The sequence below is a fragment of the Bacillota bacterium genome (genome assembly GCA_013178415.1).
Taxonomy (GTDB): domain Bacteria; phylum Bacillota; class SHA-98; order Ch115; family Ch115; genus Ch115.
The window spans coordinates 115,343-167,324 of the sequence record JABLXA010000006.1 but is presented as its reverse complement, the minus strand read 5'-3'; the positions used below and the strand labels follow the sequence as shown (position 1 = coordinate 167,324).

At 50.0% G+C, this 51,982-nt stretch carries 44 protein-coding genes (1 of these 44 only partly in view); 34 read left to right on the top strand and 10 right to left on the bottom strand.

Going from position 1 to position 51,982, the window contains the following annotated elements:
• Window positions 1-176 precede the first annotated feature (176 nt).
• On the top strand, window positions 177-1,010 hold the full coding sequence (locus tag HPY52_07385) for a hypothetical protein (GenBank protein ID NPV80089.1): 834 nt from the start codon (window positions 177-179) through the stop codon (window positions 1,008-1,010).
• 6 nt (window positions 1,011-1,016) lie between these two features.
• Window positions 1,017-2,156, top strand: coding sequence for a hypothetical protein (locus HPY52_07380; protein ID NPV80088.1), 1,140 nt, complete (start codon window positions 1,017-1,019; stop codon window positions 2,154-2,156).
• A 364-nt stretch (window positions 2,157-2,520) separates the two neighbouring features.
• Here HPY52_07380 and HPY52_07375 read toward each other — a convergent pair whose 3' ends face one another.
• Together HPY52_07375 and HPY52_07370 are read right to left on the bottom strand one after the other, a co-directional pair.
• Entirely contained in the window at window positions 2,521-3,690 is a 1,170-nt protein-coding gene (locus HPY52_07375; protein NPV80087.1) for an iron-containing alcohol dehydrogenase, read from the bottom strand.
• A 199-nt stretch (window positions 3,691-3,889) separates the two neighbouring features.
• Window positions 3,890-4,906: a Gfo/Idh/MocA family oxidoreductase gene (locus HPY52_07370; protein NPV80086.1), complete on the bottom strand. Its 1,017-nt coding sequence runs from the start codon at window positions 4,904-4,906 to the stop codon at window positions 3,890-3,892.
• Window positions 4,907-5,395: 489 nt separating this feature from the next.
• Here HPY52_07370 and HPY52_07365 point away from each other — a divergent pair, with 489 nt between their 5' ends.
• From HPY52_07365 to HPY52_07330, 8 genes are all read left to right on the top strand, one after another.
• On the top strand, window positions 5,396-6,652 hold the full coding sequence (locus tag HPY52_07365) for an ROK family protein (GenBank protein NPV80085.1): 1,257 nt from the start codon (window positions 5,396-5,398) through the stop codon (window positions 6,650-6,652).
• A gap of 235 nt (window positions 6,653-6,887) precedes the next feature.
• Window positions 6,888-8,192: a transposase gene (locus tag HPY52_07360; GenBank protein NPV80084.1), complete on the top strand. Its 1,305-nt coding sequence runs from the start codon at window positions 6,888-6,890 to the stop codon at window positions 8,190-8,192.
• Window positions 8,193-8,442: 250 nt separating this feature from the next.
• Window positions 8,443-9,336 (top strand): sugar phosphate isomerase/epimerase, encoded by an 894-nt coding sequence (locus tag HPY52_07355; protein NPV80083.1) that lies wholly within the window; start codon window positions 8,443-8,445, stop codon window positions 9,334-9,336.
• Between the two features lie 70 nt (window positions 9,337-9,406).
• The gene (locus HPY52_07350; GenBank protein ID NPV80082.1) at window positions 9,407-10,669 is read left to right on the top strand and encodes a Gfo/Idh/MocA family oxidoreductase; all 1,263 of its coding nucleotides are present in this window, start codon (window positions 9,407-9,409) and stop codon (window positions 10,667-10,669) included.
• Window positions 10,670-10,849: 180 nt separating this feature from the next.
• Entirely contained in the window at window positions 10,850-11,146 is a 297-nt protein-coding gene (locus tag HPY52_07345; GenBank protein ID NPV80081.1) for a hypothetical protein, read from the top strand.
• Window positions 11,143-12,678: a family 20 glycosylhydrolase gene (locus HPY52_07340; protein NPV80080.1), complete on the top strand. Its 1,536-nt coding sequence runs from the start codon at window positions 11,143-11,145 to the stop codon at window positions 12,676-12,678. Before HPY52_07345 ends, HPY52_07340 begins: the two co-directional genes overlap by 4 nt.
• Window positions 12,679-12,835: 157 nt before the next feature.
• Entirely contained in the window at window positions 12,836-13,312 is a 477-nt protein-coding gene (locus HPY52_07335; protein NPV80079.1) for a GNAT family N-acetyltransferase, read from the top strand.
• Between the two features lie 370 nt (window positions 13,313-13,682).
• Window positions 13,683-14,717, top strand: a complete 1,035-nt coding sequence (locus tag HPY52_07330; protein ID NPV80078.1) for a hypothetical protein — start codon at window positions 13,683-13,685, stop codon at window positions 14,715-14,717.
• 16 nt (window positions 14,718-14,733) lie between these two features.
• Here HPY52_07330 and HPY52_07325 read toward each other — a convergent pair whose 3' ends face one another.
• The 6 genes from HPY52_07325 to HPY52_07300 form a co-directional block, all read right to left on the bottom strand.
• Window positions 14,734-15,960, bottom strand: a complete 1,227-nt coding sequence (locus HPY52_07325) for an ROK family transcriptional regulator (GenBank protein NPV80077.1) — start codon at window positions 15,958-15,960, stop codon at window positions 14,734-14,736.
• Between the two features lie 230 nt (window positions 15,961-16,190).
• Complete coding sequence (locus HPY52_07320) at window positions 16,191-16,949, bottom strand: hypothetical protein (GenBank protein NPV80076.1); 759 nt, start codon at window positions 16,947-16,949, stop codon at window positions 16,191-16,193.
• Window positions 16,946-17,311: a hypothetical protein gene (locus HPY52_07315; protein NPV80075.1), complete on the bottom strand. Its 366-nt coding sequence runs from the start codon at window positions 17,309-17,311 to the stop codon at window positions 16,946-16,948. The genes HPY52_07320 and HPY52_07315 overlap by 4 nt, the downstream gene beginning before the upstream one ends.
• A gap of 12 nt (window positions 17,312-17,323) precedes the next feature.
• The gene (locus HPY52_07310) at window positions 17,324-18,373 is read right to left on the bottom strand and encodes a Gfo/Idh/MocA family oxidoreductase (protein NPV80074.1); all 1,050 of its coding nucleotides are present in this window, start codon (window positions 18,371-18,373) and stop codon (window positions 17,324-17,326) included.
• A 75-nt stretch (window positions 18,374-18,448) separates the two neighbouring features.
• Window positions 18,449-18,727, bottom strand: a complete 279-nt coding sequence (locus HPY52_07305; GenBank protein NPV80073.1) for a hypothetical protein — start codon at window positions 18,725-18,727, stop codon at window positions 18,449-18,451.
• Between the two features lie 124 nt (window positions 18,728-18,851).
• On the bottom strand, window positions 18,852-19,673 hold the full coding sequence (locus HPY52_07300) for an amidohydrolase family protein (GenBank protein ID NPV80072.1): 822 nt from the start codon (window positions 19,671-19,673) through the stop codon (window positions 18,852-18,854).
• Between the two features lie 554 nt (window positions 19,674-20,227).
• On the opposite strand from HPY52_07300, the gene HPY52_07295 reads away from it, so the two are divergent.
• The 3 genes from HPY52_07295 (at window position 20,228) to HPY52_07285 (ending at window position 26,870) form a co-directional block, all read left to right on the top strand.
• Complete coding sequence (locus HPY52_07295) at window positions 20,228-22,516, top strand: hypothetical protein (GenBank protein NPV80071.1); 2,289 nt, start codon at window positions 20,228-20,230, stop codon at window positions 22,514-22,516.
• Window positions 22,517-22,807: 291 nt separating this feature from the next.
• Window positions 22,808-24,835, top strand: coding sequence for a family 20 glycosylhydrolase (locus HPY52_07290; GenBank protein ID NPV80070.1), 2,028 nt, complete (start codon window positions 22,808-22,810; stop codon window positions 24,833-24,835).
• A gap of 130 nt (window positions 24,836-24,965) precedes the next feature.
• The gene (locus HPY52_07285; protein NPV80069.1) at window positions 24,966-26,870 is read left to right on the top strand and encodes an ABC transporter substrate-binding protein; all 1,905 of its coding nucleotides are present in this window, start codon (window positions 24,966-24,968) and stop codon (window positions 26,868-26,870) included.
• Between the two features lie 101 nt (window positions 26,871-26,971).
• On the opposite strand, the gene HPY52_07280 is transcribed toward HPY52_07285, so the two are convergent.
• Both HPY52_07280 and HPY52_07275 read right to left on the bottom strand, forming a co-directional pair.
• Entirely contained in the window at window positions 26,972-27,808 is an 837-nt protein-coding gene (locus HPY52_07280; protein ID NPV80068.1) for an amidohydrolase family protein, read from the bottom strand.
• Window positions 27,809-28,034: 226 nt separating this feature from the next.
• On the bottom strand, window positions 28,035-28,955 hold the full coding sequence (locus HPY52_07275) for a sugar phosphate isomerase/epimerase (GenBank protein NPV80067.1): 921 nt from the start codon (window positions 28,953-28,955) through the stop codon (window positions 28,035-28,037).
• 200 nt (window positions 28,956-29,155) lie between these two features.
• Between HPY52_07275 and HPY52_07270 the strand changes: the two genes are divergently transcribed.
• The 21 genes from HPY52_07270 to ald form a co-directional block, all read left to right on the top strand.
• Window positions 29,156-30,148: a helix-turn-helix transcriptional regulator gene (locus HPY52_07270; GenBank protein NPV80066.1), complete on the top strand. Its 993-nt coding sequence runs from the start codon at window positions 29,156-29,158 to the stop codon at window positions 30,146-30,148.
• A gap of 361 nt (window positions 30,149-30,509) precedes the next feature.
• Window positions 30,510-31,625, top strand: a complete 1,116-nt coding sequence (locus HPY52_07265; protein NPV80065.1) for a hypothetical protein — start codon at window positions 30,510-30,512, stop codon at window positions 31,623-31,625.
• A 99-nt stretch (window positions 31,626-31,724) separates the two neighbouring features.
• Window positions 31,725-31,883 carry a hypothetical protein gene (locus HPY52_07260; protein ID NPV80064.1) on the top strand — a complete coding sequence of 53 codons (159 nt, stop codon included), beginning with the start codon at window positions 31,725-31,727 and terminating at the stop codon, window positions 31,881-31,883.
• Window positions 31,884-32,185: 302 nt separating this feature from the next.
• The gene (locus tag HPY52_07255) at window positions 32,186-33,226 is read left to right on the top strand and encodes an NAD(P)-dependent oxidoreductase (protein NPV80063.1); all 1,041 of its coding nucleotides are present in this window, start codon (window positions 32,186-32,188) and stop codon (window positions 33,224-33,226) included.
• Window positions 33,227-33,271: 45 nt separating this feature from the next.
• Window positions 33,272-34,336 carry a hypothetical protein gene (locus tag HPY52_07250; GenBank protein NPV80062.1) on the top strand — a complete coding sequence of 355 codons (1,065 nt, stop codon included), beginning with the start codon at window positions 33,272-33,274 and terminating at the stop codon, window positions 34,334-34,336.
• A 282-nt stretch (window positions 34,337-34,618) separates the two neighbouring features.
• Window positions 34,619-35,173 carry an extracellular solute-binding protein gene (locus HPY52_07245; protein ID NPV80061.1) on the top strand — a complete coding sequence of 185 codons (555 nt, stop codon included), beginning with the start codon at window positions 34,619-34,621 and terminating at the stop codon, window positions 35,171-35,173.
• Window positions 35,174-35,368: 195 nt separating this feature from the next.
• The gene (locus HPY52_07240; protein ID NPV80060.1) at window positions 35,369-36,241 is read left to right on the top strand and encodes a carbon-nitrogen hydrolase family protein; all 873 of its coding nucleotides are present in this window, start codon (window positions 35,369-35,371) and stop codon (window positions 36,239-36,241) included.
• A 15-nt stretch (window positions 36,242-36,256) separates the two neighbouring features.
• Window positions 36,257-37,624, top strand: coding sequence for a mandelate racemase/muconate lactonizing enzyme family protein (locus tag HPY52_07235; protein NPV80059.1), 1,368 nt, complete (start codon window positions 36,257-36,259; stop codon window positions 37,622-37,624).
• 53 nt (window positions 37,625-37,677) lie between these two features.
• Window positions 37,678-38,598, top strand: coding sequence for a Gfo/Idh/MocA family oxidoreductase (locus HPY52_07230; GenBank protein NPV80058.1), 921 nt, complete (start codon window positions 37,678-37,680; stop codon window positions 38,596-38,598).
• A gap of 67 nt (window positions 38,599-38,665) precedes the next feature.
• On the top strand, window positions 38,666-39,670 hold the full coding sequence (locus tag HPY52_07225) for a hydroxyacid dehydrogenase (protein NPV80057.1): 1,005 nt from the start codon (window positions 38,666-38,668) through the stop codon (window positions 39,668-39,670).
• Window positions 39,671-39,807: 137 nt separating this feature from the next.
• Window positions 39,808-40,761, top strand: a complete 954-nt coding sequence (locus HPY52_07220; GenBank protein ID NPV80056.1) for a Gfo/Idh/MocA family oxidoreductase — start codon at window positions 39,808-39,810, stop codon at window positions 40,759-40,761.
• A 222-nt stretch (window positions 40,762-40,983) separates the two neighbouring features.
• On the top strand, window positions 40,984-42,732 hold the full coding sequence (locus HPY52_07215; GenBank protein ID NPV80055.1) for a family 20 glycosylhydrolase: 1,749 nt from the start codon (window positions 40,984-40,986) through the stop codon (window positions 42,730-42,732).
• Between the two features lie 33 nt (window positions 42,733-42,765).
• Window positions 42,766-44,157 (top strand): hypothetical protein, encoded by a 1,392-nt coding sequence (locus tag HPY52_07210; protein NPV80054.1) that lies wholly within the window; start codon window positions 42,766-42,768, stop codon window positions 44,155-44,157.
• A 180-nt stretch (window positions 44,158-44,337) separates the two neighbouring features.
• Window positions 44,338-44,697, top strand: a complete 360-nt coding sequence (locus tag HPY52_07205) for a hypothetical protein (protein NPV80053.1) — start codon at window positions 44,338-44,340, stop codon at window positions 44,695-44,697.
• Window positions 44,698-44,725: 28 nt separating this feature from the next.
• The gene (locus tag HPY52_07200; protein NPV80052.1) at window positions 44,726-45,763 is read left to right on the top strand and encodes a Gfo/Idh/MocA family oxidoreductase; all 1,038 of its coding nucleotides are present in this window, start codon (window positions 44,726-44,728) and stop codon (window positions 45,761-45,763) included.
• A 121-nt stretch (window positions 45,764-45,884) separates the two neighbouring features.
• On the top strand, window positions 45,885-47,102 hold the full coding sequence (locus HPY52_07195; GenBank protein NPV80051.1) for a DegT/DnrJ/EryC1/StrS family aminotransferase: 1,218 nt from the start codon (window positions 45,885-45,887) through the stop codon (window positions 47,100-47,102).
• A 53-nt stretch (window positions 47,103-47,155) separates the two neighbouring features.
• Window positions 47,156-48,076: a hypothetical protein gene (locus tag HPY52_07190; GenBank protein NPV80050.1), complete on the top strand. Its 921-nt coding sequence runs from the start codon at window positions 47,156-47,158 to the stop codon at window positions 48,074-48,076.
• Window positions 48,077-48,088: 12 nt separating this feature from the next.
• Window positions 48,089-48,817 carry a PIG-L family deacetylase gene (locus tag HPY52_07185; GenBank protein NPV80049.1) on the top strand — a complete coding sequence of 243 codons (729 nt, stop codon included), beginning with the start codon at window positions 48,089-48,091 and terminating at the stop codon, window positions 48,815-48,817.
• Between the two features lie 126 nt (window positions 48,818-48,943).
• Window positions 48,944-49,951, top strand: coding sequence for a helix-turn-helix domain-containing protein (locus HPY52_07180; GenBank protein ID NPV80048.1), 1,008 nt, complete (start codon window positions 48,944-48,946; stop codon window positions 49,949-49,951).
• A 166-nt stretch (window positions 49,952-50,117) separates the two neighbouring features.
• A complete protein-coding gene (locus HPY52_07175) occupies window positions 50,118-51,356 on the top strand; it encodes a DegT/DnrJ/EryC1/StrS family aminotransferase (GenBank protein ID NPV80047.1) in 1,239 nt (412 codons plus the stop codon).
• Window positions 51,357-51,358: 2 nt separating this feature from the next.
• Window positions 51,359-51,982: the 5' portion of an alanine dehydrogenase gene (gene ald, locus HPY52_07170; GenBank protein NPV80046.1), read on the top strand. 480 nt of this gene lie beyond the right edge of the window; the window shows 624 of its 1,104 coding nt (coding positions 1-624); it begins with the start codon at window positions 51,359-51,361; its stop codon lies off the right edge, out of view.

Genomic DNA, 51,982 nt, shown 5'->3' with positions numbered 1-51,982 from the left:
CAGCCGCTTGGACAACGCTTCGCGTTGCCCACATATCCACAGCCCCGACGACTACGCCGGTTTAATCTATTGAAAAATGGAGAGAAGGCGAGATCGAGAGAGCTAACTTTAAAACATTGAGATAGGGAGGAAAATGGTGGCTATCTATTTTTAAGTTTAGGGTGGAGGCGGGAAAAATGCAAGGGAGACAGTTTTTCCCTACGGTGAAGATTGCGGGTCTCGAGGTAAGCAGGCTGGTATGCGGCACCAACTCATTTCTTGGTTATTCTCATTACACTGCGGCCCGGGACCAGTGGCTGCGGAGACATTTCACAGTTGACAGGATAGTAGAAACGTTGCTCGAGGCATGGAGCCAGGGAATCAATAGTATTGTAGGACCGTGCCAGGAGCGACTCGCGGAGAGCCTAAAGGCTTTCACCGAACAGACCGGAAATCGATTTATTTGGATCGGCACCTCTCTGGGGTCCCCTGATATGGCGCAGCAAAAGAAGGATCTAGAATTCCTTGCGGAAAATGGCGCAACCTTTGGCATGATTCATTGCGGGTATACGGACACGCACCTCTTATCCGCAGAGAAAAGAGTAGAAGGGCTCCCAGAGCTATTGCAATACAGCCGCTCCCTTGGACTTATCCCTGGGGTTTCGACGCACCGGCCAGAGACTCTTCCTGTATGCGAAGCCGAGGGCTATGACTCCGAGGTGTATATCCTGCCTCATAATGTCTTAGGTTTTTTGTCGCCCGTGGAGATCGAATGGGTGGCCAACATTATCCGTCAGACTTCAAAACCCGTTATCAACATCAAACCCCTCGCTTCCGGAAAACTCACTCCGGTGGAGGGGTTAACCTATGTCTATAACGCGATTAAAGAGAATGATGTGGTATGCGTCGGACTCATGAGCCCGGAGGAGGCAAGGGATACCGCCACCGTGGCCAGGAACATTCTCCTTGGAAAGGGTGAGCGGCGGGAGATGGTTTTCACCCCGAGTAAATCGACGGTGCAACTGAGGTGAAAGGCCATGTCCGAGCTCGAATATGTCTTAAGCCTTCTTCAACCCGACATAAGTCAAATTGAGGCGGGAAGAACGCGCCAGGCTGCTGTATGGAGGGGTGAGGAGCCGGATTATGCTCCAATTCTTCTTCCAGGGGTGCAGGTGCCGGAAAAGGCGGGATGGCCTGATTACAATTACAAGGAGCAGTTCTATGATCCTGAAAAGATGTTGATTGCCCATCTTTGGGGTCTTATTTCCCAGGCAAGGAGCGCTGGTGACGGTCAGCTTTCCATGCGCCCCAATCTAGGGACTGGTTTCATCCCCACGGTTTTCGGCCTTGAGCAGGGGGTTTTCGAGGATAAGATGCCATGGCTCAAGGAGCATCTTCCCAAGGAAAAGATCCTTTCCTTGTCGCCGGATGATTTCAATGAAGAGAATGTCAAAGGCTCAGGCCTTGTGCCGCGCGCTCTTGAGTACATTGCATTTTTCAAGGAGAAGCTTAACGGCAAAGCACATGTTCATCTCTCTGATACACAGGGATCTTGGGACATCGCCCACCTGGTTTATGGGGATGGGATCTTTACAGAGATCTACGATGATCCTGATTTCGTCCATCACCTTCTCAGACTCGCCACAGCGGCGTATATAAGCGTGACGAAGGTTCTCAAACGTGCCGTGGGTGAGGATTTATCCTCGGGATATCTTTTCAATCTATATATGGGGGATGGCGGGGTTCGCTGTTCCGAAGATACAGCTACTTTACTCTCCCGCAAAGTTTTCAATGAATTTGTGGCTCCTTATATTGCATCGGTTTTGCGGCCTTTTGGCGGAGGGTGGGTGCATTTCTGTGGGAGCGGCCATCAGTTCCTTGAGGATCTCGTCAAGATACCGGAGGTAAAGGCTATCAACTTCGGGAATCCTGAAAGGTATGAGTATGAGACCGTCATGGGACTGGTTCTTGACAATGGCAAGTTTTATATTGGAGGTTTCCCAAGGCTTGCTGGGGAAAGCCTGAGAAGGTATTTTGAGCGCATCCTGAGACCCCTTGCAGATAGGGGGACGAGAAGAGGGATAATCTTTACGCCTGCCAAAGCCGATTTTCTTGATGACGAGGAGCCAGCAATGGCTTTTGATCTCTGGCATGTAATTCAGGATGAGATTATATGAGATCAATCAACGTTCCTATCCGTATCTGACAAAGCCGTTGAGGATGTCCCGAATTTTGTAGAAATTGGACTGGCGACTCCCGGTCCTCTGCGGTAAGACAGAGGTAGACAACAAAAGGAGGGAGTCGCCAGTGAAATTGTATCACACAAATCCCCAAATTGGGGAGATCAAAAGAGTTCGCCGTGGGGGAATTCGCAAACTGCCGTTTCTCCCGGAGAGCGTTGAGATACCACTGCGACGAATTGATCAGTATGTCGCCAAGGGGCTGGATGAACTCACGATGCAGAGAGGGATTACCTCAGGAAATGCGCGCTGCGGTCTTGTCCTTCTGATGGTACTCCGCAGCGGCATAAGGGTCTACTTCCTATTTCGCCAAGTTCAAAATATTCACGATGTCCCCCTTATTGAGCTTCACAAAGTTCCCTACGGTACTTCCGTCCGTCTTCTTGCATTTCTCAGCCATCTCGCTGAACCGGTCATCAGGGATTCCGAGTTCGCCTAGATGAGTTGAAAGGCCTATTGACCTAAAGAATTCCTCTGTCCGACGGATCCCTTCTAGGGCTGTCCTTTCTGGGTCCGCGAAGTCCTGCTCGACATTCCATACGCGGGTGGCAAATTGCACAAAGCGCTGGATGTCATGCCTATATACATATTTCATCCAGGCCGGAAATACAACGGCCAGGCCTGCGCCATGGGCGATATCATAAATGGCGCTCAGTTCGTGTTCTATCATGTGAGATGCCCAATCGCCGATTCGGCCAGTCCCTACCAAGTCATTGTGGGCCAATGTACCTGCCCACATTATTTCAGCTCTGGCATCATAGTTTTCTGGCTCATCCAGCACGATGGGGACATGTTTGATGATAGTCTTCAGTGTCGCTTCGCATAACCTGTCAGTATAATCCGCATGACGGACATTGGTGAAGTATCTTTCCATGACATGAGCCATGATGTCTACAGCCCCGCAGGCTGTCTGGTATGGTGGAAGTGTGAAGGTCAATTCGGGATTCATGATGGCAAACACTGGCCGATTCACCTCAGTATTGAGGCCACGTTTCAACCAGCCATTTTCATTAGTGATGACGCAGCTCTTACTGGCTTCACTGCCCGATGCAGGCAAAGTCAAAATTACGCCCACAGGAAGGGACGTTTCTGGCACCGCCTTTTCTTCAAAAAAGTCCCACACATCTCCGTTGTAAGGCACTCCCAGGGCAATGGCCTTAGCTGAGTCGATGACGCTCCCTCCTCCTACCGCCAATATAAAGTCGATCTTCTTTTCACGGCAAAGCTGAATTCCTTCATGCACCAGGCTTAGCCGAGGATTGGGCTTGACGCCACTCAATTCGACAAAGTCCACACCGGCATCTTTCAGCGATTTTGTGACTCTATCGTAGAGTCCCATTTTTTTGATGCTCCCGCTGCCATAATGGAGCAGCGCCTTCTTGGCATGTTTTCTCGTCTCGGCGCCGACTTGATTCTCGGTGCCTCTGCCGAAGATAATCTTGGTTGGGCTCAGAAAGGTGAAGTCTTCCATAATCCTCACTCCTCGCTTTAATGAATGCCGACCCTAATGCTACTGCGGCGGCATCGTCAGAAAGATGAAGGCCGCGGCGCGCATCGTTCGGGGTGGAAAATTGTATATTGTAGCGTCTATGGAAAGACGATCCTTGATTAGTGTACCATAACTTCAACTTCCGAGACGAGATTCCTTCAATCCCTATCGAGTGGCTATATCAGAATTTGGCGGTCCATGGCGTATCTCCAGTGTCCGCCATAGCTCTAGCCTCAAGGGAGACCCTCGTCGCCTCAAAAATGTCTTCTGCTCTAATCACCGGCTCGTATTCTGGGTCCAAAATACTTCTAATCAGATCCTCAGCGAGAGTAGAAGGCCTCTTGCATAAAGGAACCTCTCTCGGGGAATGCGTGTCAGAGAACACTTCCACCCTGGATTCAATGGTACGTGCCTCTACCTGCCCCTTGGTTCCTACCACGAGGACACGGCAATCCCCGTGGTGCGGATAGCCATCTGGAGTTAACCAGTCGACTCTGATGAAGGCAGTGCTTCCGTTGTCAAGGGCAAGGAATATCTCTCCATTATCTTCGAACTCCTTAAATTGTCTGAATCTACTATTTGAATGGTGGGCTGCAAATATCTTCGCGATGTCGCTTCCGGTGAACCACCGTAAAATGTCAATATCATGTATGGCGAGATCGACAATGATACCTCCATACTCCTTGCGGTTGAACATCCATAGCGGCCTTGTCGAGGGTGCCAGCCTATGAGGTCTTAAGGCGATGCAATTGACAATCTCGCCTATCTCACCGCTATCAATCACTTGTTTGGCTGTCACAAGGGATGGGTTGTAACGTTCAGTCAGAAGCATACAAAGCCTTGCATTCGGGCCCGCCTCTCGGAATGCCTCTTTTACTCTTTCAAGATCTTCCATCGTAGTGACCAAAGGCTTATCCGATATCACATGCTTGCCTTTCTTAAGGGCATTGACTATGATATCAGCCTTTCTATTGTTGACCGCAGCGGTGGCAATGAGGTCTACATCGACAGACTCAAGTAAATCATCCATAGTCTCAAATGCCGGGACTTGCCCGTACCTTTTGCTAGCGTTCAGGCGTGTTGTGGCGTCCTCTTCCACAATTCCAGTGAGTCTGACGCCATCTAAGCCAAGCGCCTCGTTCAGGAAATCATATATGTGAGGATGAGCAAGCCCGACTACCGCAATCTTGATATCCATATGATATGATGTCCCCCCTCAAATTTGAATGGTCGTTAAGGTTCGTCTCCCGCGCTCGTGGGCAAGGAGTAGCTGCTTGAGTCCGTTTACTTTATTTTTGAATCTAAAAAATAGTTCCCCATAGTTCCAGGTTTTCCTGCTATCTCTCAGGAAGTCCTCACGGTTTTTTTCAGGTTTGAACCATCTCCAGATGACCGGTCCAAGATTCAGAGAACGCGCCGCCCCACCATTGCCAGCTCTCCGCATATGCTCCGTGCCTCATTTATGTCTGAATCTGGTTATAGATGCCCCAAGCTCGAGCCTGGAAGCTGCACTCAGCGTACAGGATATGTGGAGAGAGTGAGACTATGGTATATATTGTTATAAAATATGCATAGGATTTTGGCGAGATAGAAGGATTTCGATATGAGGTAGCGAATTCTTATAGTGGCTATAAGAAGAACTTCACGCGGCCATATTTGAATTGACATCATCATTCTGGGAAGGGTATTGGAATTTGCGATGGAGCACCTGGTGGTCAAAGATGTTCAGACCCTGAGGAGGGTTAATACCATAACGGTTCTTGATATAATCCGAAATTGCGGGCCAGTCGCTAGAACCAAGCTTGCTCGTATGACCGGGCTTACACCAGCTACGGCTTTTGCTATAGTTGAGGAGCTTGTCAAAAGTGGTCTTGTCCGGGAGATCGGGCTTGGGGAGTCTGAGGGAGGTCGGCGCCCCAGGCTTTATGCAATAAATCCTGATGCGCCTGGCGCGATGGGTCTTGAGGTGCGGGGTAGCAGGGTAATTGCCATATTGATGGATCTTATGGGAGGGATAAAAAGGCGTCACGAGGCTCCACTACGGTCGCGGGGCCAAGATGATGTAGTTTGCGCTATTGAGGCAGCCATAGAAGGGATTCTTGGAAATCCCGAAACTGACCAGGAAAATGTCATTGGCATAGGCATTGCCATGCCTGGGATCCTCGACATTGATTCAGGGATTGCGGTTAGTTCCTCTAACTTTGGATGGTCCAATCTCCCCATTTGTAAAATCATAAGCAGGAAATTCGGGCTTCCCGTGATCCTCGAACATAATGTGCGAGCTTTTGCTCTTGGCGAAAGCTGGTTCGGTGCAGGAAGGGAAGTGTCCAACCTGGTTTGCATCAATGTTGGGGTTGGGATAAGCGCCGGAATCATCATAAACAATGAACTATACAGGGGGCAGGACGGATCTTCTGGGGAGCTTGGCCACATCTGCGTGGATGAGGATGGGCCGCGATGTGGATGCGGAGGTTATGGGTGCCTTGAGGCTCTTGCCTCTGAGGCCGCGATTTTGAGACGGGCAGCAAAGGCGATAAAGCAAGGGACTAGCTCCCTCATTGCGGACCGGGAGAGCCTCGGGGATGATGACGGGAACCTCTCTTTCAGCTCTGTTGTAAGGGCTGCCAGGGAGGGGGATTCTTTGGCCATAAGCCTTCTAGGAGAGGGCGCTCGTTATCTGGGGATCGGGGTAGCCATGGCGGTAAACCTCCTGAACCCTGAGCTTGTGATAATCGGCGGTGAGGTGACGGAGGCCTGGGATATCATATTTCCAATGATTGAAGATGCAGTAAAGACAAGGGCACTTAAACTCAGGCCCAAGAGTATAAGGATCGTGCCTTCTTCCCTCGGCATCGAGGCAAGCTCCATAGGGGCCGCAACCCTTGTATTGAGGGGGGTTGGGCTCCTCCCGAGCCTCGGGAGCGCATTTCTTCAGGCACCTTGAGATATCCGGGGAAAGCGAGCGGGCATGAGCCATTTGCGCAGTGAGATAAACCCATGCGCGACAACGGTTTCCGCAGAAGGTGAAAAACATTTTACCCCAACCCTGAGGCGATAAATAGAGATTTTCACGATAGAAAGACGCAAAAACAGCCAAATTGACCCCAAATGAAAAGGAGACCGGCCCCGCATAGCGAATGTTATTAAAAAGCGAAAACCTTCAAACGGGAGGTCTCCATATGGCCATTATACCACAGAAACAGCTTTTTGGGTGGGAAGAAATCGAAGATCTTGGGGACCTTGAACGGCTGCGGCTGGTCTTGGAATATATGCCTGACGAAGAACTGATGCGCACCCTGGAATTGAATCGTGGCAAGGGACGGAATAGATACCCGATACGGGCCGTATGGAACACGATCCTAGCGGGTGTGGTTTTCCAGCACATATCGATAGAGAGCCTGCGGCGCGAGTTGAGCCGGAACGCGCAATTGCGGGCGATGTGCGGATTGGGCATGGTTCCGCCCTCTTGGGTATACAGCCGGTTTTTGAAGACACTATTGAGATACCCTGCTAAAGTCGAGGCAGTTTTTGATAGATTGGTGACCACTTTGACCGAGTTGCTGCCGGACCTTGGGCAGCGGTTGGCTTTTGACGGCAAAGCGCTCAGAAGCCACGTCAACCCCCGGAAGAAGGGAGAGACGGCAGAGCCGGATGGGCGGCGCGATCTGGATGCCAACATAGGTGTCAAACACTACCGGGGCCAGCGTGAGGATGGGACAGTGTGGGAGAAGGTTATGACCTGGTTTGGGTACCGGCTTCATCTATTGGTGGACGCCACCTATGAGCTTCCCGTCGCCTACGAGGTGACGAAGGCATCGGAATCGGAAGTCAAGCACGCTCACAAGATCGCTGACGAGACCGCCCGTCGTCACCCGGAGATCATGGGAAGGTGCGAATACTTTACGGCGGACCGAGGGATGGACGACGGCAAGCTAATCGCCAAGCTGTGGGACGAATATGGAATCAAACCGGTGATCGACATTCGGAATCTCTGGAAAGACGGCGAGGCGACAAAGCTAGTGCCGGGCGAAACGAATGTGGTCTATGACTTCAAAGGGACGGTATTTTGCTGTGACCCAGTAAGCGGCGTACAAAGGGAGATGGCATATGCGGGGTTTGAGAAAGACCGAGGAACCCTGAAGTATCGTTGTCCGGCTTTGCATTACGGGGTCTCATGCCGAGGGATGTGCGATTGTCCCGTGAAAAGTTGTATCAGGATCAAAATGGAAGAAGACCGGCGGGTCTTCACGCCATTAGCACGTTCGAGCTATAAGTGGGAACGGGAATACGATCACCGGACTGCGGTGGAGCGCGTGAACAGCCGGCTTGATGTGTCGTTTGGATTTGAGAACCACTACATCCGGGGTCAAAGGAAGATGCAAGTCCGGGTTGGCCTGGCTTTATGCGTGATGCTAGCGATGGCGGTGGGCTGGATCAAAGAGAATAAACTCGAGAACATGCGTAGTCTGGTCAAGGCGTCCTAAGCAAAGGAAGTCCGGACAGAGAGTGAAAGGGGGATAGGTGTGGCCATATGCTATCCATTAAATGTAATTTATGACATAACAATCCATATATTATCTTTTTAAGCCGTAATTGATCCCGCGATCCGTGTTTTTGGAGGCCATTGGGCTGGTCTGAATCCGCTTAGATTGGGGCTGGCCTATGGTAAAAAAGTCACATCGCAAATGGCTCGGCATAAGTCTCTGTTGAATGATTTTGCGGGAGGGGATACAATTGAAGATTAGTTGTTGTTGGCTCTACGCTATTAGCAAGTATGGATACCCGCCGAAGATCGAGGATACGTACAAGGCTATACGGGAGATGGCGGGACTTGGGTTCAGGTTCATCGAACTCGAGGGTGTGAGGGAAACCAACCTTAAAGAGGTCGATGCGCATAAAGAATCCTTGAAATCTCTCTGTGATGAGCTTGAAGTTAAGGTGGTCAACTTTTGCCCGATCCTCCCTGACATAGTGAGCCTGGATGAGGCTAAACGCAAGAAGGCCCACGAACTCTTCGACCTTGCGACATCCATAGCAAACTACTTTGGGTGTGAGACCATCCAGACCGATAGTTATTCCCCGCCCCTTGAATTTGTTGGTGATGCGCCATATAAGGAGATGCTCGACTACGGCAAGCAATTCAATGTGAAAGTTGATCCAAACTTCAGCTGGCCTGCCCTCTGGGATGTCATGGTTGATACGTTCAAGAAGTGTTCTGAAAAGGCCCGGAGGGCAGGGCTCAAGTTTTGTCTCGAGCCGAGGGTTGGGGAACTCATCTCGAACACTGACGCGCTCCTCAGGCTCATGGATGCCGTCGATGACGAAAATTTCGGCGCAGTGCTCGACACGGGTCACCAGCACGCTCAGAAGGAGATCCTACCGCTCAGTGTCGAGAAGCTGGGGAAGAGAATATTCTACCTTCACGTGTCTGACAACGATGGCCGCGATAACAAGCACCTGAGGCTAGGGGAGGGGACCATCGACTGGAATGGGGTGTTCACGGCGTTGAAGAAGCACAGGTTTGACGGTTATGTGGCTGTAGATATCGGCCGGGTGCCGGATCTAGACGAAGATTACAAGGCATCGAAGGCTTTCCTCGAGGAGATAGCGGAAAGGATAGGAATCTGACAGATCCGGGGAGGTGGAAAGGTTGAAGCGGAATTATGTGCTGGTAGGCACCGGGGGCCGCGGGATAGGGATGTACGCGAGGCCTATGGTAAAGGATTACTCTGACGTGGCGGAACTTACGGGCCTCTGCGATGTAAACCCCAGGCGGATGGAGGTCGCAAGGTCCTGGATCGGTCGTGATATACCAGGCTTCACAGATTTCGACGAGATGCTGGATAAGGTCCCATGTGATGTAGTGATCGTCACATCTAAGGATTCGACGCACCATGAATATATCATCAAAGCTCTACGGCGAGGTAAGGATGTAATAACCGAAAAGCCAATGACCATAGATGCAGAGAAGTGTAGAGCGATTCTCGCGGCTGAGAGAGAATCGAAAGGGCACATCACCGTCACCTTCAACTACCGGTTTACGCCATATACGACACGGATCAAGGAGTTATTACGCGAGGGCATTGTGGGGGACATCTACTCTGTGGAATTCCACTGGTTCCTCGATACCCTTCACGGGGCTGATTACTACCGCCGCTGGCACAGGCGCAAAGAGAATTCGGGAGGGCTTTTGGTCCACAAGGCCACCCACCATTTTGATATTGTAAACTGGTGGCTTGAGGCAGAGCCCAGGCTTGTGTATGCCAGGGGCAAGCGCCGCGTCTACGGGTCAGCCGGGAAGTTCAGGGGAGAGCGGTGCCGGACTTGCTCTCATACTCAGGAGTGCCCGTTCTACTTTGACCTCGCCTCTGATGAGAGAGCGAAAGAACTATACATAAGCGCGGAGCATATTGATGGGTATTACCGTGATAGTTGTGTTTTTGCGGAGGAAATCGACATAGAGGACACTATGGCCCTCTTGGTGGAGTACAAGAATGGCATCCAGATGAGTTACACCTTAAGTTCATATATGCCGTTTGAGGGGTGGAGGATGGCCATAAATGGAAGCAAGGGGAGGCTTGAGCTCAGCGTTGCGGATGCTTTCTACTCTACCGAGGCCGTAAACCTTAAAGAAAGGGCTTCTATTCGGAAGTCAATAGATCCCTTCAAGGCTGCTTTAGGGGATATGAGTCCAGAGACATCGGATCTCATCCGTTTCTATCCCACCTTTGGCGGGGTAAAGACCTTCGAGGTAAAGCGAGCTTTAGGGGGTCATGGTGGCGGGGATGAGCGGCTCCGCGATATGCTGTTTAGGGAAGGGATTCCCGATCCCCTGGGCCATATGGCGGGCAGCTGGGCGGGGGCTATGTCTATCCTCATAGGTATAGCAGCCAACGAATCGATTGCCACCGGAAGGCCGGTTATTATAGAGGATTTGCTAAAAGGCTTCCCAGAGGGTTAATTTGTGACATAGGCAGCCGCATCCCGTTTGTGGCAGCCGGGCGGCCAACCCCAGGCAAAGGTGACCGGCCTCTCATGGCCGCTTGGGCGGGAGTATTGCCAAAGATTGCATATGTCTCAGAACAGTACTAGATGTTAAGGATCGGGGATCGAAGCCAGGTGACGAAGGGGCGTGTAAGGTTTGATGCACGATATATGCGTGATTCCCAAACCAAAATACCTTGAATTTGGGGAGGGGTATTACGACTATGGTGAAAAGTTGGTTCTCTCCGTAAGCCCCAGGGTTTCGGAAACCGGGATTCTTGAAATGTGTCAAGATGTCCTCAAAGATATATTGAAGGCTATAGTATCAATCGAGCCGGGTGTTGAGGGGGACATCCACTTGGAGCTCGTAGATTCCTGGAGGGAATTGAGTAAAGGGATACCGGCCCAACTTGATGTGGTTGGCGATGAATCCTTAGCGAAGGCTATGAATTGAAGGTTACTCCTCAAGGTATATTTATCCGCGCCCTTTCGCCCAAGGGGCTTTATTATGGAATTGCAACTTTGATTCAGCTCACGGAGGATAAGCCTTTGCGTGCCGTGAGGATTGTCGATTGGCCTTCGTTCGGCATGCGTGGCGTTCACCTCGATCTGAAGGTCCAGATGCCAAAGACCTCTTATCTGCACGACCTTACAAGGCGTCTGAGCCTTTACAAAGTCAATACTCTGCTGATCGAGTATGAGGACAAATTCCCTTATAGGCGTCATTCTGATATATGTTCGGAAGCGGCTTTTGCCCCTGAAGAGCTTCGGGAGCTTCTAGACTACGCCAGGAAGCATCATATGACCTTGGTCCCTTTGATCCAGTCCCTCGGACATATGGAGTATGTATTGCGGCACGACACATATCGATCCCTCAGGGAGAAGCCAAATGATATATCCCAGATGTGTCCACTCAACCCTGGATCCAAACAGCTTTTCCGGGATTTCTTTGCCGAGGTCCTTGAGTTCCATGCCAGAGACAAATTCTTTCACATCGGGGGCGACGAGACTTGGGTACTCGGGAGTTGCCCGCGCTGCCGGAAGAGGGTCGAGGAAGTAGGATTCTCAGGGCTTTATATCGAATATATGAATGAAATATGCGATCTAGTACAGAAAGCTGGAAAAACTCCCGTGATCTGGAGCGATATGCTCTCGAACCATCCGGAGGCTATTGATAGGTTCCCCAAGGATGCGGTTATCAACTACTGGGATTATTGGTCCCAGGGGGAATGTATGCCATTTGTCATATGGAATGCAAAACGCTACACTATGGAGAACCTCACCGAGGTCCCCGAGCATATCCGCAAGATCTATGACCCCTATTGGTTTAAGAGTGAAAGGGCAACTGAATTCAAGAGCTTCCCATACCTGGACTTCTTCTTGGATAATGGCTATAGCGTTATCTCATCCCCGGCTACTCGCTCCAGCGGGGACAGCTACAATTTCCCGAGTTACCTAACTCATATACCCAACATCGTCGGGTTTGCCAAGGCCTCAGCAGGCAAGACCCCCGGAATCATATGCACCTCCTGGGCCATCAGGAGGGGGCACCCCGAGACTACGTTCTACGGGCTGGTCTGCGCGGCAGAGACCATGTGGAATCCAGATGATTTTCTACAGTCTGATTTTGATAACAGGTTCGCGGCAGAGTTTTTCGGGCTAAATTCATCCGAAGTCATTCAAGCGTTTTATCTGCTGAGCCGGACCGATCCATTCGGTAGACCTTTTCCGTATAAGGATGCAGTCGAGAGGGCTAAGAAGGCCCTGGCTTTAATTGAGGATGTTTCACCGTGCGTTAGGCGCAACCTTCAAACCTGGGAGCACATTAAACTCGCGGGCTATCTCTGTGTATATGAAACAGCCACCAGGCTGCAGATCTCTATGCTTGAAGGACAGATCAGGGAACTTCTCAAAAAGACAATAAAGGACCCGGATGTGCCTAATGAAGTGGAGGTTAAGGTTAGGGCCCCTTGGTTGATGAAGTGAATCTTGCTGATCGCACGTGATTTGGCATAGTGTTGCCATTTTGATATAGTAAGCGAAAGAGAACAAAAGGCCTGATGCGTATAGGGGAATCATTTTTGGCTACTGAGTTCGTTATTAGAGAGGAGAGATGGGCTTTACCCCTGTGAGCCCGTGTTCTATGGCGGATTTTATATTGAGAGTCTATAATCCCAGAGATCTTGAGAGGATCCTCGATATCACGGTTGAAGCCTTTGACGGTGTCAGCATTGACCAAAATATAGCAAAGTTGCTTGGCGCAAATGGATCTCCGGGGTGGGAGGATCTTAAAAGGCAAGCTATCAGAGAAGATATCGAAGCTAACCCCGATGGCATATTCGTCGCGGAGATAGCAGGGGAGGTTGTCGGCTACATCACGACGAGGATCAATATGGGCGCGTTAGAGGGAAGAATCCCCAACCTGGCAGTTGACTCTCGCTTCAGGGGACTTGGAATTGGCAGGGCATTAATCCAGAAGGCACTGGATTATTTCAGGTCTCAAGGGCTGCGGCGTGCCAGGATTGAAACCCTCGAGCAAAATGAGATCGGCCGGGGACTCTACCCCAAGATGGGGTTTAAGGAAGTCGCACGGCAGATTCATTACGCCATGAATCTATAAGTATATGGTGTAGGATTCGGGCGATATAGTGATATGATTATGTGACGCAAGATTTGGGCGATCTAGAGAATAGATGCCCATGCTGCTATGGCAGCACCATGAAGAGATAAAAAGTGCAGCAGCTCATTCTGGCGGTAGACCCCTCATGCCGTCGCAGGCAGCACCATCGGAGAGATGAAAATTGCAGATGCGGGCGCCGCTATTTTTAGGATAGACTTCTGATGCCGCCAAGGCAGCACTGTCAGACGGATAAAATGGCAGCCGTGTACTTTTGGGGCGGTTCATTGACAGATTTGGGGCCTATAATACTGCCCAACACCTGCCATAGGGGTTTGAGGCAATTTCTATCAGATCTGGGGGTGAATATGTCGTGGCAAAGCGCAATTTCTCGATGAAGGCCTACTGGGAGAAGATTGCTGAAAATTGGGAGCCGCTTCTGAGTTTTCGAGGCAGCACCCGGGAAGACTGGGAGAGGTGGTACAAGGAAGCCTATTCTAAATATATGGAGCTCCTGGGAGAGTTCCCTAAGAGGGTTGACCCGGCGCCTGAAGTGGAGTATTCGGTGGAGGACGGGGACCTGATACGTGAACGGGTGGTTTTCGACTCAGAAGAGTTTATGTCGGTGCCATGTATAGTCCTTCGTCCTAAGGATATGAAGCCTGACAGGTCAAACCCGGCCATCTTGTGCAGTCATGGTCATGGACCATACGGCAAGGACCCAGTGGCAGGAATAAGGTCCTCCCATGATTATATTCGCGAGATAGAGCAGATGAATTACAACTATGGCGAACAGATGGCAAGAGCGGGATTCCTGACAATCTCACCGGATCTCAGAGTCTTCGGTGAGAGGCGAGATGGAATGGATCCTTTCCCCGGTCGGGACCCCTGTAACGTAAATTTCATCAAGGGGGCAATTCTGGGTATCTGGACCCTGACGCTCAATATTTGGGATATGAAATGCTGTATAGATTATCTGGAGACCCGGCCTGAAGTAGATCCAAACCGGATCGGCATGATGGGGCTCAGCCAGGGCGGCACTATGACTGCCTTCACCAGCGCAGCGGACACCAGGATAAAGGCAGCAGATATCATAGGTTACGTAAATCCCTGGGCGGAATTTGGAATCAAGAGGGCTAATTTCTGCGGCTCCCAGATTGTGCCCTTTATCTACAAGTATTTTGACACCCATGATATTGCAGGATTGATCGCCCCAAGGCCACTTCTTCTTGAGATGGGGATTTATGACAATTGCTTTTTCATACAGGACCTGTTGAAGGGTTATGAGGGGGTGAAACGAATTTACAGGGCTGCGGGCGCCGAGAAGGATCTTTGGACTGACATTCACCCGGGGCCGCACGCCTTTGCCGGGAATAAGGCATTCGAATTTTTCCGTAGGTATCTGTGATACCAGCTGCTTTGGACTATGTGCCTACCACCTCCCCAGGCCTAACGACGATGAGGGGGTTCATCTGGTTTATGGCCATCCCGGCAGCCCCCAAAAGCTCTGCGTTCCGGCCCAGTTCGGACGCTTCTATCCTGGGGAGGCGCGGTAGGATCTTGAAAAGCTCCTCTTTTATACGATCAAGATAGAGGTCCATCGCTGAAAGGATATCGCCACCCAGAACCACGAGATCGGGATCCAAGATGCTCGCCACATTCGCGATGCCTATTGCGAGATTGCGGGAAACCTCCTGGACGATCTCAAGGGCTACCTCGTCGCCTCTCCGCGCTGCCTCATGCACTAAATCGGCCGAGACTTTCCCGCCTGACGTTTCATTTATCAGACTCTTTTTTCCGCTTTTAAGCCTCTCCTTGGCCATTTCGGTGATTGCGTCCCACCCGCAGAGCCTCTCCAAATGCCCACCCTGGGGACCCCGTTCGTCAATCAGGCTCCTTTCGATTATCATGTCTCCCATCTCACCAGCGCCATGGTGGGCACCCCTGTAGAGACGGTTCCCCAGAATGATTCCCACCCCAATGCCTTCGCCTACCGTGACGAAGAGCATATTCTCAGAATTCCTTCCCTTTCCATAAAGCTTCTCGCCCAAAGCGCCCATATATACATCATTGTCCACATAAGCCCTTACATTGAAGGATTTTTCCAGCATTGTCTTAAATGGAAAGCCCACAAGCGCACCTAGGTATCTCGCTGAGAGTATGGTACCGGTGGCTGCGTCAGTGACTGCGGCTACGGCCATTCCTATACCCTTGAGTTCATTCCCATCGACTCCGGAGGTTTTCTGCACATCGTTAACTATATCGCGGATCGCCGTAAGAACTTCCTCTGGCTTGAGGCTTGACCCATTCACAGGGAGCTCGGACCTAGTGACCGTCTGCCCTGCTAGATCGGTGACCCCCAGGAGCATCTTTGTCCCGTCCAGGTAGACCCCTACAGCGAAGCCTGCGGAAGGATTATATTTTAGAAGGGTGGCCCGTTTCCCGATCGATGAGGGGGAAAGCCCTATCTCCACCACCAGGTTATCCTCAAGGAGCGACTTGACAAGACTTGAGACCGTGGGAGGACTGAGCCCGAGCTCCCTGGCTATGTCTGCCCGCGAGATGGGACCCCGGGTCTTGATTAATTCCAAGACCATAGAGAGATTGATCTTCTTCATTAGGCTCGGATTGCCCATGAAGGGTTGTTCCATCAGATCACCTCACAATGACAATTATATCATGAACGAGAATTCTGGGACAAACATACCTGTTGTTGTGCTAGAAACACGGTTTGTGGTATCCCAACTCAAATCTTCAAGTTTTCTGTAAATTATAGATCGTCAAGTCCAGAGTTGAAAGATGACCCGGCTATGTCACCGCGCGGTTGCCAGTCGCGCCTCACACGGTTAGCTCATATTTCTAAATTCGGACTTGGTCATCCCTAGCAATGGCTCAGGCACGCGGGTTTGAGACTCCAGGCCTGAAGCTTGGCAAGTTCTATGATATTTGGGGCATCAAAGCCTTCCGGGAAAATGATCCATTTCCATACTCCTTCTCCTACAACCTGCCTCTCTAGCTCTAGATTACCGGTCATCGGATTAATGTTGCCAGGCGATGAAGGTACGCTTACACCCGACTTGTTTGAAGAACCGTCAAATAAGTTTGATATCAGTGCATTGGCTGTAGCAAGGAAGTCCACTGGATTCAAACTCCCCCCGCCTATCGGTACTGCATCCGGAATCCGTCCGTTCATATCGATGAAATCTATTGCCCACTTACATGCTGCCAGGAATGCGGCGTAATCACAGGAGGTCAGATTGCTCGCAGTTCGCCGGATAGGGCCATAAATCCCCGTGGGTACCTGGACCTTGAATCTTGCTATAGCCTCAAGAATAGTACCTGGATCGGAAACGGCTGAGTATTCTCGAATCGCCTCCCCCAGGAGCGAAACGACAAGATAGAAAGCCTCAGCCGGTGATATTGCTGCGCTGCCGACCCGCTGATAAGTGATCATTGAGCCCAGGTTCCGCGCAAAGGCGATAATCTCATGAACAGCAAATGCTCTATCTCTGGCCTCATCAAAGTAAAGCTCATACGCCTCGCTGGCTGTCACAGTCCTAACATCCGGATGGGAGGCTATATGCGCCACATACTCGGAAAAGTAGCCAAGCTCAGTTTCCATCTCTTGGCGGGATTTCACTCTTGGAAGAGACCAGCTAGCCCGGTCCGGGTTTTTGCCCCTGCTGAAGTTGACAGCATACCAAAACTCATATCAAACTCCTCGATCCCTTCTTCCCAGCCAAGGTCCTTCAGGTATTCAGCTACCGTGGGGTGGACACTATGTAAATTGGTATGATAGCCGATTTCATGATTGCGCAGACCAGCGAGAATGTCCCGGCGTCCCCGCCTCTTTAGAGCCCTCAGCTTCTCGCCCACTAACTTGAATGTTCCTCGTACCTTGTGAGAATCGAGGGCTTCGATGATGCCCTTGAGTGCATCATCGTTCTCTGGCGTGATAAAATCCTCCACATCGAACCAGAATAGGACATATATATTGGACACAGAACTCACCTCTTATAGGGCTCTCAAGCGTACGAATTCATCCACTTTCACCGGGCTACCACTACGCACAGATTCCTCTATTGCCAGGGTGATGGCGAGCGTTTGGCATGCGTCAGCGTAATCGCTCTGAATATACGAAGGGTCACCATTGCGTACGGCCGTAACAAACATCTGGTCAGCAGCAAAACCATAGTCTTCATAAGGGTATGTTTCAGTTTTATCAGGAGTGATGATGGTGAGCCCCTGGCCTAATTGGAAACTAAGCGTCAAGTCCTCCGCCAAAATATGTACCCCGGTCGCGGTCTTAGGTGCGACCTTTCCTGAGAAGAGGTTGTTGGCGATGCTGGCCACGATTCCGCTTTCAAAGGTAAGGGTAGCACAGCTTACATCAAACACATCATATTCCGGGTTCACCTTATGCAGCACACGACGCGCTCCCGCCCCATATACCATATCAACTTCACCGAGAAGATAACGGAGCTGGTCTACATGATGTGTCACCATTTCTACCAGCATACCGCCTGACCTAGATTGATACGGATACCATGGAACAGGTGGCAGGGTCGCCCAGCGCATAACAAGGGCCATGCCGATTGTCTTGTTTTGAAGCAATTCCTTAGCCTTCTTCATGGCACTCCAGTATCGCATTTGATAACCAACGGATGTCAGAAGCCCACGTTCCTTTACTGCATCTCGAATACGGAGCGCTATTGCCATGTCTTTTGCCACCGGCTTTTCTATGTAGAATGGGAGTCCTCTCTCGATCACCTCCCGCTCTATCTCCCCATGGGCGTAGGGTGGGAGGCAGATATAAACTGCATCTAAATCCTCATTTTGCAACATGGCTCTATAATCCGTATATGCCTTTGCATTGAGTTCCTTAGCACTACCAGCTTTAAAGTATTCCTCGACGCTCTTTCGCACGGTTTCTCGAGTCTTTTCAATCTGTGCAGGATTAACATCACAGAGCCCGACTATCTCTGCCTCTGGGATACGAACAAGATGGCTCAAATGATAAGCTGCGATACCTCCGGAGCCTATGAATCCTATGCGTATAGACATGATAATGCCTCCCAGCCTATGAAATATAGCGACGTATTGTGCGAAGGTTTCTAAGAGCAGAGCCAATGGGATCTTTCAGGGGTGATGTCTCCAGGACAATGTAACCATAAATGTAACCATATAAGAGGAAGCCGCTCCTCCCCATCCATGCAAGCAAAGGGAACAGGTCTCCATCTTGTTTTGTCTGGACTTCTCAAATATGGCCTGCCGGCTGGCTATATTAGACAGCGGACGCTCATGCCATTCCTGCGCTCGGATACCAAGTTCTATCCCGTCAAAACCTAATTCTGCAGCCTTTTCATAAATGGTATCCCAGGGAACCCCCAGCAATTCTCCCATAATACCGATTTTCATTTGTAATACCCCCACATATTGGCTTCTCGAAGCCGTCAAAAATACATCGTCCTATAGGTTATTAGGCGATTCCTAAACTCTGGCATTATACTTCCGTTAGACTGCTAGATGGGGGTCCATGAATTCAGGATATACCAAGGAATCTCCTCATGTTGCCTTCGTATATTTTGTTCACCACCTCTTCAGTCAAACCGAGTTTGCTATAGATGTCATTATCCCGCTTGATCAATTCTCTCGCTCTGGCCGAATCATAATCATTGGCAGAGTTATCTGTACCAAAGAAAATATTGTTCTCTATCTCATAGCCTACTCTAAATAACTTCATAAGGGCATCTTCGCGGTAGATGGGAGGAGTCCCTGGGGTAGTATCAATGAATAACTCGACGGAAAGATCGGGACGCCTGGCGCGGCAGTTTTGATATTTGCCGTAGACGGCTATCATTTCATCACACCATGGCCATGATATGTGGGCCATGGCGAACCTTATGCCATTGACATCTAATAGAGGCTCAAACCCCGCTGGACGGTTATATTGTGACGATGGTGTTCCATCATATAATATCCCAGAATGGAAAAGAATTGGCTTCCGTAGCTCTGCGATTATCTTAAACACCTCAAGTGCCCTTTTGTCTCCTGGAAAGAACCTATTGCATATTACTTTGAAGCCGCAAACCCCGCGCTCAGCGGCATATAAGACCTGGTCTGCAGCATCCTCTTCAATGGGGTCGACCCAGAAAAACGGGTACAAGCTGTCGCAGGTTTCCGTCCAATAGAGCAAGTTCTCTAACCGTTCCTTTGGGGAACCTGAATCTCCTATATGGACGAATGAAGAGGGAGGCATAGAAAATACTATCCCTCCATCCACTCCGCCCTTCTTTAGGCGCCTCAAGAAGTCTTCCCTGTCTCCTTTTCTACTGTTTATATGTATATGTCCGTCCAATATCATTTCATGAAAACCCCCCTTCAAATCTGAGAATTCCCAATATCAGACTTTTCTCTATTGGCCATTGATTATTGATTATAGATATCCGACTTCGAAGCTGGAGCAATACCCGGGGATATTACGGCCGCGCCCGTTTACGCATGCCCTTCATGTCTGAGGCGACTTCTAGGATTAACATCGCAGATCTATAAAAGAAAAAGAATACACCAGTATATCTTCAGAGAATAGCTAACGTAAGATAGCTCTCAGAGGAAGTCTCTTAAACTTTTTATTATACCCATAAGAAGTATTCCATGATTCTCCCCAAAATCCTCCTTTCAGAGAACCTTCTACCAGAGAAAGTTTAATTTATTACGGGGTGATTGTGGCTATGTAGGATCCGAGATATTATGCGAGGTCTCATATCCTGCGTCTAATACTGGTTATCGGTTTGCTGGAAACTTCGCAGGAGAGGATGGAGGAAATGGAGAATCATATGGGAAAATATTTTGGTTGAGTCGCTGATATCTTCAATATGTTGTCGGCAACTGACATTCAGGGATATATATGAATTGCATATGAACGATGAAGTGCCAGAGGCTGAGAAGGTGGGGATAGAGATGAAGTGGTGGGAACGTCCCGTGAGGATGATGAGACTTGATTATGGTCCTGAGCTTCACAGAATGCGTGAGGCTGATCTTGATATTCTGGCTAGATCCAAAAAGGAAGAATGGCATGTGAACTGTGAATGGATAATAGGAACCCCCGGGATAGCACCAGGTTTAGGATATCAGGTCACGTTCAATACCCCCTTCTTCGAGAAGTACCCGGGACTTGAGGATTGGGATCTTCTTCGATCATATCTACCATTTGCAAGGAAATATGGAATAAAGGTTTTGGCTTATCTTAATATGCACTGGTACTCCTATGATTTCGGGACCAGGCACCCCGAGTGGCAACAGCGGATGGCAGACGGGAAAAGCTATGGTGAGGTTGTGCCTCTTTATGGATCCGGCACAACGTTTTGCGTAAATAGCCCCTGGCGGGATTGGGCATACCTTTTGATACGTGAGGCAATGAAGACGGGGATCGACGGCGTTTTTCTAGATGGTCCAGTGATCTTCCCCGGCTGCTGCTACTGCGATGCGTGTAGAGCCAGATTTGCGGAAAGGACAGGGAAAGAGATACCGGCCTCAGAGGATTGGGGCAGCCCTCTCTGGAAGGAGTTCATAAGGTTTCGGGAAGACTCCATGGCAGATTTCTTGAAGGGCGCCGAAAAAGCGGTCAGGGAAGGAAATCCTGAAGGCGTGGTATTTCTCAACGCAGGAAGTTGGCATGCCGGGAGCTGGCGTGTGGCGAGAAACATTGAAAAGGTGGGGCGATACCAGCATTTCAACGGTGCAGAATCGTTTTTCCACCCAGGACCCTTTGATCAGGTTTTGATTCCATGGGCTATCACTGCGAAACATCTTATGGCGGGTGAAAAGCCGGCGGTGGTCTTTAGCCATCATGCCCTTGGGTCATGGCATTATGTTCCTCTTCCCGACGCTGAGACGCGCATTTCCATAGCACAGACAGTCGCCAACGGCGCCAATCCATGGTTTGCGGTCTTTGATTATGCGCTCGACCACAGCAGGGAGGCGGCCCTGGCGCCGATTCGAGATCTCTTTGGATTTTTGGAGCGAAATGAGGACTACTATACCGCTACAGAGTCAGCTGCTGAGGCGGCAGTTCTTTTTTCGTCGCAGAGTTCGGCATTTTATCTATCAAAGGAAGAAGGGCTCTACCTGGAGGGTGGGTCCGGAAAGGAACAGGATCTCATCGCCGATGTCGGAGCGGGAAAGGCGATAGATTGGAAGAAACGCAAGGCACTCTGCGATGAGATACAGGGGAGGTCCTTTTGGGGTAGCTGTTACATGCTGACAAGGGCTCATATTCCATATGACGTGATCCTGGATGGGCAGCTTGATGATGAACACTTAGATCGCTATAAGGTTTTGATCCTTCCTAACTCCGCATGCCTCAGCGAAGAGCAAGTGTCGGCCATAAGGCGGTTCGTGGAGCGGGGAGGGGGCCTTGTAGCTAGCTTTGAGACGGGCCGCTACAATGAGGACGGGGAGCTAGAGGAAAGCCACTCCATGTCGGAGTTCCTCGGGATCTCGGCCATAGAAGGTGCCATGGTGCCGGCGGCATTTGAGGAGTATGTCAAGGTGAAGGCACATCACGGGGCGGCGGCCTCATTTGCAGAAGGGGCGCTTCTGCCCAGGCCTCTTTACTGTCTTAAGGTAAGGGCGCTTCCGGATGCGGTGGATGTGCCATGCATTTTCATGAACCCAACCGGCAGGCTTTATTCGGCTCTGAAGGGGGAATCGGTCTATCCGGCCGTGGTTGTCAGGGAAATTGGAAGGGGTAGGGTCGTCTATTTCCCACACCTCCTTGCGGATGCCTATACGAGATATAAAATACGGGAACATGAGCAATGGTTCGTAGATAGCGTTAAATGGGCATACGGCAGTGAGCCCCCCATAAGCGTATTGGCGCCCCCTACCGTGGAGGTCGAGGTCCGAAGACAGCGGTTAGGTAGTCCGCATAATCGGGGGGAACGTATTCTCATCCATTTAGTAAACAATACCGGGGATATGCAGCGACCTATAAGGGATTTGCTACCCATAAGGGGCATTGAAATCCGATTTTCCGCTCCTTTCCCAAGGGCAGTCCGTGCCTTGAGAAGGAACGAAGACCTCGAACTCCTCAAAGAAGAAAACAAGGTCCGGGTAATTCTTCCTGAGCTTGAGACCTATGAAGTGATAGTGGCTGAAAGTCAATTACCCTCGACCGAAGTCGAAGGAATGCAAATGCCTGGTTGACTAGCCTAAGCTCCAAGGAAGCTACGGTAAGCAGGTCACGACACCTTGGGCTCCCCCTCCAGCCCAAGCTCTGTCACTGGTGGCTAAACAGCTCTGAGGGCAGAAGCAGTGCTATCAGTGTAGTCGGCGGATTTTGATAGAAGAGGGCGGGGTACCTACCCCGCCCGGTATTCCAAGGGGCCATTAATAGTGTTCGATTTGCGGATTACTTATGCCGTATGAAGCATTGCTCTGGCCAAGTTATTCCCTCATGATACGTCCGGGTGTCGGCTCCTCGCCCGGACCGAGGCTGTGGATATCCGACATCTTTTGCTGCGCTTCAAGGAAGATGCTTCCGAGCGGTTTGGCATTAATGTAGAGATCGGCGATAGCGGCAATGTGTATGAGAAGGGGCCTTACATAGTTTTCGAGAGATTGAGCCGCGGCAGCGCGAGCGGGAGTTGGCCTGCATCTATAGGTGCAGAACATTATTCTATAGATGTCAGACCTGGATATATCCAGATCAAAGCAGATACCACTCGGGGATGGTTCTATGGGATGGTGACCCTTTTTCAGCTTGCGATAGCCCATGATGGTAAGGTAGAAATCCCCGGTGTGTTCATTGAGGACTGGCCATACAAGCCTATTAGGGGTGTACATATTTACATGCCTGGAAGGGAACACCTGCCGTATTTCTATCGTCTTTTGGACTTTTTGGGACGATATAAGTACAACACAGTGTTCATCGAAGTTGGGGCAGGTATGCGCTTTGATCGACACCCGGAAATAAATGAAGCATGGAAGGAATTCGCCAGGGAGGCTAACAGTTTTCCTGGCGGTCAGGATGGCCTCCAAGCCTCCCAAGGCTATTGGAAGAATTCCGTCCACGCTGAACTGGGTGATGGGGGATTTCTTGAAAAAAGTGAGGTAAGAGAGCTTCTAGAACGAGCGCGAGAGAATTGCCTTGATGTGATTCCCGAGATTCAGAGCCTCGGGCATGCCTATTGGATGCTTCAGGCTCATAAGGAACTTGCAGAAAGGCAAGAGGATCCTTACCCGGATACCTATTGCCCCTCCAATCCGCTAACCTATGAACTTCTTTTTGACCTCATGGATGAAGTAATAGAGGTATTTGAACCTAAAATTGTGCATATTGGACATGATGAAGTATACTCCCTCGGGCTTTGCCCCAGATGCAAAGGGAAGGCAGGCGCTGAGCTTTTCGCGATGGACGTGAAAAAGATCCACGATTATCTTGCATCAAGGGGTATCAAAACAGCCATGTGGGGAGAAAAGCTCATGAACTTTGTCGGGGGCAATGGGGTTCTATACGGCGGGGTGAAGCGAGTAGTTAGGGATGAAGTGCATGGGAACGAATGGATTATGCCCGAGACCTACCCGGCAATTGATATGCTCCCAAAAGATATCCTTATATTGGATTGGTATTGGTCTTTAACCCCCGAGACGCAGGACTACTTCGAAGCATATGGATTCCAAGAGATCTTTGGCAATTTCTATGGACCAGAGTTCAGGGGCTGGGAATGGCGTGGGGCTAGGGCAAACGTCCTCGGGGCTGAGCTTTCGACTTGGTGTGCCGCTGATGAATTTACGCTCGGTCGCGATGGCAAGATATTCAGCCTGCTCTATTCTACGAATATGCTCTGGAGAGACGATGTAAAGGATACTGATTGGGAAGACATCTCGCGTGAGATCATCCAACTGATGCCAGGGATTCGCAATCAATTATCTGGTCAAGTAAAGAGACCTAGTCACCTACCAATAGAAGACAAGAATGGGGTAGGGTTAGGCGGGGAACCTTCGCTGCCTCTCCCGTGGGGGGAGACATCTGGTCTAAGCTGCCAAGCTGTGATTGAAGGAGGCGCTCGATACGTAATACCCGTAATGGCGCATCTTGAGTCGCTAGTCCTCATCCACACCTGTGACGCCGTGATACCATTTGTCCCAAGCTATAGCAAGCCCGATCTCAGCGACAATGTAATCGGGGAGGTCCTGGTTACGTATGAGGACGGAGCTTATGAAAAGATAGGCTTGGTATATGGAATCAATATCGGTGCATGGAATCTAAGTTGGAAACGGGAACCCGATGAGAAGCTGCCCAATTACAGGATTCCGGACTGGCTAGAGTCGCTGGCATATTTTACGACGCCGGAAAAGCTGGAGGTGGGGTCCGAGAAAGGGGGTGCTAGGGAAGTCACTGTATATGCCTATGAATGGTGGAATCCTCGCCCTGATGTACAGATCCGGGAAATATGCTATTCCGCGCTCCCCGGGGGAACGGTGAAGATTGCACTGCTTCGTGCGATAGGTCGTTTGCGTTAATCTATCAACCTGTATGTATGACAGATGTCGGTGAAGGTGAGGGTGTCGGTGGCTGCTTTTGAATCCGACTGCTATGAGACAGGGGATTTCGTAGGAGGATTTTCTGATATGCAAGGAGGTACGATGGAAAATGCTTTCCAAGAAATTATGGATAGGCTTTCTGTCTACTCTGTTATCAGTTGTCATTGGCGTTTCCCCATCTGTTTTGGCAGCGGGGAAGTATAATGAAGCCCCTATGCTCGCGAATCTGGTAAAACAGGGGAAGCTTCCCCCTGTAGAGAAAAGGCTCCCCGATGATCCGATGATTATTACCCCCGTAGATGAAGTGGGCCAATATGGTGGGACATGGCGCATGGCAGCATTAAGCCCGACAGATACGACACTGCACTTTCGCATAGGATATGAGCCTTTGGTAAGATGGGATAGGGAAGGCAAGAAAGTGATCCCGAACGTTTGCAAGTCTTGGGATGTAGGTAACGGGGGAAGGACTTTCACGTTCCACCTGAGGAAAGGCATGAAATGGTCAGACGGCGAACCTTTTACTGCCGATGACATTGAGTTTTGGTATACGGATGTCCTCTGCAACAAGGAATTGACGCCGGTCTTTCCAGACTGGTTGCAGACGAATGGGAAACCCATGAAATTCGAAAAACTCGACGCATATACTGTCCGCTTCAGCTTTTCTGATCCTTATCCACTATTCCCGGAATATCTCGCAGGTTACCGTGGGGTGGGGCTTTTTGATTACCCACGTCATTATTTGAAGCAATTCCACCCCAAGTATGCTCCGAAAGCTCAACTTGACGCCAAGGTCAAGGCAGCGAAATTCGATAATTGGTTCCAGCTATTTGCTGAGAGAGCCCAATGCTTCACCAACCCGGATGTGCCAACTTTGAGGCCCTGGATCCTTAGATCAAGTCCTACTGCCACCAGATTAATCGCAGAAAGGAATCCTTATTACTGGAAGGTTGATACCAAGGGTAATCAATTGCCTTATATAGACAGGGTAGCATGGGATATAGTGCAAGACATTCAGATGATTGCGATGCGAGCTGTCTCAGGAGAAATTGACATGCAGGGGAGAAACTTGTCGCTTTCAGACTACCCGCTACTCATGGAGAATAGAGACAAAGGAGGCTACGATGTCTATCTTTGGAATGGCGGCGAGGGAGGAAGTGCCATATTCCCGAACCATACTCTACCTGGTGACAATGTATTACTTGACCTAATGAGAGACCCGAAATTCAAGCGAGCGCTTTCTCTGGCCATTAATCGCGATGAGATCAATGAGCTGCACTACCTTGGCCAGGCGACCCCAGTATATACGATGTTCCCTATGGCTTCTGTAGGGAATGACCCTGAGATACGCAAGTTCTATGAGTATAATCCGAAGGAAGCTAATAAGCTTCTTGATGAAATAGGGCTCAGCAAGCGAGACAAAGATGGTTTCAGGCTTCGTCCAGATGGTAAACCGCTGACGTTGACAATTTTAGTGAATTTAGGTTATTCAATTCACATTGATGTAATGCAGACGGTCCAGAAGTATTGGGAAGCTATTGGCATCAGAACAGCCGTGGATGCCATATCGGGTTCGTTATGGTGGCCACGCGTCCAGGCAAATAACTATCAATTCTTAGGATATACAACGGAATTTGGGACAGATTACTTCATCTTTGATTTGGCCGCAATAAGCCTTGTCCCTGGTCTCCATGCGTACATGGGGCCCCTCTGGGCTACATGGTATAGCAGTGGTGGCAAGGAGGGAGAGAAGCTCACGGGGGATGCGCTACGAATCCTAGATGACTACAACAAGATCTTGGTTTGCAATGATTCAAAAGAAAGAGAGAAATTACTTGAGGATATATGCAAACTATGGGCCAAGAATATGTATGTTATTCCAATACTTGGCGGGTATAATGTGCCAGTGGTTGTTAAAAAGAATTTCAAGAATGTCCCACGTAAGGCTAGTTTGGGCTATGGATTCTCTAGCCCAGGCTATTTAAATCCTGAGCAATTCTTTATCAAACAACGGTAGATAAGCATAAATCCCGATAGCCTGGCTGGTTTTGCAGTATGGTGTCTTAGATAATCATCGACATCATGCACAAAACCGGCCAGGTTAAGTTGCTGATTCATTCAACCAAGACCCAGGATCTTTCTTGCAGTATCACCAAAGACTTTCACTTGCAGTTCATGTGGTATATTTAGCCGCCTCATCACTTGCTCATAATCATTCAGGACGTCACGAATTTCAAAGAATGATACATCGCTTCCGAAGACGATCTTCTCCCATGCATATCTTCCTTCGGGGTCCTTATATCTGGTGAATGGGGTCCACCATAACAAGTCACCGATGAATTCCGCAGACTTTGCCTTCAATGTAGAGCCTGACAGATCGAAGTAAAGATTTGGGTTCCACCTGCAGGCCATGGCCGCCTCTTCATACCATGGATTGCCCAAATGTGCCCCGATGATTTGCCATGTGGGGAATGCCCGGGCAATCGTATCAAGATAAATGGGACGCATCATATTGCAATCCACGTACGTTCGGTGACGAGCCGATTCCGACGTGGCGGGACCTTGATAGTCGCCGATACCGGAAGATCGACTTACAATCCCCAGGTGAAAAAGCCCTGGCATCTTCAGTTCTTCAGCTTTTTCGTAAATTGGATACCACTTCTGGTCATTATAATTAGCAGGAGGATTGATGAATTTAAGGCCTGTGAATCCTTGTTCTTTGTATCGTTCTATGGTCGCAGGGCTGTCATTACTCCAATTTATGAGCGCAAATCCGCAGAGCCTATCGGAATACTTCAAGATTTCCTTTCTCAGCAGCTCGTTTCCATTGTCTACCATGGGGGCGATTAAACAGACCTTCTCAATATTTAAGTGGTCGCATTCGGTTAGCAAATTCTCGACGTATTTCGGTGCAACTGTCATATGGTGGTGGCAGTCGATTATTGTATATGGCATGGCACTTGCAGCCCTCCCAATCATTCAAGATTTCGATTCGGTTTCGGGTCTCAAGCACAGGGTAAGTAGGTGAAGAGACTGTTTATCTTCCCCAGCAGTTACCAGTTTGGTCTTGCACTGGGGCCGTTTTCCGGAGTTTCACCGCGCTACATTGCTACAAAGTGGGAGAAATCAACGGTCTCACCGAATATAGGTCAGCCTTTGCGGGCTGCCACGTGGTGAAAAGCTAACGTTGGGACGGACGGAGCATTGCCTGAACCGATTGGATAGACTGGATAGCTCCCGATATAGAACCTTTTCCTATGGAGAGATGGGGCTCAAGGCTTAGGAAACCAGTGTAGCCCGAATTGCGCCACATGGCAATCTGACCAGGATAGTCAAGAATCCCTCTTCCTACAACCGTAAATTCACAAGTTCCTCCTTGGCTACCTTGCTTAGTTATATCCGCTGATCCTGATATATGATCTTCTGATGATGAGGTATCGTCCCGCAGTATAATGTCTTTAAGATGAATATGAGCAACTCGCTCCCGTATATTGTGGAAGCCCTTCATTAAATCCTTCTCGCCAACGTAATATGCATTGCCTGGGTCCCAGAGAGCTGCGATATGCGCGGAAGGAATCTGCGCCAAAAGCTCGCGAATCTGCCCTGATGTCCTGGCATAGCAGGATGGTTCATTCTCAATGCATAGAACTACATCTGCCTCCTCGGCTTTCCGAGCAGCTTCGGAAAGATGCTGGACGATCTGAGGCAAAACATCATTGTAAGGTTTCGTTCCCATGAAGCTGAAGCACCTGATCAACCTGGTGTTGAATAGTCTTGCAATCCAGACCGCCTTTTCTAGAAGCTCTAGGTGGCGTGAAAAGCCGCCCTCCGCTATCATAAAGGGATCTGGGTTAGCTCCATCGGCCACCCCATGGTCTCCTTCTAGTGGCGTTTTAAAGAGTGGAGCGGCGATCGCGCAGACCTCAATCCCGGAGCGTTCAAGCAATCTTCTAAGACTCAGAAGCTTGTCATCAGAAAGATCGAGGACATTATGCCCTTCGATCATTCGAATCTCCAGATAGCGGATCCCTGTTTGGATCATCGCGGACAATACCTCATCAGGGTCTTGGCTGATTTCATCGCCAATTATGGCCAATTGCATATTATAGTCCCACCTCTTTACTAGTTCACAATTTTGGCAGCGCAGGCTATACTTGATCTATACAACAAGTTCTCGTAAGTTCCTGCCATGATCTCGTGCTAGACCCAATCCAGAATCCGGCCAAAGACATTGCGAAACCCGTATGGAAAAGCCTATAGGCTTCAGCCGTGGGAGGATATCAGAATTACAGGTGGAAAACGATGGCATCGCTCGTAGAGGTGATTTTCATGCTCGGGGAATCCTGTAAGGAATCCGGATCGCCTTCAACAGCTACACCTTCTTTAAACCAGCGGGTAATGAGGAGATTTTCAGAGGTATTGCCCGCGATCTTCAAGGTACATATCATAGATCTTCTTGAGGTAGAGTGGCAACCTCATTGTATTCTTGAGTCTCATGCGCATGATCATTGGCAGATATTCTATGTAATTGATGGCGGCACCGAGCTGCGTTTCAATAAAGATCGGGTCTTTTTTCTCAGGCCCAGGGACCTCGTATTAGTAGAGCCGGGGATCTACCACGAATTCAGGCAGGGACCCAGGTTAAGCTGTCATGTCTTTGATGTCAAATTCGATTTCTCCGTCACTGCCGACGTATTCCCGGTTTTGAAGGGAATCAGCGGAACTATCCATGACAAGCAGGGGTTGTCCCGGATCGTTTCTCATGTGTTGGAGGAGATAGCCAATGCTAGGGATGGTTGGAAGGCTGAGGTAATGCTATCTCTCCTCAACCTAGTGATAAGGGTCTTTCGGATTTTGCAAGCTCGTCCTGAGAGCTTGATGTCTGGAAATAGAATACAGACGATAAGCTTCTTTGATCCACGCCTTCAGGAGATCGCATCAAAGGCGAAATGTTATATAGAGCGGCACTACTTTGAGGACCTGGACCGGAAGAAGATCGCAAAGGAGGTTTTCGTAAGTCCAAGTTATCTCTCGCGGATTTTCCAGGTATGCATGGGGTATTCACCCATAGAATACCTCACGCTTATTCGTATTGAGCATGCCAGACATCTTCTGCGGGAAGGCGACCTGTCTATAGGGTCTATAGCCACCCGTGTTGGCTACAAGAGCCCGCAATACTTCACCAGGGTATTCAAGAAGGTCGAGGGCTTATCGCCTGTGGAATACAGGGAAGGTTCGAGGCGTCGCTCTATTCAGGAAACATTACGGGATTCATCCATTTGTTTAACACAATAGTGCAAAAAATTTATCTCACAATAATCCAAAAGAAAATCGCGGAGCGGAGAGAAATTCATCGGAAATCAGTTACCTAACATTGATAGGATAGTCCGCGATAAGGTCGAGAATGACTCCGTCACATTAATGAAAGCCCTGGCCGGGGATATTGATTGGCAATACTACATGGTAGGTAAGATGACAGATTACCCAGTTCTAGTGGAAGGTGAAAAGAAAGGGAATTATCGCGTCATAAGGAACGTCCCCATCGATGGCCTAGCCTGCGTTGCGTTATTTACGTCAGAATGTTCAAGACCCGGTGTTGCGTTCTATCTTCGCCAATAAGAAGTTCAGATGTTGAGTAGCATAGGGGGCAAAAGAAATGTTCCAGTTTGCCTTGGATAAATATATGAGACACCTGGAGGAGGCGGAAAGGCGCAAACAGATAGCGTTCAGCTTCAGGGAGCCTGATAGGGTACCAATAAACATCAGCGAATACGGCAGCTATTGGAGTAGACTCTTCGGTTATAACATACGCGATTACTATACCGATCTTGAAGTCTCGATAGAGGTGCAGATCAAGGGATTTGAATGGAGGCTTGAGAATCACAAGGATGACAGGACTAATTACGTGCTTACCTATGACCTTGGTCCCGTTGCAGAGGGGATATATTTCGAGTGCCCTATTGAGTATCCGGATGATACCTCTCCCCGAATCGTGCACATCCTTAACGATGTAAGTGACATAGATGCCCTTGAGATCCCTGATCCTGAGGATGTACCAAAGGTAAGATGGTACTACGACAGGTTTGAGGAATTCAAAGCCCTGGCCCGTAAAATAGGCGCGAAAGTGCCTGTGCAGGAGCATGCCCGTCTGACCATTCATCCACCCCTCTCCGCAGCCTGTGCCATAATGAATCCTGCTATGGTTTATACCTATCTTTACACGGAACCGGAGGCCATGGATAGGCTTCTTCAGAAGATGTTTACGGCCTTTTGTAAGCTTATAGACTATGCAGACAGGCGTTCCGGGGTTAGGACCACGCATCTGGGGCTTGCGAATGATAATGCATGCTTCATTTCTCCAGAGATGTACCGCAAGATGGTACTTCCTTACGACAGGAAGCTGTACGAGATCTATGGAAAGGAGGGACGCTATCTCCATACAGACGGCCCCTCCGATCACCTCTTTCAGATGATTACACAGGATCTGAAGGTAGACATGATGGACATAGGCGGATTTAGCGATATTGATGTTGCGGTCAGGCATATGAAAGGTAAGACGGTCATCCATGGCGGATTAAACTGTAGGGACCTTTATAATGGGCTTGACGGTGCGGCCAAAGACAAGATTGATCACGCCATTAAGGTTGCTGCCCCCAGGGGAGGCTATGAGTTTGCCATCGGCGGAGAGACATATCCGGGCGTTTCACCAGATACCCTAGTTGATCTTGTTGCTTATGTCAAAGAACGTGGGCGTTATCCTATTGGAAAATAGCTTTATTTGGGGACTGGATTCATATCAACCTACTGGGGCTCACTGTACGGACTTTGGTATAACACTGAAGGAAAGCGCGGTGAGGAGCCCAAGGGAGATGTGCTAAAGGCCATTGCACCTGGCATGGGCATGGATGGCAAAGAGCACCTCCTGGGGTTATGGGAGGGGGCTGCAGAGAACGCTGCAGTATACAAGGGCATCGGTGGCCCGATAGAGACTCGCGACAAGGTACCAAGGGTTGGCTCCCGCAGCCCATAAAATGAGACAAAAGCCCGCAGATGTGATAGATCCAAAAGATGATCAAATGGAGAGCGTTACCTGCAGAATATAAGATGTCTTCAGCACAATTATGCAAATCTATATCACAATAGTCCAAAGGGAAATGTCCCTGAATAGGGAACTTTAGAATTGCTATAGGATTACTTATTAAGTCGAATTAAGGCATCACTGTCGGGGCAAACCAAGGAAGCAATGATCTGATCCATGAAGCCAGTTACCGTAATGCCCAGAGAGGACTATCAGAAAATACGCCAGGGTAACATGATTGGAGAGGATCGCTTATGGCCAAAGTTCTAGTGACAGGTGCGGCAGGGCAGGTCGGCAGTCGCTTGGTTCGTCAATTGCTTGAGAAGAATTATGAAGTGCGAGGTCTTATATTGCCGGAAGACCCTAATCGCAAGCGTATTGACGGGCTTGGCATTGAGGTTGTTGAGGGGAACCTGATGGACGTGGATACAGCCATCAAGGTTGCAGAAGGCGTCGACGCAATAATCCATACTGCCAACCTTGTAGGGCCATTGCCAGGGATGTCGCAGTCGGAGTTCTTTGCTAACAATGTGCAAGCCACCTATAACATTGCCTATGCAGCATCCCGTCATGCTGATAAGTTACAGCGTTTTGTATATACAAGCTCATCAAGTGTCTATCCGAATGACTCCCAGATTTTAGCCACAGCATACAATCCCGTGGATGAGCTTCATCCAACAAGGCCGATAGGCACCTATGCAGCCTCCAAATTAGCTGGAGAGGCGGTCGTCCAGGCTCTCAGCCGTGAGACTGGCATGAGGGTGAGTATGATTCGCCCGTCGGGGATTGTCTCGGGTACAGCGGTTCTTAGCCGGTGGACAGTGGGTTTCGTTTCAACCATTTTAAAGATAGGTCAGCAACACACTAAGAGTGCCCTTTATATGCCAGACGGGACAGAGTTATGGCATGAACTCGAGAGGGCCGCGTCCTCGCCTCAACAACCATGTGCCATAACTGATATGGAAGGCAGGCCATGGATTTATCAGCTTATCCATGCGAGTGACGCGGCGCACGGGCTGATATGTGCTCTTGAAAGCCCTGCCGCTGTGGGGGAGGCCTTTAATGCAGCAGCCCCGCGCCCGATCACGTATCCAGAGGCAGCGGAGATTCTGGCCCGTATAAAGGGTCAGGAGGTGCTCCAATGGCGTGTCCCCGTCAGGTGGGTGTTTGATCTTGATATTAGTAAGGCCAAAAGCTGGATCGGGTACCAGCCTAAGTGGGATATCGCTAGGATGATCCAGACAGCGGCCGACATAGAGGAGGGGCGGGCCGACGCTGCTGTAGTTGACCTATAGTAAAGGTTGGGTGGGCATTTCCTGATAGCGAGAGGGGCGAGGGCCATGGAATACAGTAATATCAAGGAACTCTCTGAAGATTTTATCAGGCGTACTATCGAGGATACACAGAGTCTTCAGCGTCGTGAGACTGAAGATTACCTTAGGGAGCTTTGTATAGCGGGTTATCCCGAAAGACAAAGGAGCCTGTGGTTAAGGGATTATACATCTCTTGAGCGATTCCTTACTTCAGTAGAACCGAACCGGAAGCGATGGCAGGAAGCTCTAGGCGAATTCCGTCCGGAGGGTGACTTTGAAGTTAAGGATGAGCCTTTTCTGGAAGACGATAAGGTAATTGCCCGCTGGGTTTCCATAAGATTTAGCGGTAGTCTTCGATGTAGGGCCGTTTTGGCCCTGCCCAAGGGGGGTAAGGCTCCTTTCCCGCTAGTTATCTCGCAGCATGGGATACTATCCTCTCCGGAGAATGTGTTTGGTTTCCTCGAAACCGCCTATCACGGCTTCGGTTATAGATTGGCTAGGGATGGTTATGCAGTTTTGGCACCTTTGAATATATCTGGGATCAAGCCCAGAGCTAGGTATACTAGGATGGCTCTTTTGCTGGGTAAGACCTTGTTTGGTCTCGAGGTCTCAAAGCTGAGGCGGCTTATTGACTATGTATCCAATTTGCCAGAGGTGGATCAACAGCGTATAGGGATGTGGGGGATAAGTCTCGGAGGGGCTTATACGCTACTTACACTTCCTCTCGAGGCGAGGATTAAGGTGGGGATAATCTGCGCCTTCTTCAACCATCGCCTAACGAAGATGATTATTGATGATCCAAGGTATAGCTGTTTCCTTTCAACCGAAGAGGAACACGCCTTCATCCCAGGCTGGCTCCGGGAATTTAGTGATAGTGATCTTGTTTCTCTTATCTGCCCCAGGCCCTTGCTTATCCAGACGGGCAAAGCCGATGGGGTTTCGTGGTGGCCATTTGTGCTGGAGGAATTTAAGGAAGCCAAGGGCCATTACGAGAGATTAGGACTATCGGAAAGGATCCTGATAGACCTCCATGAGGGTGGCCATGAGATCAGGTATGATACCGGACTTGCTTTTCTGAGGAAGTGGCTTTAATGGAGTGTAGCCATATCGATGCTACTGCTATAGATTGCCAAGTCCAGAGTTGAAAGGTAACCCAGCTGTGTCATCACTCGGTTGCCGGGCGCGCCGCGCAAGATCAGCTCATATTTTGATTTGAGCTTGGTCATCTATAGATGCATAGATGGTGGGACCCTAACTTATCATGGAAGTCTATACCTACGGGACCGGAGGGGGTGGGAAATGCTCTCCTATTTATTCCATTAGATACCGGGACTTAGATGGGCAAAGTTTCTATTAGAATAACCTAAAGTTCGGGTGAGGAGGAAGATATATACCATGAGGCCAAAATTCACTAGACTTCTCTTTTGTCTTTTATCCATGTTGTTTATACTTTCTCTTTGGGGAGTAGGGGCTTCAGCTAAGGTGACTGTGACCATGTGGGCGTTTCCGATCTTTCAGGACGACATGGCCGAGTTCTTTGGTCCCATAATCCAAAAATTTGAAAAAGAAAACCCTGATATTGCCGTGAAAATTGAGTTCTTCCCCTGGGAAGCTAGAGCAGAGCGGATGATGACTGCCATAGCTTCTAAATCTGCTCCGGATGTGGCGTACCTGAACGAGGACATCTTCCCGACATATGCAGACATAGGCGCTCTTGTACCATTAGATAAATACATGACTCAGGAGGATCTTAAGGATTTCAAAGCTCTGGGTGCTCTAAAATGGAAAGGGGAACTCTATGTTCTTCCCATACTTCAAAATATCCATATCCCTACCTACAATAAGGCCCACATCGCTAAAGCAGGGGCAGATGCAAAGAATCTACCTACCTGGTTCTCCAGCGTTACTTTGTGGAGGGCATCGCCCTAACCGGGCTTAAGCTGTAAATTTGCTTATTTGGGGGAGCAGCCGGTCAAAATGGGTTCTACGGTTACACTCACTGGAGCTTATTGGGATAGGTTAAAATGTGTAAGGCCGCCTCTTGAGTGGCTAGACCAGAATGAGAGGGACTTTATCCAGGAGCTGATTATGTCTATATAAGGGCACCGGAAGGGAGGAGAGTTCATGAGCAGAAGAATCACCATCAGTGCAATCCAGCTTCCCGACTATCACGGGGAAGGCTCCCTGGAAGAGAAACGCGACTATAATGTGAGAGTCGCTTTTGAGATGATAGAGGAGGCCGCAGGCAGGGGATCCGATATAGTTTGCCTTCCCGAGGTCTTTCAGGTGGTTGGTGTAGCGGAAACCTCAGATGAATTTGTTAGGTTTGCTGAGCCTGAGGAAGGGGGGCTTGCAAAGACGCTCTGCGGACTGGCTCGTCGATTGGGTGTAAGTATGATTGCCCCTGTGGTCGGACTCTATGGGGAGACGCTTAGGAATGTTGCCTGGGTGATATCAAAGGAAGGAAAGATAGTCGGCCGCTATTTCAAGGTGCATTGTACACGAGGAGAGCGTGATCGCGGGATATTGCCAGGAGACAGCTGGCCTGTTTTTGATCTTGGTTTCGCGAAACTCGGAGTTATGATATGCCATGATAATAGCTTCCCCGAGAGCGCAAGATGTCTTGCCTTGAATGGAGCCGAGATCATCTTCTGGCCCCACGTCCAATCGGGATGGGGGGATGAGGTCTGGGATATCACACTCCGTTCTAGGGCCATCGATAACGCTGTCTACATTGTGTCGTGTTGCTTCGGTCGGCGTCCTGGTGAAGGCTGGCGCCCAGGGATGATGGTAGGAAGGAGTGGGGTTATAGGGCCTGACGGGATGATCTTGGTGGAAGCCGGCCGGACACAGGGGATAGCCACAACCACGGTTGACCTGGACCTGCCCGTGATCAAGCATTCCTTCACAAAGGCGGGCTGGCAGGATTTCAAGGTTGAGATGCTAAGAGATAGGCGACCTGAGACCTATGGTGTAATCGCCAAGACTTCGCGTTGAATGGGGATGAGGTTGGTGCTCTCGGATATAAGGCCGATTGAGGCCAATTGTGATTTTAAAGATGAGATTTTTAGAGTACCGCTCGCCTTTGGGGCAGGGGTCATAAAAAGCGTCACCTCCTTCACGGTTAGATTAGAAGTTGAAAATAGGAAAGGTAAGAGGGCCATAGGCCTTGGAAATGTCCTTTTGAGCGACCTCTGGGGGTTTCCTACACCCCATATAACGCATGAGAAAAAGGACACCGCCATGCGGGAGATCGGCCGAAAATATGCGAGGCTGATCTCGGAATACCGGACTTACGCTCATCCAGTTGACATTTACATGGATACTGTAGGGGAACTCGAAAGGATATCCCGGGAAGTTGAGAAAGAGCTCGACCTTGGAGAGCCCATCCCACAGCTTGCGGCCAAGCTTTGTATGGCTCCCGTTGATGCCGCGCTTCATGATGCATTCGGGGCAGCGAATGGAGTCTCCTCTTATGATGCCTATGGTCCAGAGTTTATGGAACATGACCTCAGCGCATATCTGGGATCTGATTACCGGGGTAAATATATTTCGGACTACATTCGTAAGAACTACACAACTAGCCTTCCTGTGTTTCACCTTGTAGGGGGCAAGGATAAACTCCGGAAGGAGGATATCACGGATTCGGACCCGAAGGATGGGCTACCCGTGAGCCTCGATGAGTGGATCAGGCGGGATGGCATCTTCTGCTTCAAGATAAAGCTAAAGGGTAATGACCTCGATTGGGATACTCGGCGTATCATCGAGGTAGCGGATGTGGTCATGGAGAATGCGGGCTATATGGGCAACCCGGAATTCTATTTTTCCGTGGATACGAATGAGATGTGCGATAGCCCGGAATATATGGTTGAGCTTCTCAAAAAGCTCAAAGCCGAGAAGAAGGAAGCCTTTGACGCTCTCCTCTATGTAGAACAGCCAACGGAGCGCGATCTTGAGGCCCACCGTTTTGATATGCGACCTCTCGCAGCCATCAAGCCTGTCCTGGCGGATGAGGGAGTAACGACTCTCCATGCTGTTGACGTGGCTCTCGGACTAGGATGGTCTGGCTTAGCCCTCAAAACGTGTAAAGGTCATTCATTCACGCTCTTGTGCATGGCGAAATGCGAACAGGAGGGCAAGTCCTATTCAGTTCAGGATCTTACGAATCCTGGCTTTTCCCTCATCCAGTCTGTAGGGCTCGCTGCACGGATAAATCCAATCATGGGTGTAGAGTATAATTCCCGCCAATATATTCCCTGGGCCGATAAGGAAATCCAAGAAGCCCATTTGGATGTATTTACAGTAAGACAAGGTCGTGTCATGACTGGAAGCATTGGGGGGCTCGGACTCGGATATGGAGAGACCATCGTCGCCTCGTAGGTACTCTGGGGTGATCGATTTTCATAATAATTACGTAGCTTGGAGGGCATAGCATGTTTAAGATAGGGGTAGTAGACCTTGATACTTCACATCCTGTCGCCTGGGTGCCAAAGATCAATGCCTATGGTGATATGAAGGTGGTAGCGGTATGGGATTCTGGTGCAGTGAACCCTAGAAGCTATGTGGAGGAATTTGCTCAGAAAAACGGGATAGAAACCGTAGTCGATTCGCTTCCCGATATGGCGCCATTGGTGGACGCGGCAATCATTCACGGGGTGGACTGGGATGTACATGTCGATAAAGCCATACCCTTTGTAGAGGCCAAGAAGCCTGTCTTGATTGACAAACCAATGGTTGGCAAGCTCCGCGATATAGACAGACTCCTCGCGCTTCACAGGAAACATCCCGATGTTCCAATCATGGGGGGTTCCAGCCTGAGGTTCGCCAGGGAGGTAGCAACCCTCAAATCTCAAATGAAGGAGTTTGGGGATGTTTCTTGCGCTTTCGCGAGCGGCCCAGGTGACTTCTTCAGCTATGGCATCCATACGGTAGAGATGTTCCAAGGAGTTCTAGGCACTGGGGTCAGATACGTTCAACACCTCGGATCCAGAGGCCAGAGCGAATTATTCGAAGCTAGATATTCCGACGGCACCATGGTGGTCTATCAGCTTTCGGCCCCAGTCCATGAGTGGTTTTTAATAGTCTCCACTTCTAAAGGACTGAAGGCTATTACTGTGGACAGTTCTAAAATATATGATGCCATCATCGAGCGCTTCCATGAAATGCTCTGCAAAGGTGAGGCTCCCCTCCCCTTAGAGCAACTCCTGGAAGCCGTGAAGATACAGCTTGCGGCCCAAAGGGCGCGGAAAACGGGAATGGCTGTCTATTTGGATGAACTTCCTTATGATGATGGTTTCGATGGGAAGGCTTATACAAATCAGTACAGGATAAATAAATGGAAGGGACAGTACTAGTTCTAGCGCTCCCGAATGAAGACAGAGTATCAGCAATTTGGGAGACGCCTTGGAAGGGGAGATGTCAATGAAACCCAGGATTGCACTGCTGCAGAGCCATGCTTTAACTAAGAAGCTCTTCAAGGAAGAGTATCTCGAAAGGCTTCGGCAGGTGGCTGATGTTGTCATCAATTCCAAAGATGAGAACCCCACATCAGCTGACGTGGAGCAGGTCCTTGAGGGGGCTTCAGCGTGTATTACATCATGGGGATGCCCGATGCTTACAGCGGAGATCCTTGACAAGGCTCCAGATCTCAGGCTGGTCGTGCATGCCGCAGGCACCGTAAAGGGTATTGTCTCAGATGCCGTCTGGGAGAGGAATATCATTGTGACCAGCGGCTCCCCCGCGATCGCGATCGGGGTTGCGGAAACGGCCCTTGGTCTCACAATTACCTCGCTCAAGAACATCTGGAGGCTCTCAGCGCTTACGCGTCAGGGGCTATGGCGTGAAAATCAGGCAGCCATTGACGATTGCCGGGAGCTCTTTGAGATAACCGTAGGAGTTATAGGGGCAAGCAATGTAGGCAGGCATTATATCAAGCTTCTCCGGAATTTCGAAGTTGAGATCCTGGTTTATGATCCTATATGGTCTGCGGATAAAATCCGTGAACTCGGCGCCCGGAAGGTCGAGCTCGATGAACTTCTGATGAAATCTGATGTGGTATCGGTTCACGCGCCAGCTATCCCTGCGACCCGGCATATGCTGAACAAGGATAACCTTAGGCTAATGAAGGATAACGCTATCCTAATCAATACGGCACGGGGTTCGATAATAAACGAGGAAGACTTGATAGCCGAACTCAAGAAGGGGAGGATCTGGGCCTGCATCGACGTTACGGATCCTGAGCCGCCGACAAAAGACAGCGCCCTTCGCTCACTTCCTAATGTTATTTTAACGCCCCACATTGCCGGCGTTGTAACCAATGGCCTCTTCAGGCTCGGAAGATACGCAACGGAAGAAATCGAGCGTTTTGTGGCAGGCGAGGCTCCCATTAATCCCGTCAAGAAGGAGAGCCTATCTTATATAGCTTAGACAAATCCCATGCGGCTGCGGCAGCACCGTCAAAATGATGAAGACCGCGACGCGCATTTTTCCGGATGGAGATTATCCTTTGAGGTTTGCCTAATTGAGCGTGCAGGCATGAATGAACAGTGAAAGGATGGTAGGCTGTGTTGGAGAAGGTCAACGTGGGGCTTATCGGCGCGGGGTCTATGGCCAATTCCGTGCATTACCCATCACTTGCTGAATTCCCGGACGTCAATATGGTTGCTATATGCGATCTTGTCGAGAGCAAACTCAATGCCACAGCGGATAGATTCAACATTACCAGGCGGTATATAGACTATAAGGAAATGATCGAAAGGGAGCGCCTGGATGCGGTATATATTCTCATGCCTCCCCATCATCTATTTGACATCGTTATTTACGCGCTCAAGAGAGGCCTTCATGTTTTCATCGAAAAACCGCCGGCAGTAACCACATTTCAGGCGAAGTCCATGGCGAGGATAGCCGCTGAAAATGGATGTATCACGATGGTGGGCTTCAATCGAAGGTATATACCAATGATGACCTATGGGAAACGGTATGTTGAGGAACGCGGAAAGATAAATCAGGTTGTTGCCACGTTCTATAAGAAATCTTCCGCTGTTTACTATGATGGCGTTGTAGATGTCATAGGTTGCGATGCCATTCACGCTGTAGATGCGCTAAGGTGGATGGCCGGAAGCGATGCCATGGAGGTCGCGTCTCTTGAGAGCCAGTATGATGATGTTGTGCCTAATAGCTGGAATGCCATAGTGCGTTTCGAAAACGGGGTATCGGGGATCCTCCTCACGAACTGGAACGTCGGCACGAGGATACATACATTCGAGATCCACGCTCCTGGTGTAAGCGCCTTTTTAAATCCCAACGATAAGGGTTTCATTTATGAGGACGGAAAAGTCACTGTCATAGATACAAAGGAGATCGCGGGTAGTGGGGAGAATTATAAGTATTACGGATTCTTCGCAGAATCACGGCATTTCATCGACTGCGTAAAGGCTGGAAAGGAGCCATCGAGCAGCTTTGCTGACGCGGTGAAAACTATGGAGCTGGTGGATATGATAAGGGCTAAGACTATATAGTTGTTAGTCTCTTCAATATTCATCAGATGAGGGGAGATGCCCGGCATATCTCCCCTCATTTATAGGCAATCGACCCTCTATGCTCCCCATGTCAAAATATGAAGGATACTATCATGAGAGATCTTGCGCATCTGGTTCGGTCTCTAGATCCAGGATTATCGCAGTCATAAGAAATTGGGGGTGGAGTCTATCGCCAGAAAGCTATTCCCGGAACCGAAGTGTATGGACCTTTTGGATGGGTACCTTGAGTTCGGTAGGCAGGTAAATCTTGTGCTCACTCCAGAGGCAGGCCGCTTTGGGACCCAGGCTGCAGAGGAACTCGCCATGGCAATCCGCAGGAAATGCGGGAATATCGTAAATATCATAGATGGCCCGGGAGAGGGTAAGGCTATCTACATTGGCAGATCTTCCGAGAGTATTGCGAAGGATTGGTGGGCTCTTAACCGCTATCCTTTGGGAAGCCATGATCAAGGCTACTTCCTTGATATCTCCGATGCAGGGGTTTTCCTCTCAGGAGATGATCATGCTGGCATCTTCTATGGCTGCAAGACTCTCGAAAACCTTCTTGAGCTTAGAGAAGGGAACCTTGCGGCGCCGAAGGTGAAGATACGCGATTTTCCTGACTATCGCTATCGAGGGCTTTACATAGAAGATAAATGGGGCCCCGACCTCATGACTCTAGATGATTGGAAAAAGCTTATTGATTTCATGGCCAAAATAAAACTCAACTTCCTCGGGGTGGGAGTCTATGGGTGCTGGTGCATCCAATATGACAATAAGATAACGGAATTTCTTATGCTGCCTTTAAAGAATTATCCAGATCTCGCCACTCCCAAGACTATCCGCTACTACTCGCCAAGCAAGGCAGGTTATGTGACGCTGGAATACCTTCCTACTATGTTTGCTCAGGATTTCTTTGGCGAGGTCATAGCTTATGGTAAGGATCACAATGTGACTGTAAGGCCGCATTTCAACAGTCTAGGCCATAACACCCTAATTCCAAGGCATTACCCCGAGGTATCCTCAAAGGATGAGAATAGCCTTCCTACTGGATATGGTTTCTGCCTCTCTTCACCAAAGACATATGAGATGATGTTTAAGATCTATGACGAGATAATTGAGAGGTACCTGCTTCCCAATGATGTTCATTCCTTCCACATGGGAATGGATGAAATCTACCCGTTGATCGGGATCGATCCCATGGAACCTAAGCGGTCGGTGGATCCATGGTGTAAATGCAAAGAATGCAGTGCCAAAACCCGTGAAGAACTCCTAGTTGAATATCTTTTGCGACTCATGTCCCACCTTTCGGATAAGGGTATCGATCAGATCTGTCTGTGGAATGACCAATTAGTAAGGCATATGGATGTGCTTGGAGACAAATTCGCGCGCCAGATCGAGGAGAGGGGGCTCAAGGATAAGGTAGTTCTTGAGTGGTGGTGGTACGGACTCGAACCGCCCGAATCTTTCCGTACGCTGCGTTCAGAGCTCGGGCTCAAGCGGTGGGTTAATCCCATGATTGGCTATTATTTTTGGATGATCAACGAAAGTTATCTCCAAAACATCCAGCTTATGACGAAACTTGGATATGAGAATGGGGCTGAAGGGATTGAACCCTATGGAGCATACGACCCTGCTTTCCATAGGAACTACCTGGCGCTCTCAGAGTGGTCCTGGAACCGGGAGACGGTGGATAAGCCCTCAGACTTTCGGGCGAAGTACGCCGCACTGCTTCAAGGTTCTCCGTCTTCGCAGGCGGCAGAGGAGGCTATGGCTGAGTTCGATAAGATAGTCGAGCCTGGTCCGGTCAGAGGTCTCATAGTTCCACATCTCATGCGGGATCTCACCATGATGCGCAATGCATTCCTCGAATTACGCAGCCAACTTGCTGGGATCGTGGACTCCATCAGGGCAGGCCAAAGGCCTCGAGAATTGGCGCCCCTTGAGTGGGTCCTCACAAGGAAGGCTTGATAAACCAGCTTGTCGAAACAAGGGGGAGGAAATATGGGATTACGAGCAGGTTCCGCAAGGGTGGATATTACGCCCCCGCTAGGGACGGAATTAGCCGGCTATTTCAACGTAAGACGAGCAACTGGGGTATTGGATAGAATCCATGGTCGTGCCATGGTGCTTGAATTCGACGGAGAGAGGATCGCGATAGTTTCGGCCGACCTCTGCATGCTCTCGGAAGGCCAGGTGGCTGAGGTTAGATCTCGTGCCTCCCGCGGAACAGGCATTCCAGAAGGAAACATAATGGTGACATCCACACATATTCATACAGGGCCTGTCACAATGGGGCTTTTGAGTGGGAGCGTGAACTCCGACTATCTAGAAAATCTCATCGAATCTCTGGCGGGGGTGGTAGTTCTCGCCAATGAGAGGCTTGTGGATGCGGAGGTCGCCTGCGGGAGGGGTTCTCTTCCCGAGCTTGTTTTTAACAGGCGTTACGTCATGAAGGACGGGAGCTTACGTACTAATCCGGGCCGTGGGAATCCTGACATATTAAAGGCCGCTGGTCCAACAGATCCAGGGGTCCTGGCAGTGCATATCAAAGCGCTTTCTGGCAAGACTCTCGCCATCCTTGTCAACTATGCAAACCATGTGGATGTAGTTGGGGGCACCATGATCAGCGCAGATTTCCCCGGGGTTATGGCAAGAGAGATCGAGGCTGTAATTGGGGAAGGGACGGAGACACTTTATCTCATGGGAACTTCCGGTAACATTAACCATATTGACGTGGGACGTGCCGCCCGCTCCGAGCTGCGCAGCGAGGTTTTGGCCACTGATCCGGATGCCGCCATAGCGAGCCTTAAGGGATATGATGAGGCGAAGCGGATAGGAAGGATGCTTGCAGGCGAGGTCTTGAAGACCCTCGGTAATGCGAAGCCTATTCCAGTTTCGAGGCTTGTGGTCAGGAAGAAATCCGTCGAGATAAAGAGGCGGGCTGCGTCATCTGAAGAACTCGCTCGAGCCCGGGAACTCCTCGGGATTCATCAAGGAATGAAGGCCAGCGAACTCCTGGGGATAGACTTCACCAACGACCCGCTCTTGGTTGAGAAAGTCTATGCGAGGGAGATTCTGCTTTTGGATGAGGATGAAAGGAAGTCAGATACCCTTGAATTCCAGGTTTTGGCCTTTGGAGACGTAGCTCTCTCTGGTATACCTGCCGAGGCTTTCGTAGAGATCGGTCTTGCAATAAAACAAGGTAGCCCATTTCCGTTTACCGGGGTTGTGACCTTAGCTAATGGGGCGGCGGGTTATATCCCCATGCCCTGGTCATTCAACGAAGGTGGGTATGAACCAAGGCTTGCAAGGAGCAGCCGGCTAGTACCCGAAACCGCGGGCATCGTGATAGATGCGTGCCTGGGCCTCCTCCGGGAAGCATACCGGGGCTGACTTGCTGATGGAACTCTGACTGGAGGCCGGGTACTGGCCTCCCGAATCTAGGTAGATACTTTATTCGAAATATCCTGAGCCATTGAAGGAATTTGCAGCATTGGGAGCGAATAATATCACTATGGTATTAGTTAAGAAAACTAAGAAATATCAAGGGGAGAAGGGGTGGTATGAAGAAACTTGGCACTGGCGTTATCGGGCTCAGAATGGGCTATCAGCATCTCAATAAGGGCTCGGAAGCCTTGCACCATAAGGGCTACCTTCTATGGGACGAGAGGAACTGTAATCGCCGAGAATACAGCCCGCGAGATTTATGTATATCAGGCCTACCGCCCCGAGGTGCCGAGCTATGCTGCGATCCCGGTAAACATAAATAATCACAACGTAACCGGCGAGGTAGCAGAGCTCGTGGATGCCATATTGAATGACAGGCCGCTTGAGATGGATGGCAAGGAAGGGGCCAGGACCATAGCGGCTGGTATTGCGGCTATTGAGAGTACGCGCACAGGCCGGCCAGTAAAAGTGAAACGCATATGTTAGGTCCCATTGGGGAAGGGGGAGACGAGAGATGGTTGTACGCTGGGGTGTTATAGGGGCAGGTGGTATAGCCGACAGGAGGACTATTCCCGAGGGCATAACGAAAGCACGGGATACCAAGCTTGTTGCAGTAATGGATGTGGACGAGGCCCGGGCAAGGGCTGTGGGTGAGAAATATAGGTGCGAAGCTTATTCTCGCGAAGAGGACCTGCTATCAAGGGACGACATAGATGCGGTTTATATAGCGACACCTACTCACCTTCATCACCAACAAGCCCTTCTGGCATTTAATGCTGGTAAACACGTCCTATGCGAAAAGCCGCTGGCACTAACCCTCAAAGAGGCAGAGGATATGGTAGGAAAGGCCGAAACCGCCGGGCTTACGCTTGCCGTGGGATTCATGATGAGGTTTCACGCCCACCATGTGAGGCTCAAGGAGATGATCAATAAGGGCGAGCTCGGAGACCCTGTTCTAGGGCGAGCGCAGCTCACGTGCTGGTACCCAGATATCCCGGGGGCCTGGCGGCAGGTAGCTGAGCTCGGCGGGGGAGGAGCCCTCATGGATATGGGGAGCCATTGCGTGGATCTTCTTGAGATGTTCATGGGCAGGGTGGTGAAGGTGAGTGCCTTTAATGCTACTCTGACTCATAAGTATGAGGTGGAAGACAGTTCCGTCGTGGCTCTTCAGTTCGAAAATGGCGCTTTCGGGATAGTAGACAACAACTTCAACATCCCTGACGCCTCGGCTCTCAATGTGCTGGAGGTCTACGGCACCCGGGGGAGCGTGGAGGCAAGGGGGACCATAGGACAGAGTTCCCTGGGGAGGATGATCGCCAGGGTCGAAAAGGAAAAACGGGGCTATGAAGCTGCTCAAAGGCGGGAGGACTCTTCCGAAGAACAGGTGGAGGTTGCGCCCGTGAACATCTACCAGGCTGAGATCGAAGATGTGAATGCCGCCATTAGGGAGGGGCACAAACCTACAAATCCAGGGGAGAGGGGACTTTGGAACCTTAGAGTCATGTTGGCTGCCTACCAGTCTGCGAGGGAAGGCCGCACGATTCTTCTCTAAAGTTTCTCTAGAATTATGAAGGGCTGGAAGATAAGTCAAAATCGAGAGGGGTGTAAGATAAGTGAGTAAAGAGACCTTAGCGATATATGGTGGGGAACCGGTGACAAGGGAACGTTTCCCGATGTGGCCACAATTCTCCGAGGAGACCATTAAGGCTGCAACCGAACCCCTTATAACAGGGAAGGTCAATTATTGGACCGGAAAATACGGGATGGAATTTGAGCAGAAATTCGCCGAATGGAATGGTGCGAAATATGGGATAGGGACCTCAAGCGGGACTTCTGCGCTCCATACCGCTCTTGCCGCGCTCGGTATAGGCCCTGGGGATGAGGTAATCACAACCTCGTATACCTTCATAGCTTCGTCTTTCTGCATCTGCCAGGCCGGGGCCATCCCCGTGTTTGCGGATGTCCAGAGGAAGGACCACACCATTTCTCCCGAGTCCATAGAGTCGAAAATAACCGACAGGACTAGGGGCATACTCTTGGTGCATCTCTATGGGAACGTCTGTGAAATGGACCCGATAATGGAGATCGCTAGAAAACATAAGCTCTACGTGATCGAGGATTGTGCTCAAGCCCATGGAGCCATGTATAAGGGCAAGAAGGTTGGAACCATCGGAGATGTAGGGTGCTTCAGCTTTTGCCAGAGCAAGACCTTTACTACCGGCGGTGAAGGTGGCTGCGTCATTACCAACAACGAAGATCTGGCCTGGGAGTGCAGGTCATTTAGGGACCACGGATATGATGTGAAAACCCGTATGAACCTCCTTGAACTCGAGGAAGCCCTGCCATATATCCATAACAGAGTGGGCTTCAACTATCGGATGACCGAAATCCAGTCTCTCATCGGTCTAAAAGAGATGGAGAGGCTCGATTCGTGGAATCTTAAGAACCGGCGCAGGAATGGCGAGTTTCTGATTGCGGCTCTCAAGGACTGTCCCCAGATCAAATACTTGCCTATTCATAATGAGGAAGGTAAGGTCAATGGTTTTTGGATTTTCCCAATAGTTCTTGATCTTGACCGTCTTACCTGCGACAAAGAGACCTTTGTGAATGCGCTAGCTAAAGAAGGTATTCCCGTAGGTCACGTGCTCTGGCCGCAGAGTTACAAGGAGAGGGCATACCAGGAGCACAATGGCTTCGGGCGCGCCAGATATCCATTCAAAGACCCATTGGCAAACCCTGAGAGCGTAGATTATTCAAAAGTTCACTGTCCGAACGCTGCCTGGCTCGAGGAGCGGACCTTTACCGTCCCCTGTCATCCCACCTATGAGGAGAGGCACATGGAGCTGATTGCCCGAGGTATCCTTAAGGTGGCACGGGCTTTTGCCCGGTAGGAACATGATGAAACTATATCAATCAGGTCTCTAGAGCGAAGGAGAGAGGAATCATGGGAGAATTTAGATACTCGCTTGCGAAATTCCTGCCATTTCAGGATCACAAAGAGTGTGAGCGCGTCCGTGCTATAAAGAAGGAGGATATCACCAAGCATTCAAACCCGGATTTCATTATAAGAGTGATCGAAGACCGGGCAGAATTCTATCTCGAGTTTGCTTTGGATATCGTAAAGAGGATAAAACAGGCTCTAGATGAGGGGAGGCAGTTTGTGGCAATAATGCCTGTCGGCCCCATGCCCCAGTATCCGGTGGCGGCAAGGCTGATAAACGAATTCGGGATCCCCTGCAAGCACGTTCATACCTTCAATATGGACGAATATGCAGATGAAGATGGGAATACAGCGCCAATAGACTGGCCAGGGTCCTTCCAGAAGGCGATGATCGAGCAGTTCTTCATGAAGATAGACGAGCGCCTGCGTCCTCCAATGAGCCAGATCCATTTCCCGACAAAGGATGTGCTCGGGTCCTATGCAAAGATGATAGAGGACCTGGGAGGTGCCGATGTATGCTATGGTGGAATCGGCTGGTGCGGTCACATAGCCTTCTGGGAGGCTCATCTCGGCCTTGAATTTGGGAATGATCTGGACGCCTACATGAAGGCTGGCCCGAGGTGCGTGGAGCTCCATCCAATGACCATTATGCAGAATGCTCTCCACTCCTTTGGAGGAGATTGGTCATGGGTTCCGCCCAAGGCGAATACGATCGGACCTGCCCAGATAATGGGCGCCAAATATAGAAGTTTCTGGCTTGATGGTGATCTTGGCGGGGGCGTAAGCTGGCAGCGCTTTATCGCCAGACTCGTTGCTCATGGGAGAGTCAATACCCTTGTGCCCGGTTCGATTCTTCAGACTGCGCCCGGCACCTATACGATGCTAGGGGGAGTTGCCGATAACGTCGAGATCCACATGTCCTAGGAGGCTTGGACTATGGAAGCGGAGAACATCAAAGAGAGACTGAGCATACTTGCGATTGGCGCTCACCCAGATGATGTTGAGGTATTATGCGGTGGGACCCTTGCAAAATACGCGAAGCAGGGTCATAAGATTACCATATGCCATGCGCTTAATGGCGATCTTGGCCATTTCTACATCCCTCGGCCTGAGCTAGCCAGGATAAGGGCAGAGGAGGCCCGGCGGGCGGGTGCGCTGATTGGGGCGGAGGTTATCTCGCTGGACATATCCGACCTTGATATATACCCTGACAGGGAGACGCGGCTCAAGGTCACGGATGTCATCCGGAGGTCTAAACCCGACATCATAATCACCCATTCGCCTGATGATTATATGCCAGATCACACCACAACAGCCCAACTTGTATTTGAGGCAAGTTTTACAGCTACATTGCCCCAGCTCAAGACAGAGCATGAATTCCATCCTAATGTGACCCCTGTCTACTACATGGATACCCTTGCAGGGGTCAATTTCCTGCCCCAAGAATATGTAGATATCACTGATGTAATTGAAATCAAGAAACAGATGCTAGCCCAGCATGAAAGCCAGCTTACATGGATGCGCGACCACGACCACATAGACTTCATGGATTTCATGCTTACCCAAAGTAAATTCAGGGGGCTTCAGTGCGGGGTGGCTTATGCTGAGGGATTCAGGAAAATGGAGGTGTGGCCCAGGATCCCTGTGAAGAGATTCCTCCCATAGGGTTCCTAACTTCTGGCTTTTCGCGAGGGTGCATAAGGGCATTTTTGACGGCTGGGTCAAATCGAAGGTGGAGGCCCGTGCAGCTTCCGTCAAGCCTCCACTTTCCCATATTTGGGGGGGTAATGTATGGGCAACTCCCCTATCAACGTAGACTTTGCTGATGTCATTAATATCAAGGCCCTAGTTCAGTTTCAGAGGATCTTCTACCAATTGACTGGACTCCCAGTCTCGGTCTGTAATTCTGATTTTGAGTCCATTACTTTCTATCCGAGGGCGCATAGGAGTCAGCTTTGTAGGCTTGTGCAAGCATCCCCGGAAGGGCTCGGGCGATGCCGTGATTCGGACCGGAGGGCCGTAGGGAAAGCCATAGAGAAGAATAGGCCTCATATTTATCGTTGCCATGCTGGACTAGTCAATGTTGCGATCCCGCTTATAGTAGAAGGAGACCATGTTGGAAATATCCTTACGGGACAGGTGCTTACTGAACCACCCAAATCTGATGCCGTAGATAGATTTAGGGATAATCTGAAGGGATTACGCTTTAATGCAGCTATGCTAGAGTCTGCCATAGGAGGTCTCATGATCGTACCAGAGTCTAAACTCAGGCTTGCATCGCAGCTTCTTTCCCTTCTCGCCACCTATATCATGGATACAGAAATCCTGGCTCTTGTCTATAAAAAGAAAGCTTCGGAGATATTAGGCCTTAGTCCTCCGGATGGCCTTGCCGAAAGATTGAAGCGATCGGAACCTTTTGGTGCAAGAGTTGGTTCGGCAAGGGTCGGGAGTAACTCCCACGAAGAGATTATAAGACAAACTGAGAGATTCATTGAGGAGAATCTCAAAGAAAGGATAACCCTTGCAGATGTAGCTAGAGTTGTGGGTTTATGCCCTACCTATTTCGCCCGCGTATTTGGGGAGAAGATGGGGGTAAGCTTTCATCTTTATCTTACCCAGCGTCGCATGCAACGCGCGGCCGATCTCCTGAAAGATTCCTCTCTCTCTATTGGTGAAATAGCCTACAATGTGGGCTATCCCGACCAGAATCATTTTAGTCAGGTCTTCAAGAAGATGATAGGCATGTCTCCCTCCAATTACCGTAAGCAACTGAGAGATCGGGCTCTTGAAAGATCATAAGATTTTAAAGATTCTTCATAAGGTTCTGTATAGAGCTTTAGGTATTCAGAAATCTATAATCAGTCTGTAAGGGTGCCAAAAGGGTGCCAATCTAGATGCATGACCAAGCTCGAACCGTGCCGGGTATTGGTTTCTCACGGTGATAAAAGACTGGGAGGGAAGGAAATTGGCCAAAGCAGTGGCGCAAAAGGTGGAAGGGAGTTATGGAGGTAGTTATTCGGCGGGCCTCGGTAATGTGGCGCTTAGGGTGCCTTACCTCTCCGTAGGGAGTCCATACGGGCTTGAGGAGGCAGAAGCCCTTTTGCAGGCAATTCAAGGTGAATCCCTGACTATGGGGAAATTCGTAAGTGAGTTTCAAAAGGCCTTCGCTGACTATATAGGCGCGAAACATGCCGTTTTTGTGGCGAACTGCACAAGTGCGATGGAAATGGCCGCCGATGCCATTGGCATCAGTGAGGGGGATGAAGTGATAGTTCCAGCTATCACTTTTGTGGCGACAGCCTTGCCAGCGCTTCAGAGGAAGGCCAAGGTCGTATTTGCGGATCTCGAATATGATACGATGAACATTGATCCCAATTCAATAGCGGAGAAGGTCACATCTAAGACAAAGGCGATCTATGTGGTGCACCACTGTGGGCTTCCCGTGGACATGGATGCCGTGAACGCCATTGCAAAACCCAAGGGCATCTATGTAGTAGAAGACTGCGCGCATGTCCCAGGGGCTGAGTATAAAGGCAGGAAGTGCGGGACCCTTGGAGATATTGGCGCTTTTAGCTTTCACACAATAAAAAACATGACGACCTTAGGCGAAGGCGGGATGTTCACTACAGACAACGATGAGTGGGCAGAAGACGCAAAGCTTCACCGGTTTGTGGGAATGAGGGAATATACTAATCAAAAGCGATATTGGATCCCTTATCACTACGATATACTGGGCGTAAGGCATGGCTTAGCCATACCTTCCAATTCATCTGTTACAGAGGCGCAGGCTGCGGTGGGATTGGTGCAGCTTAGAAAACTTGACAAGATGAATGAGCGGAGGAGGAAGATCGCTGAGTATTGGAATAGGGAGTTTTCAGAAATTGAAGAACTTGGCACTCCGCCCGAACCCTTGGGGAGAAAACATGTCTATCATCTTTACAACCTTTACTACAAGAAGCCCGAGAAGAAGAACGAATTCATGGGGCTCCTCCTGGATAAGTATGGCATCCAGACTATGATACACTACATACCAGTCTATTGGCTTACCCTATTCAAGGAGATGGGGTATGAGAAGGGACTCTGCCCGGTGGCGGAGAGAATTTATGCTGAGAAACTGGATCTTCCCATATACCCGCAGCTTACAGATGAGCAAGTCGAATATGTTGCGCAATCGGTGAAGGAAGCGGTAAAGGAGCTGCGGTGAGAATGATAGTAGGTGTTCCCAAGGAGATCAAGGAATACGAATACAGGGTGGCTTTGGCCCCTTCGGGGGCCGAAGCCCTGATGGAAGCCGGGCACGAAGTGCTCATAGAGAAAGGCGCTGGGCTTGGAAGTGGCATAGAGGACAAGCAATATGAGGCTGTGGGCGCGAAGATCGTCCCGGACAGAAGGGAACTCTTTCAGCGCGCCGAGATGATCGTCAAAATCAAGGAGCCTCTTCCTGAGGAGTATGATCTCTTCCGTGAGGGCCAGCTGGTTTTTACCTATTTCCATTTCGCCGCAGATAGGGCGCTTCTCGAGGCCATGCTGGAAAAGAAGATAATCGGGATAGCCTATGAAACCGTCAGGGAGAATGGTTCGCTTCCTCTTCTTACGCCTATGAGCGAGGTGGCCGGCAGGATGAGCGTCCATGAGGCCGCCAAATGCCTGGAGAGCCCTTCAAAGGGAGCCGGGGTGCTTCTCGCGGGAGTGCCCGGAGTGGCTCCTGCGAATGTGGTAGTCCTTGGCGGAGGGAGCGTTGGGGCCAATGCGGCAAGGCTCGCAGCAGGCTTGGGGGCAAATGTCTTCCTCCTTGATGTGAACCTCCAAAGGTTGAGATATCTCGATGAG

Coding starts and splice junctions, on each gene's coding strand:
- HPY52_07385 (NPV80089.1), top strand. CDS start 177: ATGCAAGGGAGACAGTTTTTCCCTACGGTGAAGATTGCGGGTCTCGAG.
- HPY52_07380 (NPV80088.1), top strand. CDS start 1,017: ATGTCCGAGCTCGAATATGTCTTAAGCCTTCTTCAACCCGACATAAGT.
- HPY52_07375 (NPV80087.1), bottom strand. CDS start 3,690: ATGGAAGACTTCACCTTTCTGAGCCCAACCAAGATTATCTTCGGCAGA.
- HPY52_07370 (NPV80086.1), bottom strand. CDS start 4,906: ATGGATATCAAGATTGCGGTAGTCGGGCTTGCTCATCCTCACATATAT.
- HPY52_07360 (NPV80084.1), top strand. CDS start 6,888: ATGGCCATTATACCACAGAAACAGCTTTTTGGGTGGGAAGAAATCGAA.
- HPY52_07350 (NPV80082.1), top strand. CDS start 9,407: ATGTACGCGAGGCCTATGGTAAAGGATTACTCTGACGTGGCGGAACTT.
- HPY52_07335 (NPV80079.1), top strand. CDS start 12,836: ATGGCGGATTTTATATTGAGAGTCTATAATCCCAGAGATCTTGAGAGG.
- HPY52_07325 (NPV80077.1), bottom strand. CDS start 15,960: ATGGAACAACCCTTCATGGGCAATCCGAGCCTAATGAAGAAGATCAAT.
- HPY52_07310 (NPV80074.1), bottom strand. CDS start 18,373: ATGTCTATACGCATAGGATTCATAGGCTCCGGAGGTATCGCAGCTTAT.
- HPY52_07305 (NPV80073.1), bottom strand. CDS start 18,727: ATGAAAATCGGTATTATGGGAGAATTGCTGGGGGTTCCCTGGGATACC.
- HPY52_07300 (NPV80072.1), bottom strand. CDS start 19,673: ATGATATTGGACGGACATATACATATAAACAGTAGAAAAGGAGACAGG.
- HPY52_07295 (NPV80071.1), top strand. CDS start 20,228: ATGAACGATGAAGTGCCAGAGGCTGAGAAGGTGGGGATAGAGATGAAG.
- HPY52_07285 (NPV80069.1), top strand. CDS start 24,966: ATGCTTTCCAAGAAATTATGGATAGGCTTTCTGTCTACTCTGTTATCA.
- HPY52_07280 (NPV80068.1), bottom strand. CDS start 27,808: ATGCCATATACAATAATCGACTGCCACCACCATATGACAGTTGCACCG.
- HPY52_07275 (NPV80067.1), bottom strand. CDS start 28,955: ATGCAATTGGCCATAATTGGCGATGAAATCAGCCAAGACCCTGATGAG.
- HPY52_07270 (NPV80066.1), top strand. CDS start 29,156: ATGGCATCGCTCGTAGAGGTGATTTTCATGCTCGGGGAATCCTGTAAG.
- HPY52_07265 (NPV80065.1), top strand. CDS start 30,510: ATGTTCCAGTTTGCCTTGGATAAATATATGAGACACCTGGAGGAGGCG.
- HPY52_07255 (NPV80063.1), top strand. CDS start 32,186: ATGGCCAAAGTTCTAGTGACAGGTGCGGCAGGGCAGGTCGGCAGTCGC.
- HPY52_07250 (NPV80062.1), top strand. CDS start 33,272: ATGGAATACAGTAATATCAAGGAACTCTCTGAAGATTTTATCAGGCGT.
- HPY52_07240 (NPV80060.1), top strand. CDS start 35,369: ATGAGCAGAAGAATCACCATCAGTGCAATCCAGCTTCCCGACTATCAC.
- HPY52_07230 (NPV80058.1), top strand. CDS start 37,678: ATGTTTAAGATAGGGGTAGTAGACCTTGATACTTCACATCCTGTCGCC.
- HPY52_07225 (NPV80057.1), top strand. CDS start 38,666: ATGAAACCCAGGATTGCACTGCTGCAGAGCCATGCTTTAACTAAGAAG.
- HPY52_07215 (NPV80055.1), top strand. CDS start 40,984: ATGGACCTTTTGGATGGGTACCTTGAGTTCGGTAGGCAGGTAAATCTT.
- HPY52_07210 (NPV80054.1), top strand. CDS start 42,766: ATGGGATTACGAGCAGGTTCCGCAAGGGTGGATATTACGCCCCCGCTA.
- HPY52_07200 (NPV80052.1), top strand. CDS start 44,726: ATGGTTGTACGCTGGGGTGTTATAGGGGCAGGTGGTATAGCCGACAGG.
- HPY52_07195 (NPV80051.1), top strand. CDS start 45,885: ATGTGGCCACAATTCTCCGAGGAGACCATTAAGGCTGCAACCGAACCC.
- HPY52_07190 (NPV80050.1), top strand. CDS start 47,156: ATGGGAGAATTTAGATACTCGCTTGCGAAATTCCTGCCATTTCAGGAT.
- HPY52_07185 (NPV80049.1), top strand. CDS start 48,089: ATGGAAGCGGAGAACATCAAAGAGAGACTGAGCATACTTGCGATTGGC.
- HPY52_07180 (NPV80048.1), top strand. CDS start 48,944: ATGGGCAACTCCCCTATCAACGTAGACTTTGCTGATGTCATTAATATC.